This window comes from Aidingimonas lacisalsi (genome assembly GCF_008079445.1).
Classification (GTDB): domain Bacteria; phylum Pseudomonadota; class Gammaproteobacteria; order Pseudomonadales; family Halomonadaceae; genus Aidingimonas; species Aidingimonas lacisalsi.
Map to the genome: position 1 here is coordinate 1 of NZ_VRYH01000010.1, position 57,453 is coordinate 57,453.

The 57,453-nt window shown below is 56.4% G+C and carries 58 protein-coding genes and 1 tRNA gene (1 of these 59 only partly in view); 15 read left to right on the top strand and 44 right to left on the bottom strand.

Features of this window, described 5'->3' with window-relative positions; translation table 11 throughout:
* Window positions 1-279: 279 nt before the first annotated feature.
* Together pssA and ilvC are read right to left on the bottom strand one after the other, a co-directional pair.
* Window positions 280-1,119, bottom strand: coding sequence for a CDP-diacylglycerol--serine O-phosphatidyltransferase (pssA, locus tag FVV99_RS16390; protein ID WP_148255213.1), 840 nt, complete (start codon window positions 1,117-1,119; stop codon window positions 280-282).
* Window positions 1,120-1,255: 136 nt separating this feature from the next.
* Window positions 1,256-2,272 carry a ketol-acid reductoisomerase gene (gene ilvC / locus FVV99_RS16395; protein WP_148255294.1) on the bottom strand — a complete coding sequence of 339 codons (1,017 nt, stop codon included), beginning with the start codon at window positions 2,270-2,272 and terminating at the stop codon, window positions 1,256-1,258.
* A 178-nt stretch (window positions 2,273-2,450) separates the two neighbouring features.
* Between ilvC and ilvY the strand changes: the two genes are divergently transcribed.
* Window positions 2,451-3,329, top strand: coding sequence for an HTH-type transcriptional activator IlvY (gene ilvY / locus FVV99_RS16400; RefSeq protein WP_148255214.1), 879 nt, complete (start codon window positions 2,451-2,453; stop codon window positions 3,327-3,329).
* Between the two features lie 68 nt (window positions 3,330-3,397).
* Here the strand turns inward: ilvY and ilvN are convergent, their stop codons facing one another.
* The 5 genes from ilvN to rluD form a co-directional block, all read right to left on the bottom strand.
* Window positions 3,398-3,889: an acetolactate synthase small subunit gene (gene ilvN, locus FVV99_RS16405; RefSeq protein WP_148255215.1), complete on the bottom strand. Its 492-nt coding sequence runs from the start codon at window positions 3,887-3,889 to the stop codon at window positions 3,398-3,400.
* On the bottom strand, window positions 3,889-5,613 hold the full coding sequence (locus FVV99_RS16410; RefSeq protein WP_148255295.1) for an acetolactate synthase 3 large subunit: 1,725 nt from the start codon (window positions 5,611-5,613) through the stop codon (window positions 3,889-3,891). Before FVV99_RS16410 ends, ilvN begins: the two co-directional genes overlap by 1 nt.
* Before the next feature lie 445 nt (window positions 5,614-6,058).
* Window positions 6,059-8,659 carry an ATP-dependent chaperone ClpB gene (clpB, locus tag FVV99_RS16415; protein WP_148255216.1) on the bottom strand — a complete coding sequence of 867 codons (2,601 nt, stop codon included), beginning with the start codon at window positions 8,657-8,659 and terminating at the stop codon, window positions 6,059-6,061.
* Window positions 8,660-8,899: 240 nt separating this feature from the next.
* On the bottom strand, window positions 8,900-9,652 hold the full coding sequence (gene pgeF, locus FVV99_RS16420) for a peptidoglycan editing factor PgeF (RefSeq protein ID WP_148255217.1): 753 nt from the start codon (window positions 9,650-9,652) through the stop codon (window positions 8,900-8,902).
* Window positions 9,649-10,608 carry a 23S rRNA pseudouridine(1911/1915/1917) synthase RluD gene (gene rluD, locus FVV99_RS16425; protein WP_148255218.1) on the bottom strand — a complete coding sequence of 320 codons (960 nt, stop codon included), beginning with the start codon at window positions 10,606-10,608 and terminating at the stop codon, window positions 9,649-9,651. The genes pgeF and rluD overlap by 4 nt, the downstream gene beginning before the upstream one ends.
* A 136-nt stretch (window positions 10,609-10,744) precedes the next feature.
* On the opposite strand from rluD, the gene FVV99_RS16430 reads away from it, so the two are divergent.
* Window positions 10,745-11,602 carry an outer membrane protein assembly factor BamD gene (locus FVV99_RS16430; RefSeq protein WP_148255219.1) on the top strand — a complete coding sequence of 286 codons (858 nt, stop codon included), beginning with the start codon at window positions 10,745-10,747 and terminating at the stop codon, window positions 11,600-11,602.
* A 121-nt stretch (window positions 11,603-11,723) separates the two neighbouring features.
* On the opposite strand, the gene FVV99_RS16435 is transcribed toward FVV99_RS16430, so the two are convergent.
* On the bottom strand, window positions 11,724-13,355 hold the full coding sequence (locus tag FVV99_RS16435) for an NAD+ synthase (RefSeq protein WP_148255220.1): 1,632 nt from the start codon (window positions 13,353-13,355) through the stop codon (window positions 11,724-11,726).
* Window positions 13,356-13,450: 95 nt separating this feature from the next.
* On the opposite strand from FVV99_RS16435, the gene FVV99_RS16440 reads away from it, so the two are divergent.
* The gene (locus tag FVV99_RS16440; RefSeq protein WP_148255221.1) at window positions 13,451-13,714 is read left to right on the top strand and encodes a PP0621 family protein; all 264 of its coding nucleotides are present in this window, start codon (window positions 13,451-13,453) and stop codon (window positions 13,712-13,714) included.
* Between the two features lie 11 nt (window positions 13,715-13,725).
* On the opposite strand, the gene thiO is transcribed toward FVV99_RS16440, so the two are convergent.
* Window positions 13,726-14,814, bottom strand: a complete 1,089-nt coding sequence (gene thiO, locus FVV99_RS16445; protein ID WP_148255222.1) for a glycine oxidase ThiO — start codon at window positions 14,812-14,814, stop codon at window positions 13,726-13,728.
* Between the two features lie 86 nt (window positions 14,815-14,900).
* Between thiO and FVV99_RS16450 the strand changes: the two genes are divergently transcribed.
* Window positions 14,901-15,458 carry a GspH/FimT family pseudopilin gene (locus FVV99_RS16450; RefSeq protein WP_161599026.1) on the top strand — a complete coding sequence of 186 codons (558 nt, stop codon included), beginning with the start codon at window positions 14,901-14,903 and terminating at the stop codon, window positions 15,456-15,458.
* A 1-nt stretch (window position 15,459) separates the two neighbouring features.
* Here the strand turns inward: FVV99_RS16450 and FVV99_RS16455 are convergent, their stop codons facing one another.
* The 15 genes from FVV99_RS16455 to rplU all read right to left on the bottom strand — a co-directional run bounded on the left by FVV99_RS16455 (window position 15,460) and on the right by rplU (window position 29,458).
* Complete coding sequence (locus tag FVV99_RS16455) at window positions 15,460-16,569, bottom strand: pilus assembly PilX family protein (protein ID WP_161599027.1); 1,110 nt, start codon at window positions 16,567-16,569, stop codon at window positions 15,460-15,462.
* Window positions 16,570-16,611: 42 nt separating this feature from the next.
* Window positions 16,612-17,217, bottom strand: a complete 606-nt coding sequence (locus tag FVV99_RS16460) for a PilW family protein (RefSeq protein WP_148255225.1) — start codon at window positions 17,215-17,217, stop codon at window positions 16,612-16,614.
* Window positions 17,214-17,639 carry a type IV pilus modification PilV family protein gene (locus tag FVV99_RS16465; RefSeq protein WP_148255226.1) on the bottom strand — a complete coding sequence of 142 codons (426 nt, stop codon included), beginning with the start codon at window positions 17,637-17,639 and terminating at the stop codon, window positions 17,214-17,216. The genes FVV99_RS16460 and FVV99_RS16465 overlap by 4 nt, the downstream gene beginning before the upstream one ends.
* Window positions 17,630-18,019 (bottom strand): type IV pilin protein, encoded by a 390-nt coding sequence (locus FVV99_RS16470; protein WP_148255227.1) that lies wholly within the window; start codon window positions 18,017-18,019, stop codon window positions 17,630-17,632. The genes FVV99_RS16465 and FVV99_RS16470 overlap by 10 nt, the downstream gene beginning before the upstream one ends.
* Before the next feature lie 140 nt (window positions 18,020-18,159).
* On the bottom strand, window positions 18,160-19,113 hold the full coding sequence (gene ispH / locus FVV99_RS16475) for a 4-hydroxy-3-methylbut-2-enyl diphosphate reductase (protein ID WP_148255228.1): 954 nt from the start codon (window positions 19,111-19,113) through the stop codon (window positions 18,160-18,162).
* A gap of 25 nt (window positions 19,114-19,138) precedes the next feature.
* Window positions 19,139-19,585, bottom strand: a complete 447-nt coding sequence (gene fkpB, locus FVV99_RS16480) for an FKBP-type peptidyl-prolyl cis-trans isomerase (protein WP_148255229.1) — start codon at window positions 19,583-19,585, stop codon at window positions 19,139-19,141.
* 36 nt (window positions 19,586-19,621) lie between these two features.
* Window positions 19,622-20,134, bottom strand: a complete 513-nt coding sequence (gene lspA / locus FVV99_RS16485; protein ID WP_236645447.1) for a signal peptidase II — start codon at window positions 20,132-20,134, stop codon at window positions 19,622-19,624.
* 41 nt (window positions 20,135-20,175) lie between these two features.
* Window positions 20,176-23,010 carry an isoleucine--tRNA ligase gene (ileS, locus tag FVV99_RS16490; protein WP_148255230.1) on the bottom strand — a complete coding sequence of 945 codons (2,835 nt, stop codon included), beginning with the start codon at window positions 23,008-23,010 and terminating at the stop codon, window positions 20,176-20,178.
* 10 nt (window positions 23,011-23,020) lie between these two features.
* Complete coding sequence (gene ribF, locus FVV99_RS16495) at window positions 23,021-24,100, bottom strand: bifunctional riboflavin kinase/FAD synthetase (RefSeq protein WP_148255231.1); 1,080 nt, start codon at window positions 24,098-24,100, stop codon at window positions 23,021-23,023.
* Window positions 24,101-24,187: 87 nt separating this feature from the next.
* Window positions 24,188-25,747, bottom strand: coding sequence for a murein biosynthesis integral membrane protein MurJ (gene murJ, locus FVV99_RS16500; protein WP_148255297.1), 1,560 nt, complete (start codon window positions 25,745-25,747; stop codon window positions 24,188-24,190).
* 153 nt (window positions 25,748-25,900) lie between these two features.
* The gene (rpsT, locus tag FVV99_RS16505) at window positions 25,901-26,167 is read right to left on the bottom strand and encodes a 30S ribosomal protein S20 (protein ID WP_148255232.1); all 267 of its coding nucleotides are present in this window, start codon (window positions 26,165-26,167) and stop codon (window positions 25,901-25,903) included.
* Between the two features lie 189 nt (window positions 26,168-26,356).
* Complete coding sequence (proB, locus tag FVV99_RS16510; RefSeq protein WP_148255233.1) at window positions 26,357-27,496, bottom strand: glutamate 5-kinase; 1,140 nt, start codon at window positions 27,494-27,496, stop codon at window positions 26,357-26,359.
* An 8-nt stretch (window positions 27,497-27,504) separates the two neighbouring features.
* Window positions 27,505-28,710: an Obg family GTPase CgtA gene (cgtA, locus tag FVV99_RS16515; protein ID WP_148255234.1), complete on the bottom strand. Its 1,206-nt coding sequence runs from the start codon at window positions 28,708-28,710 to the stop codon at window positions 27,505-27,507.
* A 143-nt stretch (window positions 28,711-28,853) separates the two neighbouring features.
* Window positions 28,854-29,111, bottom strand: a complete 258-nt coding sequence (gene rpmA / locus FVV99_RS16520) for a 50S ribosomal protein L27 (protein WP_148255235.1) — start codon at window positions 29,109-29,111, stop codon at window positions 28,854-28,856.
* 35 nt (window positions 29,112-29,146) lie between these two features.
* Entirely contained in the window at window positions 29,147-29,458 is a 312-nt protein-coding gene (gene rplU / locus FVV99_RS16525) for a 50S ribosomal protein L21 (RefSeq protein WP_148255236.1), read from the bottom strand.
* 241 nt (window positions 29,459-29,699) lie between these two features.
* Between rplU and ispB the strand changes: the two genes are divergently transcribed.
* Together ispB and FVV99_RS16535 are read left to right on the top strand one after the other, a co-directional pair.
* On the top strand, window positions 29,700-30,689 hold the full coding sequence (gene ispB / locus FVV99_RS16530) for an octaprenyl diphosphate synthase (RefSeq protein ID WP_148255237.1): 990 nt from the start codon (window positions 29,700-29,702) through the stop codon (window positions 30,687-30,689).
* A gap of 81 nt (window positions 30,690-30,770) precedes the next feature.
* Window positions 30,771-30,847 (top strand) — tRNA-Pro (locus tag FVV99_RS16535).
* A 100-nt stretch (window positions 30,848-30,947) separates the two neighbouring features.
* Here the strand turns inward: FVV99_RS16535 and FVV99_RS16540 are convergent.
* Window positions 30,948-31,151, bottom strand: coding sequence for a putative motility protein (locus FVV99_RS16540; RefSeq protein ID WP_148255238.1), 204 nt, complete (start codon window positions 31,149-31,151; stop codon window positions 30,948-30,950).
* 247 nt (window positions 31,152-31,398) lie between these two features.
* Here FVV99_RS16540 and FVV99_RS16545 point away from each other — a divergent pair, with 247 nt between their 5' ends.
* Entirely contained in the window at window positions 31,399-31,818 is a 420-nt protein-coding gene (locus FVV99_RS16545) for a hypothetical protein (protein ID WP_148255239.1), read from the top strand.
* Here FVV99_RS16545 and FVV99_RS16550 read toward each other — a convergent pair.
* The gene (locus FVV99_RS16550) at window positions 31,815-32,051 is read right to left on the bottom strand and encodes a hypothetical protein (RefSeq protein ID WP_148255240.1); all 237 of its coding nucleotides are present in this window, start codon (window positions 32,049-32,051) and stop codon (window positions 31,815-31,817) included. The two genes, FVV99_RS16545 and FVV99_RS16550, sit on opposite strands and share 4 nt — an antisense overlap.
* Before the next feature lie 124 nt (window positions 32,052-32,175).
* Between FVV99_RS16550 and FVV99_RS16555 the strand changes: the two genes are divergently transcribed.
* Together FVV99_RS16555 and rapA are read left to right on the top strand one after the other, a co-directional pair.
* The gene (locus FVV99_RS16555; protein ID WP_148255241.1) at window positions 32,176-32,976 is read left to right on the top strand and encodes a TlpA disulfide reductase family protein; all 801 of its coding nucleotides are present in this window, start codon (window positions 32,176-32,178) and stop codon (window positions 32,974-32,976) included.
* A gap of 138 nt (window positions 32,977-33,114) precedes the next feature.
* Window positions 33,115-36,078, top strand: a complete 2,964-nt coding sequence (rapA, locus tag FVV99_RS16560; RefSeq protein WP_148255242.1) for an RNA polymerase-associated protein RapA — start codon at window positions 33,115-33,117, stop codon at window positions 36,076-36,078.
* Here the strand turns inward: rapA and FVV99_RS16565 are convergent.
* Entirely contained in the window at window positions 36,075-36,968 is an 894-nt protein-coding gene (locus FVV99_RS16565; RefSeq protein WP_148255243.1) for a TIGR01777 family oxidoreductase, read from the bottom strand. The two genes, rapA and FVV99_RS16565, sit on opposite strands and share 4 nt — an antisense overlap.
* A 129-nt stretch (window positions 36,969-37,097) precedes the next feature.
* Here FVV99_RS16565 and FVV99_RS16570 point away from each other — a divergent pair, with 129 nt between their 5' ends.
* From FVV99_RS16570 to phrB, 3 genes are all read left to right on the top strand, one after another.
* Complete coding sequence (locus FVV99_RS16570; RefSeq protein ID WP_148255244.1) at window positions 37,098-37,466, top strand: sirohydrochlorin chelatase; 369 nt, start codon at window positions 37,098-37,100, stop codon at window positions 37,464-37,466.
* Between the two features lie 169 nt (window positions 37,467-37,635).
* Window positions 37,636-38,547, top strand: a complete 912-nt coding sequence (locus FVV99_RS16575; RefSeq protein WP_148255245.1) for a MerR family transcriptional regulator — start codon at window positions 37,636-37,638, stop codon at window positions 38,545-38,547.
* 58 nt (window positions 38,548-38,605) lie between these two features.
* Complete coding sequence (gene phrB / locus FVV99_RS16580; RefSeq protein ID WP_148255246.1) at window positions 38,606-40,027, top strand: deoxyribodipyrimidine photo-lyase; 1,422 nt, start codon at window positions 38,606-38,608, stop codon at window positions 40,025-40,027.
* A gap of 238 nt (window positions 40,028-40,265) precedes the next feature.
* Here the strand turns inward: phrB and FVV99_RS16585 are convergent, their stop codons facing one another.
* Window positions 40,266-42,095: a putative bifunctional diguanylate cyclase/phosphodiesterase gene (locus FVV99_RS16585; protein ID WP_148255247.1), complete on the bottom strand. Its 1,830-nt coding sequence runs from the start codon at window positions 42,093-42,095 to the stop codon at window positions 40,266-40,268.
* A 243-nt stretch (window positions 42,096-42,338) separates the two neighbouring features.
* On the opposite strand from FVV99_RS16585, the gene fabA reads away from it, so the two are divergent.
* Both fabA and fabB read left to right on the top strand, forming a co-directional pair.
* The gene (gene fabA, locus FVV99_RS16590) at window positions 42,339-42,854 is read left to right on the top strand and encodes a 3-hydroxyacyl-[acyl-carrier-protein] dehydratase FabA (protein WP_148255248.1); all 516 of its coding nucleotides are present in this window, start codon (window positions 42,339-42,341) and stop codon (window positions 42,852-42,854) included.
* A 13-nt stretch (window positions 42,855-42,867) separates the two neighbouring features.
* A complete protein-coding gene (fabB, locus tag FVV99_RS16595) occupies window positions 42,868-44,085 on the top strand; it encodes a beta-ketoacyl-ACP synthase I (RefSeq protein WP_148255249.1) in 1,218 nt (405 codons plus the stop codon).
* Between the two features lie 77 nt (window positions 44,086-44,162).
* On the opposite strand, the gene FVV99_RS16600 is transcribed toward fabB, so the two are convergent.
* The 4 genes from FVV99_RS16600 to FVV99_RS16615 are packed head-to-tail and all read right to left on the bottom strand — an operon-like array spanning window position 44,163 to window position 47,813.
* On the bottom strand, window positions 44,163-44,924 hold the full coding sequence (locus FVV99_RS16600; RefSeq protein ID WP_148255250.1) for a lysophospholipid acyltransferase family protein: 762 nt from the start codon (window positions 44,922-44,924) through the stop codon (window positions 44,163-44,165).
* On the bottom strand, window positions 44,921-45,790 hold the full coding sequence (locus FVV99_RS16605; protein ID WP_148255251.1) for a sugar nucleotide-binding protein: 870 nt from the start codon (window positions 45,788-45,790) through the stop codon (window positions 44,921-44,923). The genes FVV99_RS16600 and FVV99_RS16605 overlap by 4 nt, the downstream gene beginning before the upstream one ends.
* 42 nt (window positions 45,791-45,832) lie before the next feature.
* The gene (gene ssb / locus FVV99_RS16610; RefSeq protein WP_148255252.1) at window positions 45,833-46,369 is read right to left on the bottom strand and encodes a single-stranded DNA-binding protein; all 537 of its coding nucleotides are present in this window, start codon (window positions 46,367-46,369) and stop codon (window positions 45,833-45,835) included.
* A 52-nt stretch (window positions 46,370-46,421) separates the two neighbouring features.
* A complete protein-coding gene (locus tag FVV99_RS16615) occupies window positions 46,422-47,813 on the bottom strand; it encodes an MFS transporter (RefSeq protein ID WP_148255253.1) in 1,392 nt (463 codons plus the stop codon).
* Window positions 47,814-47,988: 175 nt separating this feature from the next.
* Between FVV99_RS16615 and uvrA the strand changes: the two genes are divergently transcribed.
* Window positions 47,989-50,853, top strand: a complete 2,865-nt coding sequence (gene uvrA / locus FVV99_RS16620; protein ID WP_148255254.1) for an excinuclease ABC subunit UvrA — start codon at window positions 47,989-47,991, stop codon at window positions 50,851-50,853.
* 96 nt (window positions 50,854-50,949) lie between these two features.
* On the opposite strand, the gene rplQ is transcribed toward uvrA, so the two are convergent.
* From rplQ to rplF, 12 genes are all read right to left on the bottom strand, one after another.
* Window positions 50,950-51,351, bottom strand: coding sequence for a 50S ribosomal protein L17 (gene rplQ, locus FVV99_RS16625; protein ID WP_148255255.1), 402 nt, complete (start codon window positions 51,349-51,351; stop codon window positions 50,950-50,952).
* A gap of 39 nt (window positions 51,352-51,390) precedes the next feature.
* Window positions 51,391-52,389, bottom strand: a complete 999-nt coding sequence (locus FVV99_RS16630) for a DNA-directed RNA polymerase subunit alpha (protein WP_148255256.1) — start codon at window positions 52,387-52,389, stop codon at window positions 51,391-51,393.
* A 77-nt stretch (window positions 52,390-52,466) separates the two neighbouring features.
* Entirely contained in the window at window positions 52,467-53,087 is a 621-nt protein-coding gene (gene rpsD / locus FVV99_RS16635) for a 30S ribosomal protein S4 (protein ID WP_148255257.1), read from the bottom strand.
* A 12-nt stretch (window positions 53,088-53,099) separates the two neighbouring features.
* Window positions 53,100-53,486 (bottom strand): 30S ribosomal protein S11, encoded by a 387-nt coding sequence (gene rpsK / locus FVV99_RS16640; protein WP_148255258.1) that lies wholly within the window; start codon window positions 53,484-53,486, stop codon window positions 53,100-53,102.
* A gap of 39 nt (window positions 53,487-53,525) precedes the next feature.
* Complete coding sequence (gene rpsM / locus FVV99_RS16645) at window positions 53,526-53,882, bottom strand: 30S ribosomal protein S13 (RefSeq protein WP_148255259.1); 357 nt, start codon at window positions 53,880-53,882, stop codon at window positions 53,526-53,528.
* 125 nt (window positions 53,883-54,007) lie between these two features.
* Complete coding sequence (rpmJ, locus tag FVV99_RS16650; protein WP_008959154.1) at window positions 54,008-54,121, bottom strand: 50S ribosomal protein L36; 114 nt, start codon at window positions 54,119-54,121, stop codon at window positions 54,008-54,010.
* Between the two features lie 29 nt (window positions 54,122-54,150).
* The gene (gene secY, locus FVV99_RS16655; RefSeq protein ID WP_148255260.1) at window positions 54,151-55,482 is read right to left on the bottom strand and encodes a preprotein translocase subunit SecY; all 1,332 of its coding nucleotides are present in this window, start codon (window positions 55,480-55,482) and stop codon (window positions 54,151-54,153) included.
* Window positions 55,483-55,917: a 50S ribosomal protein L15 gene (gene rplO, locus FVV99_RS16660; RefSeq protein ID WP_148255261.1), complete on the bottom strand. Its 435-nt coding sequence runs from the start codon at window positions 55,915-55,917 to the stop codon at window positions 55,483-55,485. It abuts the gene before it with no gap.
* Window positions 55,918-55,920: 3 nt separating this feature from the next.
* Window positions 55,921-56,103: a 50S ribosomal protein L30 gene (gene rpmD / locus FVV99_RS16665; RefSeq protein WP_148255262.1), complete on the bottom strand. Its 183-nt coding sequence runs from the start codon at window positions 56,101-56,103 to the stop codon at window positions 55,921-55,923.
* A gap of 6 nt (window positions 56,104-56,109) precedes the next feature.
* Window positions 56,110-56,610, bottom strand: a complete 501-nt coding sequence (gene rpsE, locus FVV99_RS16670; protein ID WP_148255263.1) for a 30S ribosomal protein S5 — start codon at window positions 56,608-56,610, stop codon at window positions 56,110-56,112.
* Window positions 56,611-56,621: 11 nt separating this feature from the next.
* On the bottom strand, window positions 56,622-56,975 hold the full coding sequence (gene rplR / locus FVV99_RS16675) for a 50S ribosomal protein L18 (protein ID WP_148255264.1): 354 nt from the start codon (window positions 56,973-56,975) through the stop codon (window positions 56,622-56,624).
* 9 nt (window positions 56,976-56,984) lie between these two features.
* Window positions 56,985-57,453 carry the 3' portion of a 50S ribosomal protein L6 gene (gene rplF / locus FVV99_RS16680; protein ID WP_148255265.1) on the bottom strand. Its footprint extends 62 nt past the window's final position, so the window shows 469 of its 531 coding nt (coding positions 63-531); the start codon falls outside the window, past its right edge — the gene reads right to left on this strand; its stop codon occupies window positions 56,985-56,987.

The window sequence follows — 57,453 nt, forward strand, 5'->3', positions numbered from 1 at the left end:
TTACCTGATCGATTGTTAAAGAGCGTCTCGCCGGGCCGGGCCTCAGCGAGGAAGGCGTATTCTACCGGAAACTCACTACCTGTCAATCCCGGTAACGCCACCAATACCCAAAATAACCCATAAAACAACAAGTTCGGTATCGGTCCACTACCCAGGGGTTGGCCCCTCGTCGGCAGCGGATGCGTACTCTACGACGTCAGTGACGATAACGCAAGGGGGTATGGAATATCAGGCCAGAAATTGCTGAAGTCCCTATGCTATGCGGACGCGAAAACCACTTCAACGCATCTTGCGCATGCCAGCCATGACCGGACCCGACGAAACATAGGTCGCAAATAACAGCAGGAGCATGACAGGCGGTTCCACAGAAATCACGACGAATGCCAGCACGATGGCCAACAGCACAACGAAGGGAACAGGGCCTTTGAGGTCAACTTCCTTGAAGCTGTAGTAACGAATATTGCTAACCATCAGGAGTCCAGCAGCCGCAACGACAAACAGCATCAGCAGTTTGAAGCCAAAGGCCTCGGCATCAAAACTGTGAAACGTCCATACGCTCGCCGCTACTAGCGCGGCTGCGGAAGGACTTGGCAAACCAATGAACCACTTCTTGTCGGCCGAACCGACTTGTATGTTGAAGCGCGCCAAGCGTAACGCTGCACAGGCTACAAACAGAAAGGCTACGACCCAGCCGGGCTTGCCGACATCCTGCAGAATCCAGGTGAACGCGACTAACGCAGGCGCTACACCGAATGACAACATATCGGCCAGGCTATCGTATTCGGCACCGAAGGCACTTTGCGTATTGGTAAGTCGGGCAACTCTCCCATCCAAACCATCCAGGACCATGGCAATGAAAATGGCCGCCGCGGCAATGGAAAAGTCACCGTTGATTCCCGCCACGACAGCGAAAAAACCGGAAAACAGCGCGGATGTGGTAAACAGGTTCGGCAATAGATAGATGCCTTTCCGCCTCACCTTCTTACCATCTTCAACGGCTTCTTCGACAACCTCCGTTTCACGCAGAAAAGTAGACGCGATATCGTCTCCTGACGTCGCATCGTCGGTGTTACGCTGCTCGTCGTTACCATCCTCGGGCTTGCGTGAATCCTGGGTCATAGGTCCGGTCCGTTACGATGCACTGAGTGATCATGATGACTATTCTACATGCGGAATACCATAACGATAGCCAACTCGCTGCGACAAAAAAGGGTGCGCCAAGCGCACCCTTTACTCTGCATTCTCATCTTGAACGTCAGTTCTTGGATTTATCGACAAGTTGGTTAGCGGCAATCCAAGGCATCATGGAGCGCAGCTTGGCACCGACTTGCTCGATCTCGTGTTCTGCATTCAAACGACGTCGCGCCACCATGGACGGATAGTTGGTATTGCCTTCCTGGATGAACATCTTGGCATATTCACCAGTCTGGATGCGTTTTAGCGCACTACGCATCGCTTCCCGCGACTGCTCGTTGATCACCTGCGGACCAGTAACGTACTCACCATACTCTGCATTGTTGGAGATGGAGTAGTTCATGTTGGCAATACCGCCTTCGTACATCAGGTCGACGATCAGCTTCAGCTCGTGCAAGCATTCGAAGTAGGCCATTTCAGGGGCATAACCTGCTTCAGTCAGCGTTTCGAAACCCGCTTTCACCAACTCGACAGCACCGCCACAAAGGACAGTTTGTTCACCGAAGAGGTCGGTTTCCGTCTCGGCCTGGAACGTTGTCTCGATAATACCGCTACGACCGCCACCGATGCCTGCCGCATAAGACAGCGCCAATTCTTTCGCCGTACCAGAAGAATCCTGCTGAACGGCAATCAAGTCGGGGATACCACCGCCACGAGCGAATTCCGAACGCACGGTATGTCCCGGGGCCTTGGGTGCAATCATAATCACATCCAGATCCTGGCGGGGCTCGATCTGGTTGTAATGAATATTGAAGCCGTGGGCAAATGCCAGCGTGGCACCCTGCTTCAGGTTCGGCTCGATCTGTTGCTCATAGATCGCTTTTTGATTTTCATCCGGTGCCAGCACCATTACTACATCGGCGCTCTTGCACGCCGTCTCGACAGTGGCCACTTTCAGGCCTGCCGCCTCGGCTTTAGCAACAGAGGATGACCCCTCACGCAAAGCGACCGTGACATCGACTCCGGACTCTTTAAGGTTATGGGCATGAGCATGGCCTTGAGAGCCATACCCGACAATCGTGACTTGCTTTCCTTGAATCAGCGATAGATCGCAGTCCTTATCATAATAAACGCGCATGGATGCCCTCCTGTTGGTAACCCCTAGGGGAAAATTCAGCGTCGATGGCCACCAGCCCCGTCTTCTACGGCTCTTGTGGCTTGTTTGTTTATTGACGTCGTGTCGACAAGATACGCTAGGCAGAACATTGCGTAAAACGCTATATTTGCAACACAGCAAACCGGAAAATGAAATACTCATGGATATGCGCCCACTCAGGCACTTCTTGAGCCTGACCGAAACATTGCATTTCGGCCGCGCCAGTGAAGCATGCCATGTCAGCCCTTCCACGCTGAGCCGCTCGGTCCGCCAACTCGAAGCAACGCTTGGCGTCGTACTGTTTGAACGTGACAACCGCCATGTTGCTTTGACACCGCAAGGGCGCTTTTTCCAGAACTATGCTCGTGACGCGTTGGAGCAGTGGGATACAGTCAGACAGACACTGATGGAGGAATCGAAGGAGCTCACGGGTGAGATCAGCATCTATTGCTCTGTGACGGCAAGTTATAGCTTCCTCTACGATCTGCTGAGTGAGTTCCGCCAACGCCATCCTCGCATCGAACTCAAGCTGCATACGGGAGATCCCGCCGATTCTCTGGCACGAATACAGGCCGGAGAGGAAGATATGGCTATCGCTCCGAGGCCGCGGCAACTGCCAGACTCGCTAGCCTTCAAACCCATGACGACCTCGCCTTTGGTCTTCATTGCTCCGAGGAGCCATGCGGCCTGGATCCCCCCGACCCCAGAAGTGCCAACACCGGCACAATGGCGAAATGTCCCCATGATTCTTTCCGAGTCAGGGCTGGCTCGGGAGCACTGCGATACGTGGTTCAAGGCGCTTGGAGTAACGCCACAAATCTACGCTCAAGTGGCGGGTAATGAAGCCATCGTCAGCATGGTAGGGCTTGGCTTTGGCGTCGGCGTCGTTCCCAGGATCGTGTTAGATAACAGTCCATTGTTCGATCGTATCCGGGTCCTGCCCGTCAAACCGGAGTTGCCACACTATGATGTCGGCCTGTGTGTCTCACAACGCCGCTTGAAAAGTCCGCTGATTCGCGCCCTCTGGGCCGAGATCTAGCGGAAGTCGCGCAGACTAACAAAAAAGCCGCCTATGAGAGACGGCTTGAAATAGCGGAGCCAACCCATTTACAGGCTGAGCACCTTGTCGCCACGGGCGATACCGGACACGCCAGTGCGCGCGACTTCCAGGATACCGACGGGGGCCATCGCCTGAAGAAAGGCATCCAGCTTACCAGCGTCCCCGGTGATCTGGACGGTATATAGACTGGGAGTGACATCGACGACCTGAGCACGGAAGATATCCGCCGTGCGCTTGACCTCGTCGCGGGCCGCCCCCAATGCTTTGACCTTGACCAACATCAGTTCACGCTCGATGTGGTTGCCTTCCGTCAAGTCGACCAGCTTGACGACATCGATCAGTTTATTGAGATGCTTGGTGATCTGTTCGATCACACGATCGTCACCGACCGTGGTCACCGTCAACCGCGACAACGTCGGGTCTTCGGTCGGCGCCACATTGAGCGTTTCAATATTGTAGTTTCGTTGGGCAAAGAGCCCCACCACGCGGGACAGGGCGCCGGGTTCGTTTTCCATCAGGATCGAGATGATATGGCGCATCAGGTCCGCTCCGTCTTCGAAAGCAACATGTCACGCATGGAGCCCAAGGGCACCTGCATCGGATAGACGTGTTCACGCGGGTCGACGTAGATATCCAGGAACACCAGCTCATGCTTATCGGCAAGCATCCGCTCGAGTGCCGGTTCAAGCTCCTCGTTGGTATCTACCCGCAGGGCGGTGAAACCATACGCCTCGGTCAGCTTCTGGAAATCCGGTAATGATTCCATATAGGAGTGGGCATGCCGAGACTTGTAGTTGAGGTCCTGCCACTGTCGCACCATCCCCAATGAGGCATTATTGAGATTGATGATCTTCACACCCACACCATACTGCTTACAGGTAGACAGCTCCTGCATCATCATCTGATAGCTGCCTTCACCGGTAATGCAGACCACCTGATCGTCCGGGTAATTGATCTTGATGCCCATCGCTGCGGGGAAACCGAATCCCATGGTGCCTAGACCACCCGATGTAATGAACCGGTTAGGCTTGTCGAATTTGTAATATTGCGCAGCAAACATCTGGTGCTGACCGACATCCGTCGTAATGAAGGCCTCACCGTGCGTCTGGCGGCAAATCGCTTCGATGACCTCCTGCGGTTTGAGAGGTTCATCTTCGACAGAGGGCTCATACAGTTTCCCCTGACGCTCCTCACGCCAGCCATCGATTTTCTGCCACCATTCGGCCAATGCATCGGCATGCGCAATGTCCTTGCCCTGTACCAAGCTGATCATTTCATTGATGACACCCTGGGCAGGCCCAACGATCGGCACATCGGCACGCACCGTTTTCGAAACCGAACTGGGGTCGATATCCACATGCACAATTTTCGCGGTCGGGCAGAACTTGGATGTGTTATTGGTTACCCGATCATCGAAACGAGCCCCTATGGCCACCACCAAGTCAGCATGATGCATGGCCATATTCGATTCATAAGACCCATGCATGCCCAACCAACCCAAACACTGACGATCGCTCTGTGGGTATGACCCAATCCCCATCAGAGTCGTCGTGATGGGAAATCCTAGCCGTTGTACCAAATCAGTCAGGCCTTCGCTGGCATTGCCAGTCACCACGCCACCACCGGTATAGAAGATGGGACGCTTGGCCTTGAGCATCAGGTCCACGGCCTTCTTGATCTGTCCCGTATGCCCACGACTGACAGGGTTATAGGAGCGAAGCTTGACCTTTTTCGGATAGACGTACTCGTAACGCTCGGTCGGCGCAGTCATGTCCTTGGGAATATCCACGACCACCGGGCCCGGCCGGCCAGTTGACGCGAGATAGAACGCCTTCTTGAGCACCTCCGGAATATCGGACGGATGATTGATCGAAAAACTGTGCTTCACGATCGGACGGGTCACGCCGATGATATCGGTCTCTTGAAAGGCGTCATCACCGATCAGATGACTCATCACCTGACCACATAGCACGACCATGGGAATCGAATCCATGTAGGCAGTCGCAATGCCTGTCACGGCATTGGTCGCGCCGGGCCCAGACGTGACCAACACCACTCCTGGCTTGCCGGAAGCACGGGCATAGCCGTCTGCAGCATGCGTTGCTGCCTGCTCGTGTCGCACCAGGATGTGCTTGACTTTGTCTTGGCGGAAGAGAGCGTCGTATATATGCAACGCTGCTCCGCCGGGATAGCCGTAAATATATTCAACGCCCTCATCCTGAAGAAATCGGGCGATCATATCGGCGCCGGAAAGCAGTTCCACGTTGTTTCTCCCCTGAAGGTCTCGAGTGCCATGCCGCGCGCAGGCGCGGCGTTCGAGTGCGGCGGTGCGCCGCTGCCGGTATTCACCGGCACCTGATGCCAAACCCTGGCGTCCTTAGGCCCGGTTAGGGCCTGCACTCTCATCACGGCGGTTTGCCGCGTAGGGGGCGTTGGCCAGGCCAGGCGGTTAGCCGAGCCCGGTAAGTCCTTCGGCGGGTACAGGCCATTTGACCTACCCTTCACGCGGTAAGTGGGGATTGCCCGTCGAGTCCGCGTCCGCAATCAGGAACATCCAAGATTCCAATAGCGATGCGAGACTGTCAACCACGAAACCCATCTGAACCATTAAAAATCTGTACGAACATGGTAAATGTGTCATGCACACAAAAAGGCTCGCCCCTGATCACACAGAGGCGAGCCGTCGCTGACTAAGTGTCGAGTCGCTATCAAATACGACTAAAGCACAAATGTCCATCGTCGGCTGTAATGTGGATCGTATCTCCCGCAGTATACTTACCAGCCAACAAGTCTTGCGACAGAGGATTTTCGATACGACTCTGGATAGCCCGCTTGAGCGGACGCGCACCATATACCGGATCGAACCCCACTACCGCCAACTGTGCCAAGGCATCATCACTGACCTCCAGCGCCAGATCACGCTCTGCAAGCCTTTCACGCAAACGCTCCAGTTGAATAGCTGCAATGGACTGTATCTGCTCTTGACCCAGCGCATGAAAGACCACCACTTCATCGATCCGATTGATCAACTCAGGACGGAAGTGATCCGACACGACCGACATGACCCTCTCTTTCATCTCGGCATAGTTCGTGTCGACATCGCCATTGTCATGACTGCCCATCCGCTGAATGATATCCGATCCCATGTTGGAGGTCATGACGATCACGGTATTACGAAAGTCGACGGTCCGTCCTTGTCCGTCGGTCAGTCGACCATCTTCCAATACCTGCAATAGGATATTGAAAACATCGTTGTGGGCCTTTTCCACTTCATCGAGCAGTAACACCGAGTACGGTTTACGACGTACGGCTTCGGTCAGATACCCCCCTTCCTCATAGCCGACGTAGCCCGGCGGTGCGCCGATCAATCGAGCGACGGAGTGCTTTTCCATGAACTCGGACATATCGATACGGACCATCGCCTCTTCCGTATCAAAAAGGAAATTAGCCAAGGACTTGCACAACTCGGTCTTCCCGACTCCAGTCGGCCCGAGAAACAGGAAGGACCCGTTCGGACGGTTGGGGTCGGCCAGTCCGGCCCGTGAGCGCCGTACGGCATTGGCCACGGCCGTCACCGCTTCATCCTGGCCAATGACACGTTCGTGCAGGGCCTCTTCCATACGTAACAGCTTGTCGCGCTCGCCTTCTAGCATCTTGGCCACAGGAATGCCTGTCCAACGCGACACGACTTCCGCCACTTCTTCCTCGGTTACACTCGAGCGCAACAGGGTATGCTGCGACGTATCGGCTTCGTCCGCCTCGGATTCGGCAATTTTCCTTTCAAGTTCAGGAATCACGCCATATTGCAATTCGGACATCCGGCCCAGATCCCCTTGACGCTTGGCTGCATCCAGTTCGACCCTAGCCTTGTCGAGTTCATCCTTGTACTGAGCCGCACCCTCGATACTCGCCTTTTCGGCTTTCCAGACTTCTTCCAGATCGGCATACTCGCGGCTCAATTCATCGATCTGGTCCTCCAGATTCTCGAGTCGCTTGCGGGATGCCTCATCCGTCTCCTTCTTGAGGTGCTCCCTCTCCATCTTCAGTTGAATCAGGCGACGATCGAGCCGATCCATCTCTTCCGGCTTGGAATCAAGTTCCATTCGAATGCGTGATGACGCCTCATCGATCAGGTCGATCGCCTTGTCGGGCAACTGGCGATCCGTAATATAACGAGCGGACAGTTTGGCCGCCGCAATGATCGCCGAATCCGTGATATTGAGGCGATGATGAACCTCATAGCGCTCTTTGAGACCCCGCAGGATGGCGACCGTATCCTCTTCACTTGGTTCATCGACCAGGACTTTCTGAAACCGCCGCTCCAACGCCGCATCTTTCTCGATGTGCTGGCGATATTCGTTGAGGGTCGTGGCGCCCACGCAGTGCAACTCGCCACGCGCCAGCGCCGGTTTGAGCATATTGCCAGCGTCCATGGCACCTTCGGCCTTACCGGCACCCACCATGGTATGCAGTTCATCAATGAACAGGATGATACGGCCTTCTTCCTGGGCCAGCTCTTTCAGAACTGCCTTGAGACGCTCTTCAAACTCACCACGAAACTTGGCCCCGGCCAGCAAAGCCCCCATGTCGAGAGCAAGCACTCGCTTGTCTTTCAGGCCTTCGGGCACCTCTCCATCAACAATCCGATTGGCCAGTCCCTCGACGATCGCCGTCTTGCCGACACCGGGCTCGCCGATCAGTACCGGATTGTTCTTGGTACGTCGTTGTAGCACCTGCACGGTACGACGGATCTCATCGTCGCGACCGATCACTGGATCCAGCTTCCCCTCAGCGGCACGCGCCGTGAGATCCAGCGTATACTTGTTCAATGCCTCTCGATTATCTTCGGCATTGGGATCGTCGACTTTTTCACCACCGCGCAAGCTATCGATGGCCTCTTCAACACGCTTTTGAGTCAAGTCTGCATCCGTGAGCACCTTGCTGACGGCATGCTTCATGGCAAATGCAGCGAGTAACACCAGCTCACTGGCAATATACTGATCACCCCGCTTCTGGGCCTCACGATCAGCAAGGTTGAATAAACGCCCCAGGTCGCGGGAGGGCTGTACTTCGCCATCGAATTGGCCTACCTGAGGCAGGCCATCGATGTATTTGGACAAACCGTTGCGTAATTTGCTCGCATCGCCCCCAGCCTTTTGCACGAGGCCTCTTAGACCACTATCGCTGGTATCGAGAAGCGCCAGCAGCACGTGGCCAGGGTCGAGCTGGTTATGGCCGTGGCCAACCGCCAATGACTGAGCATCGGCCACCGCATTCTGCAACTTGCCAGTAAATTTGTCGGGTCGCATTCACTATCCTCCATTGGGGTGGCGGAACGTTCGGACGTACCGCTTTACCCGTAAATCGCATCTTGACGTAATCAATGGAGGTATGCTTCGCCATTTTCAAGTCAGCGGGCTCACAGGGGGGGGTAAAGGATTGATTCAGGTCAAAGGGAAGGCAAAACATTGTGCACTTCTTGTCTCAAGTCATGTTGTGTCTCGGCGCGCTTCTCTCCGGGCGCAACGCGGCGGCTTTCCCGCTTCACGCTATTTTAACCAGATCACGCTGGCCATGCGTCCCGTTTGGCCATCATCACGGCGATGTGAGTAGAAGCGGGATTCACAGGCCGTGCAGAAATGCCCGCCACTAATATGAGAAACGCCTAGTCGCTCGAGACGCAAACGTGCCAGCCGATACATGTCAGCCATGTAATGGCCCAGTCGATAGGGGCTGGGTTCGAAGGCAGATGCGGCTTCGGGCTGAACCGCAACAAAGGCATCGAATACCTCGGGACCCACTTCGAATTGTGCATTGGAAATGGCCGGTCCCAACCAGGCCAACAACTCACTCGGCTCAATTCCCAACGCTGCGACGCTGGCTTCCAGCACACCACCCGCCAAGCTTCTCCATCCTGCATGCGCCAGAGCCACACGCGTGCCCCGCCGGTCACAGAAAAACACCGGCAGGCAATCGGCCGTCTGTATCACACAGGCATAGCGTTGATTGAAAGCAACCGCTGCATCGGCTGACGCCGGCTCGGCCGAGTACTCTTGCTGTACCTTGGCGCCATGTACCTGATTGAGCCACAATAACGGTCGCTCATCGCCTACCTGTCGTTGCAACAAGGCACGACATTGAGCCACTCGTTGCGGGTCGTCGCCAACATGCAGAGCGGTGTTGAAAGATGCAAAGGCTCCTCGACTTGGCCCGGTTTCTCGTGTCGTGACGAACGCCCCTACCGGACTGGGCGCCGGCCAGTCCGGCAAAAGCAGGGTCGGCTGCGCTAAGGTGTCATTCATTGCATCGTCTCATGGTCGTCGCGTAGATAGTCGAGCAGCATCACAAGATCGTCGGGCAACGTCGTGCGAAAAGACATGCGCAGCCCCTTGTCCGGGTGGATAAACGCCAGCTTACGCGCATGCAGGGCCTGGCGAGGGAACTCACGTAGCAAGGCCTTGAGTTCCTCGGCAGCGCCAGGCGGCATTTTCAAACGCCCACCATAGAGTGCATCGCCGACGAGCGGGTAGCGTTGATGAGCAAGATGGACACGAATCTGATGGGTTCGGCCGGTTTCCAGTTTGCAGCGGACATGAGTATGTCCACGAAATCGTTCCACCACTCGGTAATGGGTGACTGCCGGTTTGCCGTTGACGGTCACCGCTTGTCGTTTGCGATCCTTCGGATGCCTTCCGATGGGGGCATCAACGGTCCCGCCGCCCGTCATCACACCGGTCACCACGGCATCATATTCACGTGAAACGGTTCGTGCCTGCAGTTGCTCGACCAGACTGGCCTGGGCCGTCAAGGTTTTCGCGACCACCATCAAACCCGACGTATCTTTGTCCAGACGATGGACGATACCGGCCCTGGGTACGGTCGATAATTCAGGACAATGGTGAAGCAATGCATTGAGCAGTGTACCGTCGGGATTCCCCGCGGCTGGATGCACCACTAATCCCGCAGGCTTGTCGAGCACCAGAACCTCATCATCCTCATGGATGACATTGAGGTCGATGGCCTGAGGTTCAAAACGCGCTTCCCCGGCGAGTTCCGCCTTGAGCTCCAATCGTTCGCCACCGGCGACCTTATCCTTGGGCCGTCCTTGGCCTCCATTGACGGTAAGCGCTCCTTGCTTGATCCAGGCCTTGAGTTGCTCACGTGAAAAGCCTCTGAACAGTTCCGCTGCGGCTTGGTCGAGCCGCATCCCCGTCAAGCTGGCAGGCACGTTTTCGTGAGAATGTATGTGTTCCGGCATGTCAGTCAATGCCTCCAATCGACAACGCGGGTTTTCCCAGCCAGGCCTGGGTGTTTTATAGTGTGTGCTTTATAGTGAGCCGATGCTGGCCGATTCTAGCATGGCCGACCCGGGTTGTTTGATACGAGGATCATTGATGCGCGTTTCCATTACCGGCACCCACCTCTGTGCAGTGGCTCTCGCCTTATTGCTCGCCGGCTGTGCCAGCAACGGCAATAATGTCGAAGATATTCACAGTGACATTCTGAACGACGACGAACAGCGGACTGCCGCTGAAATCGAAGGCAACGAACAGGCGCTGTATGAAGCGGCCCAGGCGGATCTCGAAAATGGGCGTTATTCCAGTGCCGTCGAGAAGCTTGAAACCCTGGATGCCCGCTATCCATTCGGTGATCGTGCCGAACAAACGCAACTCGACTTGATTTATGCCTATTACCAGATCAATAACTGGGAGGCGACTCGAGCCGCAGCGAGCCGCTTCATTCGGTTGCAACCGGATCACCCTGAAGTCGATTACGCGTATTACATGCGAGGTCTTGCCGCCTATCAGGCTGGGCGCTTCAGCCTGGAACGTCTGAGATTGATCGACATTTCCAAGCGTGACTTGGGAGCCACCCGAGATGCTTACTCGGATTTTCGTGAGCTCATCGAACGCTTCCCCGATAGTGAATATGCGCCCGATGCACGCCAACGTATCGTCTACCTGCGCAATGTCATGGCCGCCAAGGAACTGCATGTGGCTGACTTTTATCTCCGCAAGGGGGCTTACGTAGCCGCCGTGGAGCGCGGACGCTGGGTCGTGGAGCACTATCCCGAGTCCACGGAGACGCGCAATGCACTTGCCGTGATGGTAGAGGGCTATCTGGGTCTGGACATGCGTGATCGGGCCCGGGAGGTCCTGGAAACGCTGATTGAAAACGATCCTGACAATGAACGGTTACGTGGCAACACCTTCCGTCCTCAATACGTTGATGCCGCCCCTATCTCTGCATAAGCAGGTTGGCCGGTGCACGCTGAAGCATGACCGGCCGACGAAATCCCGTCTTCCATGAGGCGGGATTTCCACGTCTTGGCACTGGCCATGACCTCTAGTCTCACGAGACGATCACGTACCTTCATGCCCCCGGCTGCCAACCATTAACGATCGGATAACGCCGATCTCGACCAAAGCCACGAGGCGTGACACGCACGCCAACCGGAGCCTGGCGTCGCTTGTACTCACACCGATCGACCAGCGAGACGACACGGTAGACAGCATCACGGGCAAACCCCGCCTCGATAATCTCTTCAGCGCTCATATCGCTTTCGATATAACGCATTAAAATGGCATCCAGCATATCGTAATCGGGTAATGAATCACTGTCCTGCTGATCCGGCGCCAACTCGGCGGATGGAGGGCGTTCGATGACACGTTCGGGGATAGCCGGCTCTTGTGCATTACGCCACTTCGCCAAGCGATAAACCCACGTCTTGTAGACATCCTTGAGCGCATTGTATCCACCGACCATGTCACCATAGAGCGTGGCATATCCCACTGCCATTTCACTCTTGTTTCCTGTGGTCAGAACCATCAGTCCCTTCTTGTTGGAAATCGCCATCAGCAGAACTCCCCGGGTTCGCGACTGCAGGTTCTCTTCCGTGGTATCGCGCTCGGTACCCGCAAAGCTTTCCGCCAACGTTTCCGTGAATGCCTCGACCACCGCAGAAATAGGCATGACATCATAATCGACACCCAGCAGCCTGGCCTGAGCAGCGGCATCCTGCTTGGAGATATCGGCAGTGTAGTGATAAGGCATCATGACGGCATGCACTCGGTCTGCCCCTAGGGCATCCACGGCAATGGCCAATGTCAATGCCGAGTCGATGCCCCCGGACAATCCGATGACCACTCCGGGAAATCCGCTCTTATTGACATAATCCCGTACTCCGGTAACCAAGGCACAATAAAGACTTTCTTCAGGTTCGACCTCGGGGTCACATTCACCTGACTCCGGTACCCAACGCGCTTCTTCACGCACGAACCGTACCGGCATCACGCCCACTTGCCAATGCGGTGCCTGCACACAGAGAGTGCCTTGCGCATCGACCACCGCCGAGCCACCATCAAATACCAGTTCATCCTGCCCCCCGATCTGATTGACATAAACGACCGGTCGCTGCACTTCCTCGGCACGCGCTTTGAGTAGGGCGCGTCGTTCAGCCGGTTTGTCTTGATGGTACGGCGAGGCATTCAAGGTGATAAGGATATCGGCCCCCGCTTCGCGAGCTTGTTTGACCGGTTCCGGCTCCCATAAATCCTCACAGATCAACAACCCCAGTTTCGCCCCGCAGTGCTCCAACACCAGGGGCTGGCTACCCGCCGAGAAGTAACGCTGCTCGTCGAATACCTGATAATTGGGCAGCGCCTGTTTGGCATACTCACCTAGCCACTCTCCATTGTAGAGCGCACCGGCCAGGTTATAGAGATTGCCCTCCCGGTAGCCGGGATAACCAACGATCACTAGTACATTCCCCACCACCTTGTCAGCCATACGCTGACGCGCCGTAACGAGTCGCGTTTCCAAGGAGGGGCGTAACAACAGATCCTCTGGTGGATAGCCAGTCAGAAATAACTCGGGCAACACCACGATGTCAGCGCGATGTTCGATACGTGCCTCACGAACCGCTTCTATCGCGGCCTCAGTATTGCCCGGAATGTCGCCGACCAGAGGGTCGAGTTGGGCCATTACCAACGTCAAGTCTTGCATGGGAGCACATTTCTCTTGAAACTCTCGATAGACCTATTGTCCCGCATGGCCGAGCATCAGGCAAAGAGCTCGACCGCTTCAGGGAGTCACCGAGGATGAATCTATTGATCATTCGCCTGATCATTTTCGCCATACTGTTCTTCGCCGGCCTCAAGCTGTATCGCATGTACCGCGAATGGCGATTAGAGCACGACGAAAGCAGCGGCAGTGAACGCTCCAAAGATGGCAACCATATGGTGCGCTGCAGCTATTGCCGCGTCCACCTGCCGGAAGACGACGCGCTACGTGATCATGGAGAGTGGTTCTGTTGTACGGACCATCGCGACAAGTACCTAGAAGAGCAACGCCCTGAGGAATGACCGCTCAGGCACTAATGTCGCTGCAGCCGGTAAGGCTCGGGGTCAACGATCGGTACTCGGCCCAGTAGCTGGTCCACCAGTAGTCGAGTCGATGAGGGCGCGAGCACCAGGCCATTGCGATAATGTCCGGCGTTGATGTAAAGATTCTCGAAATCTGAAACGGCACCGATAAACGGCATACCGTCCGGTGTCCCCGGGCGGAGCCCGGCCCAATGGTGCTCCACCTCGCACGAAGCCAAATCAGGAATGATCCACGTGGCGCTTTCCCACAGCGAGGTCCTCGCAACGTCATCGGTCGTTTGATCGAACCCTTTCTCCTCGAGCGTCGATCCCGCTAACACCCGACCATCACTCCGCGGGATCACGTAGCGCCCATCCATCAAGACCACCCGTCGCACCAAGTCAACCGGCCCTTTGAAGAGAATCATCTGTCCCTTGACCGGCCTCACCGGCAGTGACACACCAGCCGTTTCCAGTAATTCTGCGGCCCAGGCGCCGCCACAGACGATGACATGATCGCCCGTCATCATACCCGACGAGGTATCGACACCACGGATTCTTGACCCATCGACACATAGCCGGGTCGCCGTCACATACTCTTTCAAGGAGACTCTCGCCATATCCCCGAGACGAGCACGTAATGCCTTGACCAATCGAGGGTTCCGAATGCTTCCCAACGTAGGCATCCACAGCGCCCCCGGACATCCGGGACAGGCATGAGGCTCTTTGTGATAGAGGAAGTCACTACCCACCCGCTCAAGCGGCTTGCCCTCCTCGCGCGCCCACGCTAACGCGCGAGACTCTTCATCGACACGCAAATAGAGCAGCCCTCTCTGACGATATTCCGGATCGATGCCCGTTTCTTCCAGCAGTCTCAACGACAATTCGGGATAACAGCCTTCGGACCAGCGGGACAGCCTGGATATCGGCGCACTATAACGCCATGGGTACAGGGGAGATACGATTCCCCCACCGGCCCATGACGCTTCACGGCCACAGCACCGTCGTTCGACGAGCGTGACATCATGACCTGCATCGGCTAATTGCAGTGCCGTCATCATGCCGATCACACCACCGCCCACTATCAGGAAATCACTCACAAGAATATCCGCAATCGCTTACAAGAATTTAGGTTAGAGTAGTAAAGCCACATCACGGAATGATACCGCCAGCAGGAATGGAGAACATGGCAATCAATGCCTCCGCAGTACATGGTTTCAGCGCTTCTGCCACTTCCCGAGCGAAGCCTCATGAATCAGGCATCACGCTTCTCGAGCTACTGACCGTCATCAGCCTGATCGTCATCATGGCAGCAATCGCCGTTCCGCAATATAAGAACCTGGCTAGCAGACATCGCGTCGACTCCGATACGATGCGTCTTATTACGGCACTAAAACAAGCAAGGAACACCGCGGTTACCCAGCACACGAGTACGACGCTTTGCCCCTCCCTGGACCAAGTGCACTGTACAGACGACTGGAAGGCACCGCTTATGCTCTTTGCCAGCCATGGTGAGACGGGCCAACGAGAACACTCCAATAACGACATCATAACCTCATGGCAATCAGGTCGCGCCACGACGAATTACCGCGGTTTCGGCAGCAGACGCTATATACGTTTCACGCCCTGGGGAGCCACCCATAGCCAGAACGGTACGTTCACGATCTGCTCCGATGCCGCTTCCAAGAAAGTCATATTGTACAAATCGGGGCGCTCACGAACCGAAAAAGGGAAGGGCTGCTGAATCAGTAACCAGCCATACTGTCACCCTGTCGCCAACTCATGACACCAGGCTTACGCGAGGATTCATTATGCGTCCTCCAGAAATTTGACGCTTGCGTATTCGCCAACAAGACAAATGCATCATCCAGAGCGACACCATGAAACATATAATCCAACCGGCTTCCCTTGGCCATTTTCACACTAGAAACGCCATAACCGATGGCATCATCACGATTGACAAATGGCGAAACTATGACCGCACCATCAATCCTTCCACTGCTATCCCGACCGACATTCATCCTATCCCCCATGACGACGATCAATCCTTGGTAATCAAGACTGCTTTTGACTTCCAAGTTACCGTCCACTACCAGGATTCCTTTCCCGAATAATGGTGAATCAACATGAAGATCACCTGCTATATATGTCAGTCTTCCCCCATTGCGACCGTCATTTTCTCCACCAAAATGGACCCCACTCCCTGAAGAAAACAGTCTCTCACGCTGCTCTGCCAGATCATGCAGCAAACTGATGAAACCATGGAAAGTCGTGGGGTCATTCAATATGCTTTCGCTGATATTCCGGGAAACATTCCCCATGCTTCCTTTATCACCAGGAACGCCTACAATGGTCTTTTCCTTTCCTCTAGCAGCGATCGGAGGATAACGTCGCCCATCGATGACAGACGAGATACTCTCCCCTGTGTTCAGTGCATCGCCTGGTATGAACCCAACGTCCTCCAGAGGACCAGGGATAGTCAGAGGCGATAACCCGAGGAAACCCTCGGGTATGACATACTCAATATCCACTTGGCGTACCATGCCGCCATACTTCCCTTTAGACAGCAGAGCAACGACACCTCCTCCCTGAGTCTTGCAGGCTCGATATTCATACTTGGCAACAGCGTCTGAAACGCTAGTACTCCCCTTACTTGCCTGGCATTGCTCTCTATCCATTCCAAGGAAATCGACGTTCTCCAATGCCGTTGAGGCACCATATTCTGCAGCCAGACGTGCCAATACTCCCGCCCTCTGGTTGCCTGCCATTCGCTCTTCAACCAAAGACGTCTTCATGCCCATTACGCTGGAAACGAGCGCTATCGCAAGCAGAACCAGACTGATAACCAGCGCCATACCACGCTGCTCTCTTGGTGCTCCTCCAATACGCATTATCGGTTACTCGATACGGTCGATGACGCTTTTACGATTGACGACAAGAAAGGACACTCTCCCATGATCGCCATGACTCGAGGTTCCCCTCATTGTTGACGCCGATATTTCAATGGCGACCACCTCTTCGAGCTCTTTTTTCTTTTCAAAGTGCAGGTCCATCAGGTTACTAACGATAGGCTGAGAAGCGCGATCGTAGACCCTATCTTCATCATTGCGACATCGAACGCGAAGCATCACATCACTGCTGCGCGTTTCCTGATAATATTCCAGGCCTTCCAGACGATCACTTGAACAATAAGGATCCTTCGCCATGTCGGTTCCATGGAATTCAATCAACAGGTGATCCGAATTCATCGTGGGTACGCCCTCTTGTACCGGAGTCACCCTGCCAGTGGCCGCACGAACGTCCCGTGACACAAGCTCAAAGAGCATGTTGAGTGTATTTTGACGTTCCGCCAGTTGCCCCGCGCTGGCTAACACCTGGCTGCCATCCATGAACAGTCTCGTCGCCCCATGCGTAATCAATAACCCGATGACCATGGCCACCATCAATTCGACGAGGCTTGCACCATATTGTGCATCCCGAGTCATGACCGTGCCGATGTTCATCGGGCATGCCTACCGGGAAGACGGGCCGGATAACTCAACGAGGACGTTTTGCGGGGGAGGTCGAAACGGTCGTCATGCCAACTTACGGTAATCGAATAAGTGCATGTCCCTGTCTTTTCTATCGTGCTGGCCTGCTCAACCAGGGGCAGACTACCCGCCCAGTGTTCCAACCAGTCACGTTCGACGTCGCTACCGGATGGGCACTGACCATTGGCCGCCCCCAGGGCTGCCCATAAGCGTTCATTGGCATCCGCAGCCATTATCGTGGCCAGCGAATGCTGCAAGGCGACATGGTTGCTTTGCATCGCGGTAAGTTGCATGGCGGCCACCCCCAAAAGCCCCACCGACAACACGAACAGGGCCATCAATGCCTCGATCAGGCTGCCCCCTTGAGGGAGCTTCCCCCCATTCATTACCAGCATGCCGCGGGTGTCCGACCACCGGCCTGGTTCAATGTCAGGTCGCCGCATGCATCCCCGGCTTGTGCTCCGCGAGGCGAGGCAACTAGCGAATACGTCGAGATGGTGGGATCAACACGGATATCGTAGAAGCCTTGCATGGATTCATCGCGGTCATGCAAACCTTCGACGCATCCTTCATACGATTGCGTTACCGTATAACAGCGCTCCAGATGTCCAGCGAGCGCCAACAAACTCGCCTTCGCATCGGTTCGCCTCACCTTGCTCAAGTGATCGGTATAGAGAGGGTAAGCGACAGCGGCAAGCAGGCCGACAATGGTGACCACGATCATGAGCTCGAGCAGCGTAATGCCAGCTTGCCTGCTTATAGTATACGGCTGCATGGTGAGAAACATTCCTTGTCCTCGACGCATCGTTCCAGCGCGTAGTATGAATCAGTGATATTGAATATAACAGTCACGGACAAAAAAAGACCGGACCCTGTTGGTGGTCCGGTCAGTCTCATGAAAGAGGAATGACAAGGCTATTGGCTAGCTATCACGCGTTCACGCAGTTCCGTCGGCATGGAGAAGGTAATGGTTTCCTCTTGCCCCACGAGTTCCTGCGGATGCTTGGCACCCAGCGACTGAAGCCGCTCGATGACACCTTTGACCAGGACTTCAGGGGCGCTGGCACCGGCCGTGATACCGATCGTTTCTACCCCGTCGAACCAGTCAGCCGCGATCTTACCGGCATCGTCGATGAGATAGGCCGGTGTGCCCACACGTTCCGACAACTCCCGTAAGCGATTGGAATTCGAGCTATTGGTGCTTCCCACCACCAGAACCAGATCACTGTCGGCGGCCAGTTCACGCACGGCATCCTGTCGATTCTGGGTCGCATAACAAATATCGTCCTTGCGCGGCCCCTGTATCTCCGGGAACTTGTCGCGCAGTGCATCGATGACCCGGGAAGTGTCATCCATCGATAAGGTCGTCTGGGTCACGAACGCCAGGCTGGACGGGTCGTTGACCTGGAGCGATGCGACATCCATCTCATTTTCGACCAGATAGATATCTCCGCCATAGGAGCGATCGTAACGCCCCATGGTGCCCTCGACCTCAGGGTGGCCTTCATGTCCGATCAGGACGCACTCCTGACCACGGCGGGCGTAACGAAGTACTTCCATATGCACCTTGGTCACCAACGGACAGGTGGCATCAAACACTCTCAGCCCACGGCGCTCGGCTTCCTCCTGAACCGCACGCGACACACCATGTGCAGAAAAAATCACGATCACATCATCAGGAACCTCATGCAGTTCCTCAACGAAGACCGCACCACGCTCACGCAGGCTGTCGACCACGAAACGGTTATGTACTACCTCATGACGTACGTATATCGGGGGACCAAATACATCCAGAGCGCGATTGACTATTTCGATAGCACGATCGACACCAGCGCAGAAACCGCGGGGATTGGCCAGTTTGATCTGCATACTTACCTCGCTTGCCTGTCAGGCTTCAATGCGTGGTCACGGGACGTACACTGATGACATCGACGTCGAATGTCAGGGTACGCCCAGACAGTGGGTGATTAAAGTCCACCTCAACCTGGGAGTCATCGATCCGGGCTATAACTCCCGGTATTTCACCCCCGGCAGCATCGGTAAAGGACATCACCATCCCCTCTTCGGGTTCAAGCTCGTCGAAATCATCGCGCTTGAGCATCTGAACATTCTGTGGGTTATGCTGGCCAAATCCATGTTCAGGGGAAATCTCGAAACTGCCACTCTCCCCCTCAGTCAGCCCCTTGATCGGCGCCTCGAACCCCGGCGGCAGATTCCCGTCACCGACCTGGAATGTGGCCGGGGATTTGTCATGGGTCGAATCAACCACAGTGCCATCCTCAAGCTTCAACGAGAAGTGGAGGGTGACTTCCATGCCTTCCTCGATGCGGTAGTCGCTCATAGTATGCCTCTAAAACGCGTGTTTTCCGGCCATCCGTCAATGTGCCCGCTTTCGCTTGGCATCGCGGAAGGACTCCCAGATCAGACCGATAGCACCGAGAGTAATGGCGGTATCTGCCAGGTTGAATGCCGGAAAGTAATACTGCCCCCAGTGGAAGGACAGGAAATCGATCACATGACCATGGACCATACGATCATACAAATTCCCCAGCGCACCACCAATGATAGCCGCCAATGATGCACCCAATATCTTCTCGTGAGCACGAAGCCGTCTCATCCAGAGCGTAAGAGCGACACTGGCGCCCACGGCAATGGCCACGAAGAACCAGCGCTGCCAACCGGCATGCCCCGCCAGAAAGCTGAAAGCGGCACCGGTATTATACAATAGTGTCAGGTCGAACACCGGTAACACCGTCACGGGCTCGGCGTAGCTCAACCAGTGGCTGGCCAGAGCCTTGGTCCCCAGGTCCAGAGCAATCACCAGCGCCGACAACCAAAGCCAGCGCAGAGGGCGACCCATCGGAGGCGCCTGGTCGTTACGTGTATTCATGCGATCTTCCTGACGGGCTGAACCTGCCTGTTTGAAGCCGGTCATGCATAGCGACGGGTTTCCCCCGACCCTTCAGGCAAGTTGGAAATGCAACGACCGCAAAGGTCGGTCGCCTCAGGATGCGTTCCCACATCCTCACGATGATGCCAGCAGCGCTCGCATTTCTTGTACGGTGAAGCCCACACGGCAACCCGTAACTCATCCAAATCGGTCGCTTCAGCATCATTACCCTCGGCGAGAGAAGCCAGACGAACATCACTGGTCAACAGCACGAAACGAAGTTCGTCACCCAGCCGTGCTAACGTCTCACGCAAGGCATCGCTGGCATAAAGTGTCACTTCTGCCGCCAGGCCACTGTTGATCGCCTTGGCGTTACGAGCCTCTTCCAGACACTTGTTGACGGCCTGCTTGACCTCCAGCACCTGTTCCCAGAAGTCTCGGCCCAACAGCGCTGTCTCATCCAGGGACGTCAGACCTTCATAATAGGTCTCCAACAGCACACTATCGGAACGCACACCTGGAATATGCTCGTAGATCTCATCTGCCGTGAACGACAGAATCGGCGCGATCCAGCGGCAAAGCGCCTCGACGACATGATAGAGTGCCGTTTGACAGCTGCGACGCTCCAGTGATTCGGGTTGCGTCGTATATTGCCGGTCCTTGATGACATCCAGGTAGAAGCCGCCCAGTTCACGGGCACAGAAGGTATGCACCTGCTGGTAGACATCGAGGAAGCGGTAATCGGCATATGCCTTGCGGATCCGCTCCTGTAGTTGCGCGGCCCGATCGACCACCCATTGATCCAGTGCCAGCATCTCGTCGAACGGTACGGCGTGACGATCTGGTGCAAAACCATTGAGATTGGCCAACAAGAAGCGTGACGTATTGCGGATACGGCGATACACATCGGCAATCCGCTTGAGAATCTCATCGGATACCGCCATCTCGCCGGAGTAGTCCGTCGAGGCCACCCACAGGCGCAGGATATCGGCTCCCAGCTTATCCATGACCTCTTGAGGGGCAACGACATTGCCCATCGATTTCGACATCTTCCGTCCCTGAGCATCGACGGTGAAGCCGTGGGTCAGCAGCCCCTTATAAGGAGGGTGACCGTCGATGGCGCAACCGGTGAGCAGGGACGAATGGAACCAGCCCCGATGCTGATCGGAGCCTTCCAGATAGAGGTCGGCACGCGGCCCTTGCGCATGACCGAGCTGATGGGAATCGCGCAGTACGTGCCAATGCGTCGTACCTGAATCGAACCAGACGTCGAGGGTATCGGTAACCTTGTCGTAATCACCGGCCTCGTCACCCAGCAGCTCGGTCGGATCAAGGCGGAACCAAGCGTCGATTCCCTCCTTCTCCACACGCTTGGCAACCGCTTCCATCAGCTCTACCGTGCTGGGATGGAGCTCCCCGGTGCGTCGATGCAAGAAGAAAGGAATCGGCACCCCCCAGTTGCGCTGACGAGAGATACACCAATCCGGACGGTTGGCGATCATGGCGTGTAGCCGCGCCTTCCCCCAGGACGGAGTGAAATGTGTCGCCTCGACCCCCTCCAGTGCCCGCTGACGCAGACTGATTCCCTGCTTGTCTTGGACATCCATCCCCACGAACCACTGCGCTGTAGCACGATAGATGACCGGGGTCTTATGGCGCCAGCAGTGCATGTAACTGTGGGTGATGGTCTTGTGTGCCAACAAGGCATCGACCTCACGCAGCGTCTCGACGATCCGAGGGTTGGCCTTCCAGATCAATTGGCCGCCGAAGTGGGGCAACTCCTCAGCATACACGCCATCGCTCTGAACCGGGTTCAGGATGTCGCTGAAATCCATGCCATGGGCTCGGCAGGTTTCGAAGTCATCCACACCATAGGCAGGAGCGGAGTGAACCACTCCGGTACTGCCCACCTCGACCTCGACATAATCAGCCAGGTAGACAGGTGAGCATCGCTCGTAAAACGGGTGGCGGAAGTCGATCCTGTCGAGCCGTTGCCCCTGCGCCGTCGCAACGATCTGCCCCTCGAGCTGGAAGCGTTCCAGACAGGAAGCCACCAGTTCCTCAGCGATCAACAGCAGCCGACTTCCTACGTCAACGAGCGCATATACCACGTCGGGATGCACATTGAGTGCCTGGTTAGCAGGAATCGTCCAGGGTGTCGTCGTCCAGATGACGGCAGCAGCCGGCTTGGGCAGCTCGCTCAACCCAAAGGCCTCGGCCAGCTTCTCCGATTCAGCCACAGGAAAGGCGACATCGACGGCGTCGGACGTCTTGTCAGCATATTCGACTTCTGCTTCCGCCAACGCCGAGCCGCAATCGAAGCACCAATTGACAGGCTTTAGTCCCTTGAATACATAGCCACCTTCGACCATCGCGGCCAGCGCGCGGATCTCGCCAGCCTCATTGACGTAATCCATGGTGCGATAGGGATTGTCCCAATCGCCAACCACCCCCAGGCGCACGAAATCCTTCATCTGCTCCTGGATCTGCTCGCTGGCGTATTCACGACACAACCTGCGGGCTTCTTCGGCCGGAAGGTGCTTGCCATGAGTGGTTTCCACCTTGTGCTCAATCGGCAATCCATGACAGTCCCAGCCCGGCACGTACGGCGCATCATAGCCGGCCAGAAATTTCGACTTGACGATGATGTCCTTGAGAATCTTGTTGACGGCATGACCGATATGGATGCTGCCGTTGGCATAGGGAGGCCCATCATGCAAGACGAAAGGTTCGCGCCCCTGCCCCTGTTCACGCAGGCGGCGGTAGAGGTCCATTTCCTGCCAGCGCGCTACCCGCTCGGGTTCGCGCTTGGGCAGCATGCCCCGCATGGGGAAATCCGTCTCGGGCAGATTCAGGGTGTGTTTGTAGTCGCTCATAGGTTCAGGATCAGCCATCATCATGGCCGGCGGCCGTAGGGCCTGCCGACGTATCAATTGTCACGGAATCGCAAGCCAGGGGTGCCGATGCCAGGGGCAGCGATACATCCACGCTCGTACCATCCATCAGCGTGGTCGGCAGCATTCCGACCTCGCGCGTCTCTGCGGCAGCGAAAAACGCGCGTGCGCGTTGTCGGTCTCTATGGATCTGCTGCTTCAACGACTCGAGTCCATCGAAACGGATCTCTCCTCGTAAACGAACACACGGCGTCACGAGCAGCCGCATACCATAAAGGTCCTCGTCGAGGTCAAGCAGGTGAACTTCCAGCACGGGTCGCGTACTACCCAGCGTGGGTCGCCAGCCAATGTTCGCTACACCAGGCAAGCGGCGTCCATCCGGGAGCGTCGAGACCACGGCATACACGCCACGCAGAGCCAATGGCTGCGGTAACAGTGGCAGATTGGCGGTAGGCATCCCGATGGTTCGTCCCAGTTGTTGGTCGACGACCACGCGGCCCGACAGTTGATACGGACGACCCAGCATCCGTGCCGCCTGGAAAAAATTGCCGCTGGTCAACAACGTGCGGACGCGAGTGCTGGAGACACGCTCATCGTCGAGAAGAAACGCCCTGGTATGCTCGACACCGAAGCCCCTTTCGGCACCAACCTCGGCAAGCAATGCGAAGTCGCCATCGCGTTCGCGGCCGAACCGGAAGTCATCGCCTACGACCAGGTGGCGAACCCCCAGCCCATCGACCAACACCCGATCGATGAACTCCCTGGCCGTCAGACAGCGCAAGGCCTCGTTGAACGGCAAGCAAAGCACACGTTCGGCTCCATACGCAGCCAACAGACGAACCTTGTCCCGCAAACGCGTCAAGCGCGGGGGAGCCTGGTCACCGGCAAAATATTCGCGTGGCTGTGGCTCGAATACGACAACAGCTACCGGCAACCTCTGGTCCCTGGCACGTTCTCGCAACTGATCGAGAATGGCCTGATGCCCTCGGTGCACGCCATCGAAGTTGCCGATGGTAGCTACGCAACCATGATGTGCATCGCGCAAATTGTGCAGCCCACGAATCAATTGCATGCGTTACCCAAGGTCGTATCGAACGTTGATTATAACGGTCTGTACAGCGAGCGCCTATCACCGATGTCGGTAGGGCTGATCCATGATCTACGCCGCCAGGCGAAAGTGGCGTAACCGAACCCCCGTCGCCGCCAGCCAAGCAAAATAAACGCCGGCCCCCCCCAACACTAATCCAGCCAGATGGCCGGCCCTGTGCCAGACCGACCAATCCAGCCAAACGCGCCAATCCGGCGAGAACCACCATAGGGCGATTCCCATGCACAAGCATCCACCTCCCAGTTGGATGGCGAAGCGTCCCCAGCCAGCTTGAAAGACCAAGATACCTCGTTTTCTCAGTAGCCATCCTAGACAACCGGCGTTCATGAACCCGGACAAGGCCGTGGCCAAGGCCAACCCCGCATGTGCCAGAGGCCAGACCAATGCCAAGTTGAAGACCATGTTGGCGGCCATGGCCATGGTCGCGACCTTGACTGGCGTTTTGGTGTCCTGTTGGGCGAAGAACCCAGGCGCCAGCACTTTGATCAACATGAATGCCACCAAGCCGAAGGCATAGGCTCTCAGACTCATGGCTGCCATGACGATATCATTCTCGGTCATGGCGCCATAATGGAACAAACTGATCAGCAGTGGCTCCGCCAGCACCGCCAGGGCCAAGGCTGCCGGCAACCCCAGCAGCAGGACTGCACGTACCGCCCAGTCGAGCATGCGCGCGAAGTGTTCACGTGACTGTTCGACATGTCGCTTGGACAAGGCCGGCAAGATGACGGTCCCTATCGCCACGCCGAATACGCCCAGCGGTAATTCCATGAGACGGTCGGAGTAGTACAGCCATGACACACTTCCCGACACCAACAACGAGGCAAGCACGGTGTCCAGCAGGAGATTGATCTGTGCTACCGATACCCCGAACAGTGCCGGAATCATCAGTGTCATCACACGTCGGACCCCAGGATGGGAAAAGCGCGGCCACGGCCGTGGCAGCAGCCCCAGGCGAACCAGAAACGGCACCTGGAACATCAGTTGAGCACAACCGGCAATCAGGACGCCCCAAGCCAACCCCATGGCAGGGTTGCTCATCCAAGGAGTCAATAGCACGGCCGCCCCGATGAGCGACAGATTGAGCAATACTGGCGTAAAGGCCGGAACGGCAAATCGGTTCCAGGTATTGAGCACACTTCCCGAAAACGCCGTCAACGAAATCAGCAGCAAGTAGGGAAACGTCAGTCTCAACATATCTGCCGTCAGCGCCAGCTTGGCTGGATCACGGCCGAAGCCCGGCGCAAACACCCACACCAGCCACGGCGAAGCCAACATGGCCAGCGCCGTCAACAAGGCAAGGACGACAGCGAGGCTACCGGAAACAGCATCCAGCAACTCGCGGATTTCCGCTCGGGTACGTTGTGTCGCGTACTCGGACAGGACCGGCACGAATGCCTGATTGAAGGCGCCTTCAGCAAACAGACGGCGCATGAAGTTGGGCACCTTGAATGCCACGAAGAAGGCATCAGCACCACTGGTCGCCCCTAGAAGAACGGCAACGACGACATCGCGAACCAAACCCATGACACGCGATATCATGGTCATCGCACTGACGATAACGCCCGAACGCAACAGACCGGCCCGCCCGGACGGTGCATCTACCGCCATACCGGGTTCATCGGTTGCCGCCGGTGTCGGACGATCATCAGTGGCCACAGTGCTTACAGGTCCTTTGGTCGTAAAAAACAGGCTGTCATGGGCGTAAAGTAGCAGCCACAAAAAAACCGGCCGAAGCCGGTTTTTTGATCAAGGTGACCGGCGTTACGCAGCCAGCGCCTTGATTCGCTTATTCAAACGATGCTTGAGGCGCGCCGCTTTCTTCTTGGACAGCACGTCCTTGTCAGCGATGCGGTCGATGATCGGCTGGGCCTGCTTGAATTCATCCATTGCCTTACCATGATCACCGGTCTTGACGGCCTTGATCACACGTTTGACATAGGTGCGCACCATGCTGCGCTGACTCGCGTTATGGACGCGACGTTCTTCAGCCTGGCGGGCGCGCTTACGAGCTTGTTTACTGTTTGCCACCATTATCTCCTTGGAGAATGATTACCGTACCATCGGCAACTATCGATAAATGTCTGACCTGGCTGGGAAAATGACCACCCAACCGGTTTGGCCTTGATGAATTGCACGGGCCATGTCTGAGAGGATGCGAGATTCTAGCATATCGCACTCGCTAGTTGCTACCGCCGCGTACCAGACGAGAATACGCACTCATAGCACCACCAAATTATCCCGATGAATCAACTCCGGCGCTTCCATATAACCTAGTATTCGCTCGATTCGGTAACTTGGTTCGCCGAGAATTCTGGCGGCTTCTTCCGCACCGTAATTGACCAGTCCTTTTGCCACACGCTCACCATGCTCATCGACGCAGAGCACCATGTCACCACGCACGAACTCTCCCGTTAACGATTTGACCCCCACGGGCAGCAGGCTAGACCCACGGTCACGCAATACGCCGACAGCACCGGAGTCCAATACCAGCCAGCCTCTCACCTGTAACTGGCCAGCCAGCCACCGTTTGCGAGCGGCAATCGGTGCCTGCTCGGGCCGCAACAAGGTACCGACACGCTCCCCCGTGGCTAATCGCATCAAGACATCACGCTCCCGGCCACTCGCAATCACAGTGACCGCACCGGAGCGTGCAGCCAGTTGGGCGGCTCGCACCTTGGTAGCCATCCCCCCCCTGCCCAAGGCACCCCCACCTCCAGCCATGGCAGCCAGTCGAGAGTCATCGGCGTGACTCTCCCTGATCAAACGAGCGTCGGGGTGATAGCGTGGGTCGGCATCGAACAATCCATCCTGGTCGGTCAGTATCACCAAGGCATCCGCTTCGAGCAGGTTGGCGACTAGAGCGCCCAACGTATCGTTGTCACCAAAACGAATCTCATCGGTGACTACCGTGTCGTTTTCATTGATGACCGGCACAACGTGAAGGTCGACCAATGTTCGCAAGGCGGAGCGAGCATTGAGGTAGCGCTTGCGGTTGGAAAGATCGTCATGCGTGAGCAATATCTGGGCAGTCAGCAGACCATGGCGACCAAAATGGCCCTCATAGCATTCGGTGAGACCATTCTGACCCACTGCGGCTGCCGCTTGTAGCTCATGCACCGCCGATGGTCGCTCATGCCATCCAAGCCTGACCATGCCAGCCGCTACCGCCCCCGAAGAGACCAACACAACGTCGATGCCACGCGCATGGAGGGCCGCTATCTGGTCGACCCAGCCACCGATCGCCTCATCGTCGAGGCCTCGGCCATCATTGGTCAGCAGTGAACTACCGATCTTCACCACCACGCGCCGGGCATTCACGAGGGCGTCCCGCCCAGGCGGCTTCTCACGGCCAGTCATGGTATTCCTCACGGTACATATTCGATCTCGACATCATAATCATCATCGTCGAAGTCATCATCGTCGAAGTCATCATCGTCATCATCGATATCTTGCCGACGCTTACGCCCCAATCTGGCTTCAGTGCGCGCCACCGACTCAGCCTCCATACGGCGACAGATGATACGCTCCTGCTCCGCAACCGCTGCATCTTCGTTTTCCAGGCGCCGCCGTTCGGTCAACCAACGATACACGGCGTTCACAAGAGCCTCGGTACCCTCGCCACTGAGGGCGGACACCTGAAAAACCGGCTCTTGCCAATCGAGACGAGCGAGGAGGTCGGATACGACCTCGTCACGCTCTGCGTCAGGCAGCATATCCAGTTTGTTGATGACCAGCCAGCGAGGGCGCTCGGCCAAGGCCAGCGAGAACTGCTCCAACTCATGGGCAATTGCCTGGACGGTCGCCACGGGGTCGGACCCATCAAACGGAGCCACATCGACGACATGCAACAGCAACCGTGTCCGCGTCAGATGCTTGAGGAATCGCAACCCCAGCCCCGCGCCACCGGATGCACCTTCAATCAATCCCGGCACATCCGCCATCACGAAATGCTCGTGACGACCGAGCTGGACGACTCCCAGATTAGGCACGAGCGTCGTAAAAGGATAATCCGCTACTTTCGGCTTGGCCGCCGAAACGGAGCGAATCAGGGTCGACTTGCCAGCATTCGGCATCCCCAACAAGCCAACGTCTGCCATCACCTTCATCTCGAAGCGTAAATTGCGACGCTCACCGTCCGTCCCCGGTGTCGTCTTGCGAGGCGCTTGATTGGTCGATGACTTGAAGTGGATATTACCCAAACCGCGACGCCCACCATGCGCCACCAGCACCTTTTGTCCAGCGTCGGTGATATCGGCGGTGACTTCCAGGGTATCCTCATCAATCACCGTGGTTCCCACCGGAACCTTGACATAGAGGTCCTCCCCCGTCTTACCGCTCATCTGACGGCCTTGCCCTGGCTGACCGTTCTGTGCCTTGTAGAAGCGCTGATACTTGAAGTCGATCAAGGTGTTCAAGGCATCGTCACCGATCAGGTACACATTGCCGCCATGCCCACCATCGCCGCCATCAGGCCCACCTTTGGGTACATACTTTTCACGCCGGAAACTCAAGCAGCCATTGCCACCCCTTCCAGCTTCCACAATGATTGAGGCTTCATCGACGAACTGCATCGCTCGCTCTCCCGACGGTACTACCGTCATAATACAAGAAGGCCCCGCCTAAGCGGGGCCTTCTGCTAGCCGAACCCATGCTTGCATCGACACGCGAATCTACTATGGGCTCGGAGACAGGCACTCACCAAGCTCGCAAGCTCTCAGGCGGAGACAATGCTCACGAACTTGCGATTTTTGGGCCCTTTGGTCTCGAACTTGACCACACCCTCATTCAGGGCGAACAGCGTGTGGTCTTTGCCGATACCCACACCAGTACCGGCATGAAACTTGGTGCCGCGCTGACGGACAATGATATTGCCCGGTATCACGGCCTGACCGCCAAACAGCTTGACACCAAGGCGCTTGGATTCGGAATCGCGACCGTTACGTGTGGAACCGGCTGCCTTCTTGTGAGCCATTGCTATTACCTCGCTCTTTCAGGGGGCGTAACCGCTTATGCGGAAATCCCGGTAATCTTGACTTCAGTGAACCACTGACGGTGACCCTGGCGACGCATGTGGTGCTTGCGGCGACGAAACTTGATGATACGCACCTTGTCACCGCGGCCATGGGAAACGACTTCCGCCGCAACCTTGGCACCATCCACCAATGGGGCTCCGACTTTCACGTCATTGTCATCCGCAACCAGCAGTACCTGATCGAACTCCAACGTTTCACCCGTGGCCACTTCCAGCTTCTCGAGCTTCAGGGTCTGACCTTCCTGAACGCGGTATTGCTTGCCACCGCTTTTGATCACTGCATACATTTAACGTTCTCCAGCTACTCATCGGGTTGCGCTCTTCATCGGCCTGCTGCGAGTGGCGCCCTTCTTGGCAACCATCTGACAGGGAGCATGATGAGCCGGGCGGCGGATTATAACCACACGAGAAGCTTGACACAAGCCACTGTCACAATGCAGCTTGCTTGACGCCCCCCCTAGCCATCCATAGCATAGCTTGCAACCCAAGGCCGATCTTCATCGACCCCATTCCGGATAAGCAACGCCCATGCAGCCAACAGCATCGCCAACCGCGCCGCCCTCTCTACACGCTGCGGTAGCAGACGACTTCACAGCCGTCGACCGCACCATCCTGACACAACTGGCGTCACGGGTACCGCTGGTCGAATCGATCGGTCATTACATCATTGATAGCGGCGGTAAAAGACTACGCCCCTTACTGGTATTGCTGGCGGCACGCGCACTGGACTATCGACACGACAAGCACATCACCCTGGCGACGCTGATCGAATTCATGCACACCTCCACTTTGCTGCATGACGATGTCGTTGACGAATCCCATATGAGACGCGGCAAGGCAACCGCCAACGATGCCTGGGGCAATGCCCCTTCTGTTCTGGTCGGAGACTTCCTGTATTCGCGCTCTTTTCAGATGATGGTCGAAGTCGGTTCGATGCGGATCATGGAAGTACTGTCGGCGGCGACTTGCACCATTGCCGAAGGCGAAGTCATGCAATTAACCAATGTCGGCAACCCGGATGTCGATGAAGCCGCCTATTTCGACACCATTCAGGGCAAGACCGCCATGCTATTCGAAGCTGCGTCACACAGCGGCGCTATCCTGGCCAATGCCTCTCCGAACCAGGAACGAGCGCTTCAGCTTTATGGCCGCTATCTAGGATTGGCATTTCAACTCGTCGATGATCTACTCGACTATCAAGGTGAAGCCCAGGCCATGGGCAAGAATATTGGCGACGATCTTGCCGAAGGCAAGCCGACCCTGCCACTCATTCATGCCATGGCCACTGGCAGCCCGGAGCAGGCCAGCCTGGTGCGCCGCGCCATTCGCCAGGGGGGATTGGAACATCTGGATGCCGTACTAGGTATCGTGCACGATACTGGAGCACTGGACTATACGCGAGCACGTGCTGAGGCAATGGCCGATAAGGCACTGGCACAGCTCGAAGTTCTGCCTGACAACGAATACCGAGCCAGTATGGAAAACCTCGCTCATATGGCGGTGGAACGCCAGGCTTGAGCCCCCGACGCCTTGCATCGCCCAGCAAGATACGTATAATTGCGCATCGTCGAGAAGACAGCCTTTCTGTCCGTCGTTCGTCGGAGTATAGCTCAGCTTGGTAGAGCGCTGCCTTCGGGAGGCAGAGGTCGTAGGTTCGAATCCTGCTACTCCGACCAAGAACATCAGCAAAAACCGCCACTTACGGAGCACTCCGGGTGGCGGTTTTTCGTTACGGCCATATCAAAACGAACTGACATGGCGTCGGTGAGTGAATCGTCAGGCGAAGGTATTGAGCTGAGTTCCCACACTACCTTCAGTTGCCAGTTGCGGCGCCTGAGCGGCGGAGTCCATCAAGTCAGCGATTTGGTTCTCCTGCGTTTCCATCGCTTCCTTGAAGACCTTGGTCTGCGCCTCCTGCATCATCTGCGATTGTTGCATCGCAAGAGAGGCACCCACCGAACCTTCGATCGCTCCATCCATAACAACTCCCATTAACAGTGCTTGGACATGTATATCAACAGCGGTGCGTTGACGAACAACGTAGCCGCCATGCTCCGCCATTAGCAAGTTGCCCGCAAATAACGTAGCACACTCTATCTATCGGCAGCGGAATAGTTCACTTCAATCGTCTAGATCAAAAGAATCCAGCAGTCTGCTGCACCACCTTGGTCCATAATGATGGCGATAATCGATAACAATAGACAAAGGCTTGAAAAGGGAGTTCGTCATGCAGCGCCTTTCTCTCGACCGTGCCGTACTTCAGGTGCGTGATCTCGGCACCATGGTGCATTTCTGTCGCGACATCCTGGCTCTACCATTGCTCCTGCTCACTGACACGGGAGCCACCTTCGAACTGGGGACCGACGAGCGCGGACATACTCAAGTACTCATGCTACTGGCGAGCGAAACCTCCTCAGAGCCACGCAGAATGACGCTTGAAGTGGCCGATTCCGAATTTCCCAGCACGTGCGCCCATTTGAGACGCCATGGCGCCTCACTGTTCGAGAGCGAAGGCAGTAGTGCACCGGGATGCGCCTGGCGCGTACTGCACTGCAACATGCCCGAGGGCCATCAATTGCAAGTCGTGGCTATCGACCCCAGCCGTTGTGCACCAACCAGCCCGCAATATGCCTCAGTACGCCCTTAGTCTTCCTCATGAGCCCGCTGTGCACGTTCCAAACGTTTACGGTGCTTGTTTTTCCGATACAGGCGTGCCGTGGCGATACTCAATGCCGCGACCAACATCCCCCCCAACGTCACAGCTTGCCAAGGTCGCGCCGCATCCGCTAACAGCGTCTCCAGCGTCAAGATGGTGATGAAGCCTATTGCCTGACTGGCAATGGCTAGGGCACGCAGGGTATCGAAAGACGTTCCAGCCATGCAGGCACTCCATGACGAGGTCGAAGGCCACTCAATGAATGGGTGACATCCATGTCATGATGACAGTAGGCTTGCCTATCGTCACCCCACACCAAACTCGACGAGTTGGAGCTCTACCTCTGTCATGGACGCTCTCGCCATTGGTCCACTACTGATTTCATTACCTCGATTGTATGCGTTCGCAACAGGCTTGGTACTGCTGTTCGTCAGTACGTTCTTACTCAAGTTGACACGACGCGCGCATACCCGGTGGTTCAACCCGATGGTGCTGTTCTGGTTGCTAGGCGCCCGTTTCGGCCACATAGCGATGAACATCGACGCATACCAAGGCGCCCTGCTGGATATGTTCAAACTTTGGCAACCTGGATACAGCACCGTCTGGGGCTTGATCGCCGCCATAGGCTGGTCAATCTGGGTCTTCCGCCGACAGGTCCGACCGCTCTTGAGTGCCTGCTCCATGCTGATAGCCGGCACTGTTCTATGGCTGATCATCACGGCCTGGAACCCGTTGGGCAGCACGCTCCCCATTCAGCAGATACCCGACATCACGTTGAAGACTCTGGAAGGTGACGAACTCAACCTACGCGATATCGAGGACGAACGTGTTCTGGTCAACTTATGGGCGACATGGTGTCCACCTTGCTTACGCGAAATGCCATTGCTCGAAGAGGCCGATGCACACAACGACGTGACGGTCGTCATCGTCAACCAAGGTGAGGACCTTTTGCAGGCGTCACGTTACCTGGACGAGCAGGAGCTCGACTTTCGTTATGCACTACTCGATCCGCAGCAGGAGCTCACCATGTTGAGCCAAGCGCCAGGGCTCCCTACCACCATGCTGTTCGATAGTGATGGCAACACCTTGGAACACCATGCCGGTGAACTGAGCCGGAGCCAACTGCGTGCCTGGCTAGACCGGCACTGATTCATGTCACGCTAGCGGCCGAAATGCTTAAGCGTGCCACGACTTTCCGTTACCATACTGCGCCCCGACACCAGGCCGCCAAGCCCAGCGGTCTTGTCGTCAGGTCACCGCAATGTCATCTCTATCACTCGAGGCATCATGAGCGATTTTTCTCCCGGGCAACGCTGGATCAGTGACGGTGAAGCCGAACTGGGTCTAGGCACGGTCCTCAATTGCGACAACCGCATGGTGACGGTGCTGTTTGCCGCCAGCCAGGAAACCCGCACCTACAGTACTCGCCAACCACCGTTGACACGCGTCGTCTTCGGCAGCGGCGACCGTGTACAGTCGACGGAAGGCTGGCAACTCATCGTCGATGACAGCAAGGAAGTCAATGGACTGATCGTCTATATAGGTGAGGATTCTCAAGGTCACTGGCGAGAGCTTCCCGAAGCGCAACTCGCCGATACCATGCAGTTCGACCAGGCAAGGGACCGCCTGCTGACAGGCCAGGTCGACCGTAATGACTGGTTCGATTTGCGTTATCGGACGCTGCACCATCACCAGCGTACCGAACGCAATCCCGCGCTTGGACTCTCGGGTCCCAAGGTCGATCTGATTCCCCATCAGCTATATATCGCTGACGAAGTCGCAAATCGTCATGCGCCTCGGGTGCTGCTGGCGGATGAAGTCGGGCTGGGAAAAACCATTGAAGCCGGTTTGGTCCTGCACCGCTTGCTGCTTAGTGGTCGTGCGGAACGGGCACTCATTCTGGTACCGGATAGCTTATCTCACCAATGGCTGGTTGAACTGCTCCGCCGTTTCGCTCTGGATGTCACCCTGCTCGACGAGCAACAGAGTCAGGCTCATGGCCATGCCAATCCTTTCGAATCAGGTCAGTTGATCCTGGCAAGCCAACAGTGGCTGTTCGCCGATCCATATCGTCAACAACAGGCCGAAGCTTGCGCATGGGACATCCTGATCGTGGATGAAGCACACCATCTTGATTGGACACCTGAACACACCGGGCCTGGCTATGCCTGCGTGGAACGTATGGCGTCGCTCATTCCCGCGATTCTGCTACTGACCGCGACGCCGGAACAGATGGGATTGACCAGCCACTTCGCACGCCTACGGCTCCTGGACCCGGACCGCTACCACGACCTCGAGACGTTCAAGCATGAAGAGCAGGGCTATGTGCGCGTTGCCGATGCCATCGAGGCCTTGGACCGGCTCCCAGTCGATGACGGGGAGGTCGCACAGAGCGATTACGATGCGATCACTACCGTCATTGATGATCCGGATAGCCAGGCATTGCTGGACATACTGACCACCACGGAAAGCGATGAACAGCAACGAGCGTCGGCCAGATCCCAGCTACGTGACCAACTACTGGACCGACATGGCACTGGACGAGTCATGTTTCGCAACAGTCGCCGCCATGTCGCAGGTTTCCCGGAACGTAACGTTCATATTACGACGCTGGAAGCACCTGCGGCCTACCGTCGTCTATTGAGGCGACTCGAGAGAGATGAGGAATACCTCGACGAGTTACTGATCGCTACCGGGCTCGATCACCCCGAGGCGGTGCTCTATCTCGATGCCATGTACCGTCAATTGCACGCTCAAGCACCGGACACGTCACCTTGGTGGCAGTTCGATCCACGTGTCAACTGGTTGCTGGAGCGCCTACAGGCAGTTGGCAAAGAGGAAGGCTCCAACGGCAAGATGCTCGTCATCACTCACCACCGGGAAACGGCATTGGAGCTGGCCGAAGGGTTAAGGACTCTGGAAGGTATCCAGGCTCCCGTCTTCCATGAGGGGATGAGCCTTGTCGAACGCGATCGGGCAGCCGCAGAGTTTGCGGACGACGAGACCGGCTGCCAGGTTCTGATCTGTTCAGAGATCGGTTCTGAAGGACGGAATTTCCAGTTCTGCCACCACTTGGTGATGTTCGATCTACCACCGCACCCAGATCAGCTTGAACAGCGGATCGGACGACTCGACCGTATCGGCCAGCAGCACGCCATCGATATCCATGTCCCGGTGTTCAACGATAGCCCCGGTGAACGTCTACTACGCTGGTATCGTGACGGTATGGAAGCATTCGGTGCGCCGACGGGTGTGGGTAGTGAGCTCTATGATGCGTTCGGCGATGCGCTCGCGGATGCGCTCCTGAATGACGAGGAGCTACAGGAAGTCATCGACGAGACGCACTCGATGTATCAATCGCGCCTGCGTGAATACGCTGCTGGTCGCCATCGCCTGCTGGAACATAATGCCTGTCGCCACGACCGCGCCCAGACCGTGATTGATTCCATCAGGGAACTCGATGACGATCCTGCCTTACCACGCTACCTGGATAGGGCTCTGGATGTCTTTGGTGTCGACGATACCTCCTTGGGGGGTGATCTGATCCACCTAAAACCTGGACCGCAAATGCTCGATGGGTTACCCGGGTTAGCCAAGGAGGAAGCAGGATTCACCGCTACATTATCGCGGCAATGCGCTCTGGCACGAGACGATGTGCAGCGTCTCTCGTGGGAGCACCCGCTGTTACGCGAGATCATGGGGCGCATCTTGTCAGGCACCATGGGCAACACCGCTCTCGCGTTACTCAAACACCCGGCCATTCCGGCAGGGAGGTTGATGGTCGAACTGGTCTTTCGCACTCATTGTCCGGCTCCCAAGCGTTTGCATGTCAACCGTTTCCTGCCCGCTACCGCCGTCCGCGTGCTGCTGGATGAATCCGGCATCAACCTGACCGACAAAGTGTCCTTCAACGGTTTGTCGAAGAACCTGCAGAAGGTCAAGAAAGCGGTGGCACGGGATTTGATCAAGAACCGTCATGACCAGCTACGTGAGATGCTGTCCAACGGCGAGCGAGAGGCCGACCGGGAGTTGCCAAGCATCGTTGAAGCGGCGCAAACGCGCATGCGCAAGACCCTGGACGGAGAATTGATTCGACTGCAAGCCCTGGCTCGCCACAATCCTTCGGTACGTCCTGACGAATTGCAAGCCTTGCAAGACGAGCGCTCCGCCTTGAATGGAGCACTCGACAATACCCGGCTGCGCCTGGATGCCGCTCGAGTCATCGTTACCGTGGAACAGGAAGAACGCTAGCCGAGAATATCCGCCAGCGCTGTATCCGCGGTCGGGAAACGAAAGTCAAACCCGGCTGCCTGTAACCGCGCGGGCCGCATGTCGGCTCCGGTCAACAGTAGCCGGGACATCTCACCCAATCCAAGCTTGAGCAAAGGTGCCGGCACCGCCAGCACTGCCGGACGATTCAGTCGCTTTGCCAGCAATTTCGTGAATTCCGCGTTGGTCACTGGATGAGGAGCCGAGCCATTGAACGGCCCGGCCAGCCCTTCGTTGACTAGCAGGAACTCGATGGCGCTCACGAGGTCCTCGCGGTGTATCCACGGCATAAATTGCCGTCCATTCCCCAGCCGCCCTCCCAGACCCAGCTTGAAGGGGAGCAACAGCCGCGACAGCGTTCCACCATTAGGACCCAGCACCAGTCCGATACGTAAAATCACCAGACGTACCCCACATTCCTCGACCTCCCGAGCGGCATTTTCCCACCGCTCGCATAGCCGATGAGCGAATTCATCATGGGGCGGTGTCCGTTCCGAAACTTCCCGGCTTCCCTGATCACCGTAATATCCCATAGCAGATCCGGACACCATGACACTCGGGGGCGTCGGCATATGGCGACAAAGCATCACCAGATCGCGCGTGATGTTGACCCGTGACTCGATCAACCGCTGTTTCTGCGACTCGCTCCAGCGTTTATCGGCAATGGGCTCTCCCGCCAGGTTCACGATAGCCTCGGGTCGCCATTCAATGGCGTTCAAGATCGCCGTTTCCAGACACACCCCTGCCGGCAACCGCTCACGAGCTCTATCCGGATCTCGCGAGATCACCAGAACTTCATGTCCCGATGCCATCAGACGTTCGCAGAGACGGCGTCCTACGAAGCCGCTACCACCGGTAACCAGGACACGCATCGTTTGGATTCCTCATCACGCCGTTCGGCTCCCAAGGGAATGCCGAGTTATACAGAATTTATACGTATCTGTTAGTCTAGAAGAGAATGACTCTCACGCCCATGACTCGACCCAGGAGACGACTCACTCATGACCAAGGCATTGATCCTTCTGGCGCATGGCTCCCGCGATCCCAATTGGCGAGCGCCATTCGACGCACTTGAAACGACGCTGGCACAACGCCAGGACACACCACTGCGGTTAGCCTACATGGAGTTGTGCTCCCCCTCTCTTGAACAGGTCGTGGCAGATCTGGAAACCATCGGTATCCAGCAGGCCGATGTGCTTCCCTTATTCTTTGCCGCCGGACGACACCTGCGTGAGGACGTCCCCTCACAAATAGAGGCACTCCATGATGCACATTCCGGTATTGAGCTGACGCTATTGGCACCCATCGGTGATCATCCGGCCTTTATCGATGCTCTGGTGAATATCATCGAATCCAGATCCGGCTCATGACCCATTTAACCAAACATATTTTGTACAAAGGGATTGCCTTGTACAACAAGTTGCACCATCCTAGCACCACTAAACCGCTAGTGTCGGCGTCGGTGCGGATCCCGCCCTCCAACCAGGCCGGCATGTGCGGCTGTTCTCGTGTCGATTCAACGAAGGGGCTCCAGAGTGCATGAGTGACAAGGCGACGAATCCAACCGATGCGCCCCTGTATCCGATTCGTGAAGTCTCTCGGTTGACCGGGGTCAATTCGGTCACGCTACGTGCCTGGGAGCGCCGCTATGGCCTGATTCAGCCCCAGCGAACCCCGAAAGGTCACCGACTTTACGCTCGCGATGACATCGAGCGCATCGAGCAGATCCTACAATGGCTGAACCGCGGAGTTCCCGTCAGCCAAGTACGTGAGTTACTCGACCAACCGCAAGCCGTTGAAACGCCGGAACCCGCAGCCGGAGATTGGCCCAGTCAACGCCAGCAACTCATTGCCGCTTTGGAAGCGTACGATCTCTCTAGACTGGATTCGTTATTCAATCAATGCATGGCGCTTTACCCCCTGGCCACCTGTTTGAATGAACTCTTCAAACCCATCGTGGAAACGCTCGAAGAGCACTGGAGCGAACAACTCGGCGCCACACTTCAGCAACGCACTCTGGAATCCTTCCTCCGAACCCGGGTCGGAACCCGCCTCTACCATGCCAACCTGATCAATCAAGGGGCGACTCTCATGATCGGTCGACTCCCTGATGACCAAAGCAACTTATGGGAGCTGTTGATTGCCCTGGCAGCGTCACAAGCTGGCTACCGGGTTCAACTCTATGATGCAGCCCTGCCGATCAATGAGTTGCCTCTTGCAGTGGAGAGGCTCAAGATCAATGCTCTACTGCTATGCAGTGGGCAAGCCGAACGTGCTGAATTGATGCGGCGGCAACTCCCTCGTTTGGCAGATCAGTTGGATATCGTACTCGGCTTGTGTGGGCCGGTTGCCCGCATTCGCGCTGCCGAACTTACCGATACCCAGGTTGCAGTCCTTGGCGATGACCCTCTGCAAGCCATTACCCGGTTGACACCGTTGATACGCCAGTAGCCCTCATCATCAGACATGCCAGAACCATAAGAGTCGCTGAGTAAGGAGATGCTTTCCTATGGCAAGGCAACTGGTATGGTTTCGCAGTGACCTACGTACTACCGATAACACCGCGCTACAGGAAGCCGCTGCCAAGGGGCCTGTCATCGCGGTCTTCCTGCGCAGCACTCGCCAGTGGCAACACCATGGTCACGGCGCCAACAAACTGGATTTTTGGCAACGCGGTGTGGCCGCATTAGGCGATGAACTCGCAGGACTCAACATTCCTTTGCTCCACCGAGATATCGACTATTTCTCTGAGGCTCCCGCGGCACTCCTCGCGATCATAAAAGACCTCGACATCACGACGGTGCATTTCAACCGCGAGTATCCGTTGAATGAATGGCGTCGCGATGAAGCGGTCATCGATACCCTTCGTCGCCACGATGTCAGCGTTCATGGCTATACCGATGCCATTGCTTTCTCCCCCGGCGAACTACGTACCGGACAAGGCGACTTCTACAGTGTATTCACTCCCTTCAGTCGAGCCTGGCATCGACATATCACAGCGGAGCGACTGGCTCTTCGTGACACGTCAAACCCACAGCCCACCCTGGCCATATCCAGCGACCCTCGACCTCCCTCTGTCCCCATGGAGGATGCTGCCGTTGCCAGTCAGCTGTGGCCCGCTGGCCCCAGTGCCGCTGCCGATCGCCTGGAACGTTTCCTGACCTGCCGTGGCCGGCATTATCAATCTCAGCGTGATATACCAGCTGTGCATGGAACCAGTGAGCTGTCTCCCTACCTGGCACTGGGCATGATCTCTCATCGCCAATGTCTGCACGCCGTGCTCGATCACAATCACGGCAGCCTGTGTGAGGGCGACAAGGGGCTCGTTAGTTGGGTAAACGAACTCGTTTGGCGAGAATTCTACCAACACATCGTATTCGGCTTTCCTGATATCTGCCGCTACCACCCTTTCCAGCCCGAGACCCAACGACTACCGTGGCGCAATGACCCGGAAGGCTTTCAAGCATGGTGTGAAGGTCGCACCGGTTATCCGATCGTCGATGCGGCCATGCGTCAGTTAGTTCAAACCGGATGGATGCACAACCGTCTGCGCATGGTCACCGCCATGTTCCTTACCAAACATTTGCTGATCGACTGGCGTCAGGGCGAAGCGTTCTTCCTGCGTCATCTTGTCGATGGTGAATTCGCCGCCAACAATGGCGGCTGGCAATGGGCTGCATCGACCGGTACCGATGCGGCGCCCTACTTCCGAATTTTCAATCCCACCACTCAATCCAAACGGTTCGATCCGGAAGGTCGTTTCATTGCCCGTTTTGTCCCGGAATTGTCGAAGGTTGAAGGTAAGCGTCGCCACGCTCCAACGCCCGACCTACTCACCATTATCGACTACCCGTCCCCGATCGTGGATCACAAGGCAGCACGGCAACGTGCTCTTGATGCTTTCAAGTCGCTGAAATCTCAAGATAAATAGAAACCAACACAGGCCGTCGGCATGCAACATGATCCGGCACTGGAGATGTTTTGCACTTTTTGCAAAAATCTATACAAAACATGCACAAAAAGCTGTACAAGGTTTACACTGAGGATGTCATCTTCAAGGCAGGACGGCATTGATGTCAGTCTCGTCTACCCAGGCTTCGTTCCAACTCCCTGACAGGCCAAAATGATTTCGCCATGCCTATACGGACCACCTCAGAGGCAGCAACGAATCAGGCAAGTTGTTCCTGCTTTGCCCATCGTGCATGCAATTCGTTGGCAGGAACCGGGCGGGAAAACAGAAAGCCTTGGACCTGAGGACACCCTTGCTCCAGCAAGAAGCCGCGCTGAGCCTCCGTCTCGACGCCTTCGGCAATGACTTCGAGGCCAAGCCCCCTGGCCATGGTCAGCACAGCACCAGTAATCGCGGCATCTTCCTTGTCATCCGGCAACTGGCGGACGAACTCTCTATCGAGTTTGAGCTTATCCACCGGTAAGCGTTTCAAATAGCTCAGTGACGAGTAGCCAGTACCGAAATCATCGATAGCAATCTGATGTCCCATCTTGCGCAGTGCTTCCATGCGCGGATAAATATCCCCAGCACGGTCATCGAGAAGCACAGATTCCGTTAACTCCAGGCCCAGTTGCCAGGCTGGAACGCGGTGTTGACTCAGCGCAGCAGCCAGCCGTGATTCCATATCCCCCTGAATCAATTGCATCGCCGAAATATTGATCCATAACGGGACCTCGAACAGACCGGCCTGATGCCAGTTCGACAGCTGCGCGATGGCATGGTCGACCACCCAGTTACCCAGAGGCACCATCAAACCATGGCGCTCCGCCAAGGGAATGAAGTCACCCGGTGAGATCATGCCATGCTCGGGGTGACGCCAACGAAGTAGCGCCTCGATCCCCGTCAGTGCACCATCATCCAGCCGATGCTGAGTCTGGTAATGCAGTTCCAGTTGATGCCCCGTCGCCAACGCCGTACGCAAGTCATTGACCAGAGCTAGCTGTCGGCTGCCCACCATATCCAACGAAGGCCGGAAGCGCTGGTCATGGTTGCGGCCATATCGCTTGGCGCTGTAGAGCGCGGATTCCATGCGTTGGAAAAGCACGCCGGAGTCGTTGCCATCTTCCGGGGCGCGGCAGCTACCAATCGTTAACCCCAGACGCAGAGAATGCCCTTCCACCTCAAAGGGCTCACTCATATGACTACGCAAATCAGTGATCCATGCCTGGTGATCATCGAACGTCGTGGTCCGAATGACCATGAACTCATCCCCCCCCAGACGACCGACGACGCCTCCGGCAACATACCTTGCCAGCCGCTGGCCGAACCGCGCCAGCACTCGGTCTCCGCAGTCGACTCCCATGCCATCGTTGACCGACTTGAAACCATCGATATCGATGAGCGCCATGTCCAGTCCTTCTCCAGCACGTAAATGACGGAGACGCGATGTCATCAATTCATGTAAACGACGGCGATTCGGCAACCCCGTCAGTGGATCCTCGAAACCAATGCGACGGAGATCCTGTTCACGTGCCTTGTGCCGCGAAATATCAGTAAATAGACCCACATAGTGAGAGACTCGACCCTGTTCATCGGTATACGCTTGCATCCGCAACCACTCTGGATACTGGTCACCGTGCTTACGCTGGTTCCAGACTTCACCTTCCCAGTGGCCCGTTGTTCGAAGTGTCTGCCAGTAACGTTCATAGAACGCTTTATCATGTCGGCCCGAAGCCAGCACCGAGGCATCCTGCCCCCGAACTTCATCGACCTCATACCCTGTAATCTGGGTGAATGCAGGGTTGACGGCGACGATACGGTTAGCCGCATCGCTGATCACGACCCCGTCTTCGGAAAGTTTCAAGGCTTCTTCACAGAGCGTGCGCCGTCGATGCTCATGGCGCACCTGTCGCATGACATCCACTCCCCCCAGCAGGAGGATGCCCATGGCGGCCAAGCGGAGCCATACGTTGGGAAGCCAACTGACAGCGGCCAGAGCTGCCAAAGCCATCCATACTAGTGGTCGGTTAAGAGAAAACGAGGGCCACATGAGATATCATCGACTGTTGGATTATGGGTTGCTCGCAGAAACGGCGAGCTGTCATCATTCACTATATTATCGGCATCTTGTCCTAGCGCTTAAATTTCTTGCAATGATCGATGACCGCATCGCAGGATAGCATGCCCGGTTGGCATACCATGGGTTGACGTGCAATCGTTACCGGCTGCCAGTAGAATGCATCTGGGTCGCATAGCGGCCCCACATAACCATTTTTATTCTCGGAACGATTCAGTGACCAAGCAACACTCTTTTAGCCGCGACGAGCTGCTAGCATGCAGCCAAGGTGAACTGTTCGGCCCGGGCAATGCCCAACTGCCGGCGCCCAACATGCTGATGCTCGACCGGATCACCCGTATTCGGGAAGAAGGCGGCGAATACGGCAAAGGCGAGTTGATTGCCGAGCTCGATATTTATCCCGATCTGTGGTTCTTCGACTGCCATTTTCCCGGTGACCCGGTCATGCCTGGGTGCTTGGGGTTGGATGCCATGTGGCAATTAGTCGGATTCTACCTGGGATGGCTGGGTCATCCAGGCCGGGGCCGGGCACTGGGTTGTGGTGAAGTCAAATTCTCCGGGCAGATACTGCCAGAAGCGAAAAAGGTTACCTATCACATCCACGTCAAGCGGATCATCACGCGACGCCTGATTCTCGGCATCGCCGATGGCACCGTCACCGTCGACGGTCGTGAAATCTACCAGGCCAATGACTTGCGAGTGGGCCTGTTCACCTCTACTGCGAATTTCTGATCAGGAGGCTTCCATGCGACGAGTGGTAGTCACCGGCCTGGGCATCGTGTCTTGTCTCGGCAATGACCAACACCAGGTTCTTGAGGCGCTCAAGGCGGGGCGTTCCGGCATTCGCTACAAGGATGAGTATGCCGAACACGGCTTTCGTAGCCAGGTGGCTGGTGTGGTCGATATCGACCTCGATGCCTTGATCGACCGTAAGTTACGCCGCTTCATGGGAGATGCAGCAGCCTATTCCTATGTCGCCATGGCACAGGCTATCGAAGATGCCGGACTCTCGACGGAACAGGTATCCAATGAGCGCACCGGCCTGATAGCCGGTTCGGGAGGCGCCTCCAGCGCCAACCAAGTGGAAGCGGCTGATGTCCTGCGTGAAAAAGGCCTGAAACGCGTCGGGCCCTACCGGGTAACACGCACCATGGGCAGCACGGTTTCAGCATGTTTGGCGACCCCTTTTCAGATCAAAGGCGTCAATTATTCGATCTCTTCTGCCTGTGCCACGTCGGCACACTGCATTGGTAGCGCGGTAGAGCAGATCCAGCTCGGCAAACAGGATCTGGTCTTTGCGGGCGGAGGGGAAGAAGAGCACTGGACTCTTTCCTGTCTGTTCGATGCCATGGGGGCACTATCTACGGGATATAACGATGCGCCCACCAAGGCATCCCGTCCCTATGACAAGGCCCGCGACGGCTTCATTATTGCTGGCGGCGGTGGCATGTTAGTGCTGGAAGAGTTGGAACATGCCAAGGCACGTGGTGCAACGATCTATGCCGAGGTCGTCGGTTACGGCGCCACATCCGATGGCTATGACATGGTCGCGCCTTCCGGCGAAGGAGCGGCGCGCTGCATGCGACAGGCGATGGCAACCGTGAACGGTGCGATTGACTACATCAATACTCATGGGACATCTACGCCGGTTGGCGACGTCGCTGAGCTCAAGGCCATCCGTGAGGTCTTCGGTGATCGTACCCCAGCCATGAGCTCGACGAAGTCGTTGACGGGACACTCACTGGGCGCCACCGGTGTACAGGAAGCCATTTACTCACTCTTGATGATGAAGCACGACTTCATTGCTGCTTCAGCCAATATCGATGAACTCGATGAACAGGCAGAAGGGTTCGATATCGTGACCCAGCGGCGCGACAACGTATCAGTCCAACGGGCGTTGACCAATAGCTTTGGCTTCGGCGGCACCAATGCCTGCCTTGTGCTGGAAACGTTTACTGAGTGACGCGATGAAGGCAGGCAACCAACTGTGGCTGCCTGCCCCTGACAGCCGGTGACCAGCCTGGTCAAGTCAAGGCGAGATCAACCGGGAATTGTCACGGTGGGCTTGGCAACGCTTTCCTGTGGCCTGGGAACATCGGATATCTCACGTAGCGTTGATTCGATCCAAGCTTCCACGTCGGCCAGTACGGCATCGGGTGTCCGACCTGCCGTTTCGACGGGCTCGCCAACGACGACCGTAAGCCGCCCAGGATTCTTGACCCAGTGCCGCCCAGGCCAACGCTCCCCTGCATTATGCGCCACCGGTAGTACCGGCACACCGGCACGGCACGCAATAACGGCCCCACTCTTGTTATATCGCCGTCTTTGCCCGGGATCAACACGAGTCCCTTCGGGAAATATCAGTACCGACAAGCCTTCCTGAAGCCTCGCCACACCTTGTGAAAGCACCTGTTTCATGGCACGCGCCGGTTTAGAGCGATCCAACGCGATGGGATGGAGCAAACGCAGCCCCCAACCGAAAAGCGGGATATTCAATAGCTCGCGCTTGAGCACGGTGCATATCGGCGGATTGAGAACCTGTAAAAACAGCGTTTCCCACTCGCATTGATGGTTAGCTAGTACAGCACAAGGTCGATCAGGCAGGTTTTCACGCCCTCTAATCTCATACGTGACACCGCAACTGATACGAAACCAGGCAATGATGAAGTGGTTATATAGATTGAGAAGGCGATAGCGGCTACGCAACGGTAACAAGGGAGCGAGTGGCAGAAACAGCACGCCGCAGAAGAGTATGGCGAGAAAATAGCCGAAGTAGAACAGTAAGCTACGTAATAGATTCATGCAGGGGTTCCGGTTCGAGTCTGACACCAGGTATCCAGCATACGATCAATCTCAAGCCGCCACGGTTTTTGGTGGACGCCGAAAACCTCCAGGACACGGCGACAATTGAGAACGCGGCGCAGAGGTTGATCATGATGATGATTGAGCGCAGTTAGTGCCCCCAACGTCACTTCTTCGCCCAACCCTTCCAGGCGAGTACCGAGCTGGGTCCGTACCATGGAAGTAAACGTATAGCTGCTGACCGGTTCAGTACCTGCCAAGTGGTAGGCTCCCCACCCCTCGGCCCCACACTGCAACTGCTGCAGCATCCCGATCAGCGCCATGGCAGCCGCATCCACCGAGGTCGGACAGAAGACAATATCCTCGGCTGCACGTACCTCCTCGCCTTTTAGCAGCTGACCGATCAGATCCGCCAACCATGATTCACGTCCTTCCAGAGCGAACAGTGGCCCAAGACGCACGATCAGATGACGGGCCTGCATCGAACGGATACGATCCCCGGTCTGGATCAAACGCTTGAGACTCTCATCTCGAGGAGCAGGAATGACATGCTCATCAATGGGTTCGTGAAGGCCATCTTCATAAAGCTGATCGGAGACGCACCACACCAGAGGAACACCGACTTCGATGCAAGCCTCCAGGCACGACTCCACAGCCTCGGCATGGGCTGTCACCGCCGCTGGCTCCGTCAGGATTGGCTGCGCCAGCGGCGGAACCAGCAGGGCGTCCGGGGCCAATTCGCTCAACCGCTGCGATGACAATGACACTCCTTGCTCGATTATCAATGACGTATCGCTGCGGCGATTGGCTTCACGCGTCAAAGCCAAGCTTAGACAATGACCGGCATCGAGGATCATCAGCTTCAAGACGAGGGCTCCTGAGGCATCAGGGACGCGGAACCTGATCGTCTAGAACGGAATCTCATCGTCAAAATCATCGAAGCTGCCTGGGTCGGGTGCGCCGTAATTGTTCCCTTGTTGCTGACCACCTTGCTGAGAAGGTTGCTGATTTCCTTGTTGAGGCTGTCCCCCTTGGGGTGCAGGTTGTGATCCATTGCCGTAGCCTCCCGGCTGTGGGTTGCTCTGAGCATAATCATTCCCACCGCCACCTCGCGAATCCAGCATCTGCATGTCGTTGGCGACGATCTCGGTGCTGTAGCGATCCTGGCCATCCTGTCCTTGCCATTTGCGCGTCTGCAACCGGCCCTCTACGTATAGCTTGGAGCCTTTTCGCAGGTACTGCTGAGCGATTTCAGCCAGTTTGTTGAACATAACGACCGTATGCCACTCAGTACGTTCCTGGCGCTGACCGCTCTGGCGATCGGTCCAGCTATCCGTCGTCGCGAGACGCAAGTTGGCCACCGGATTCCCGGAAGGCAGAAAACGGATATCCGGATCTTGTCCCAGATTGCCAATTAAAATGACTTTGTTAACACCGCGGGCCATCGTTCGACTCCTTGTTCCTTTTACATGTATCGATCCACATGACAGGTGCTTCTCAGGCACCCCCCTGGTCTCGTTGCGTTCCAGCGATCCTTGCCAGAGCCTCATTATCGAGTCGCTGGCGATCTACCTTGAGATAGGCAACCCGCTCATCAGGCACGACGAGGACATCTTCCACGCCGGCCACATTGGCAAAGCGTTCCATCAACGTCTCCAGTGCATCACCGTGAGCCCGATCGTCGAGAGACACGACCTCGCTGGCCAGATGGCGAGGCGCAGGCATCGTCATGATGGATGCCAGCCATAACAATCCCAGCAGCGCTGCACCGTAGAACACCGCTTCATGCCCCCACTGCTGATCCAGTGCCCCGCCCAGCAGACCGCCAAGAAAGGCCCCCAGAAACTGGCTCGTGGAGTAGACCCCCATGGCAGTCCCTTTGGCCCCTGCCGGAGCTAACTTGCTGATCATCGAGGGCAACGTCGCTTCCAGCAGGTTGAACGCGATAAAGAAGCCGATCAACGACACCGCCAAAGATAGCCAGGACGAGCCTAGACTCAGCCCCATGGCAGTCAGGCACACCGTCAACAGGGTGACTGCCAGCACGAAGACCATTTTCATCCGACGTTTTTTCTCGGCCACGATGACCAAAGGTAGCATGCCGATGAAGGCCAGTCCCATGACAGCCAGATAGATCCAACCATGATGGTCGGCTGCAATGCCGACTTCGACAAGTCGAGATGGCACCACGACGAAGATCGCCATCAGGATCAGATGAAGCGAAAAAATGGAGAAATCCAGACGCAGCAGGTCCAGGCGCGACAACATGGACTTGAATTGCTGGCGATCCAGGCCTACGTCGCGATGCAAGAGACGCTTGGGAGCCTTGGGAATCACTCGCCACAACACCAGCATTCCCAAGACGGCCAAAGCCGCCGTCAGCCAGAAAATGCCGGACAAGCCGAAGCGAGACGACAATAGAGGCCCCAACACCATTGCCACGGCAAAAGCTGCACCAATCGAGAGACCGATCGATGCCATGGCCGCCGTGCGCACCTCTTCCCGTGTTTGATCAGCGAGCAACGCCATGATGGCAGCAGCAACGGCACCACTGCCCTGCAGGCACCGTCCCAGTATGATCCCGGCGATACTATCCGCCTGTGCCGCCACGACACTGCCAAGCAAGAACAGCAACAACCCCATCGCGATGACGGGCTTGCGTCCTATCCAGTCAGACAGCAACCCGAACGGAATCTGCAGGATAGCTTGCGTCAACCCATAGACCCCGAGCGCTAGTCCGACCAGCAGAGGAGTCGCGCCATCCAGGCGCTCGGCATAGAGTGCCAGCACCGGCAGCACCATAAAGAGCCCCAGCATGCGCGATGCATACAGGCTCGCCAAGCCGATGATGGCGCGGCGTTCGGTGGCTAACAGCAAACCAGAGATCATGAGATAGGAGATTGTCCAACGACTCGAATAGATCGGCAAAACAGCCAAGGAAAACGTACATTCTACCTACTCAGTGACCGACAGGGAAAGCCAATGAGGTTCTTAGGAACAGCATTTTGGCGAGAGTTCCCCCAACGCCGTATAATCGAGTTTTTGCGCTGCACTCGAGGTGGCAATGGACAGGATTCTGGTCAGGGGCGCACGTACCCATAACCTCAAACAGATTGATGTCGAACTGCCACGCGGTCAACTGATCGTGATTACTGGCCTGTCCGGCTCAGGCAAGTCCTCACTCGCATTCGATACGCTTTATGCCGAGGGGCAGCGCCGTTATGTCGAATCGCTGTCGACCTACGCCCGCCAATTCCTTTCGATGATGGAAAAACCGGATGTCGACCATATCGAAGGCTTATCACCGGCGATTTCCATCGAGCAGAAATCCACGTCGCACAATCCCCGCTCGACAGTCGGGACCATCACCGAAATATACGACTACCTGCGCCTGCTGTTCGCCCGAGCCGGTACGCCCCGCTGCCCCGAGCACGGAGAAGACCTCGAAGCACAGACCATTTCACAGATGGTCGATCAGGTACTGACCCTCCCCGAAGGCAGCAAACTGATGCTACTTGCGCCAGTCATCAAAGGCCGCAAGGGGGAGCATCTACAGTTGCTCAGTGAATTACGAGCTCAGGGCTTCGTGCGTGCCATGATTGACGGTCAAATCCTGGAACTTGACGACATTGCTCCACTGGACAAGAACAAGAAACACGACATCAGTGTCGTGGTAGACCGCATCAAGGTTCGCGATGGCCTTCAGCAACGTCTGGCCGAATCTTTCGAAACGGCCTTGGGGTTAGCCGACGGCACCGCCATCATCCACTTCATGGATGGTGAAGCCGAGGATATGCCATTCTCATCGCGTTTTGCCTGCCCCGTTTGCGGCTACTCCATTGCTGAACTCGAGCCGCGCATGTTCTCGTTCAACAATCCAGCGGGGGCTTGCCCTTCCTGTGACGGGCTGGGGGTGCAGCAATTCTTTGACCCTCGCAAGTTGATCAGTCATCCGGAGCTATCGCTTGCCGAAGGTGCGATCAAGGGCTGGGATCGTCGCAGCGTCTATTATTTCAACCAGTTGCAGGCCGTCGCCGACCACTACCGCTTCGAGCTCGAGACGCCCTGGAACGAACTGGCCCGTCATGAGCAGGAAGTGATCCTGCACGGCAGCGGTCACGACGACATTGAGTTCAGTTACGTCAACGACCGGGGCAGGAAAGTCACACGCGAACATCCCTTCGAGGGCGTACTCCCCAATATGCAACGCCGCTATCGCGAAACCGAATCCACCATGGTTCGCGAAGAACTGGCTCGCCATATCGCCGTACAGCCATGTTCAACCTGCCAAGGAACGCGACTACGCAAGGAGTCTCGCCACGTTTACATCGATGATCGCTCGCTTCCGGAGATCGTTCGCCTTCCCATTGGTGAAGCCTGGGATTACTTCCAGTATCTAGAGCTGCCTGGTCGCCGCGGGGAAATTGCCGTCAAGATCATCCACGAGATTCACTCCCGACTCGAGTTTCTAGTCAATGTCGGCCTTGATTACCTCAACCTCGAACGTAGTGCCGAAACGCTGTCTGGGGGGGAGGCACAGCGTATTCGCCTAGCCAGTCAGATTGGTGCGGGCCTCGTGGGTGTCATGTATATCCTGGATGAGCCCTCGATCGGTCTGCATCAGCGTGACAACGACCGACTCCTCAAGACCCTTGAGCGACTGCGTGACATGGGCAACACGGTGATCGTGGTCGAGCACGATGAAGAAGCCATTCTTTCAGCCGACCATGTGCTCGATATTGGTCCTGGGGCCGGCGTCCACGGTGGACATATCGTTGCCCAAGGCACACCGGAACAGATCAAATCCAGTTCGGATTCGCTGACAGGACAATATCTTGCAGGACACCGTTCCATTGAGGTACCGCCCTATCGCATCCCTAGCAACCCAGAGAAACGGGTACGGCTAACAGGCGCAACCGGCAACAATCTGCAGCATGTCACCCTCGATATGCCATTGGGCGTCTTCATCTGCGTCACCGGCGTATCAGGTTCAGGCAAATCGACGTTGATCAATGGCACGCTCATGCCAATAGCCGCTCGGGAACTGAATAAAGCCAGCACATTGACACCAGCGCCTTACAATCATATCGATGGGCTCGAGTTACTCGACAAGATAATCGATATCGACCAGAGTCCGATCGGGCGTACCCCACGCTCCAACCCAGCAACCTATACCGGCATATTCACCCCCATTCGGGAACTCTTTGCCGGCACTCAAGAAGCGCGCTCGCGAGGTTATAAACCGGGACGCTTTTCGTTCAATGTCAAAGGTGGACGTTGTGAAGCCTGCCAGGGAGAAGGCTTGATCAAGGTGGAAATGCATTTCCTCCCGGATATCTATGTCCCCTGCGATGTCTGCAAAGGCAAACGCTACAATCGCGAGACACTGGACATCCAGTACAAAGGCAAAAACATCCACGAAGTGCTGGAGATGACTGTCGAGGAAGCGCTGGAGTTCTTCAGCCCGGTGCCCGCCATCGCTCGACGGTTGCAGACACTCATGGATGTCGGCCTCTCCTATATCCGTCTCGGTCAGAGCGCCACAACGCTCTCGGGTGGGGAAGCCCAGCGAGTCAAGCTGGCCCGAGAGCTCGCCAAGCGCGACACCGGCAAGACGCTCTATATCCTCGACGAACCAACCACCGGCCTGCATTTCGAAGACATCCGTCAATTATTGACCGTGCTGCACCGCCTACGTGATCACGGCAATACCATTGTAGTCATTGAGCACAATCTGGATGTCATCAAGACGGCTGATTGGATCATCGATCTAGGGCCGGAAGGCGGATCGGGAGGCGGTCACATTATTGCTGAAGGAACCCCCGAGCAGGTTACGCGTGTCGAGGGTTCGCACACGGGGCGCTTCCTCAAGCCGATGCTTGAGCGACAGTCTGCCAAGAAGAATATAGAACCCGAAACGACAGCATAAGCTAACGACAAGCGACCATGCACGTAAAAGGGCCGGCTCCGCAGGAGTCGGCCCTTTCCATACTGATTGGGGACAGGCCCCAAACAACGATGAGAGTTACTCTTCAGCAACTGCTTCGTCGTCGTCATCCTCTTCGACGATCGGACGATCAACCAGCTCGACATAAGCCATAGGTGCATTATCACCGGTGCGGAAACCGCACTTCAGCACCCGGACATACCCTCCCGGACGCTCCGCGTAACGCGGGCCCAGCTCATTGAAGAGTTTACCAACCGCTTCCTTGGAACGCGTGCGGCTAAACGCCAGGCGGCGATTAGCGACACTATCCTGCTTGGCCAAAGTAATCAACGGCTCGATATGACGACGCAGTTCCTTGGCCTTGGGCAGGGTTGTCTTGATGATTTCATGCTCGACCAACGATACACACATGTTCTTGAACATGGCTTGACGGTGCGAGCTGGTTCGATTCAGGTGACGACCACTCTTACGATGACGCATGGTTATAATTCCTTACCAAACAGAGACTCGAGTCGACGCTCACGCGGAGGCCTTGTCATCTTTCAGGCTAGCCGGCGGCCAGTTTTCAAGCCGCATACCCAAAGATAAGCCGCGTGCAGCCAACACATCCTTGATTTCATTCAGGGACTTCTTACCGAGATTCGGAGTCTTCAACAGCTCGACCTCGGTCCGCTGAATCAAGTCACCGATATAATAGATATTCTCGGCTTTCAGGCAGTTGGCACTACGGACGGTCAACTCGAGATCGTCTACGGGGCGCAGCAAGATAGGGTCAATATGATCCTCTTCTTCCTCGACCTCCTGCTCCTTATCGGCTTCGAGGTCGACGAATGCCCCCAACTGCTCCTGCAGAATCGTGGCGCTGCGACGAATAGCCTCTTCGGGATCCAGCGTGCCATCGGTCTCCAGGTCGATCACCAGCTTGTCGAGGTCCGTACGTTGCTCGACACGAGCGGCTTCCACTGCATAGGAGACGCGGCGCACCGGACTGAAGGTTGCATCCAACTGCAACCGACCGATAGCGCGGGTTTCTTCGCCAGACTCATCGCGCACATCCGCCGGTTCATAACCACGGCCACGGGCCACTTTGAGCTGCATTTTCAGCTCAGCACCCTCATTGACATGTGCGATCACATGGTCAGGATTGACGATTTCGACATCATGATCCGTAGCAATGTCACCAGCAGTGACAACGACTGGGCCCTGCTTGTTCAGCGTGAGCACCGCCTCGTCACGGCTATGCATTTTGATTGCCACGTCCTTCAAGTTCAGAAGGATCTCAATGACATCTTCCTGAACCCCTTCGATCGCACTGTATTCATGATCGACCCCGGCTATTTCCGCCTCGACCACGGCACAGCCAGGCATGGAGGAAAGCAGAATGCGACGTAACGCATTCCCCAAGGTATGACCGAAACCACGCTCGAACGGTTCGAGTACGATTCTCGCGTGGTGTGCACTGATCTCTTCGACCTTGATATCACGAGGACGGAGAAACTCTGTCACTGAACGCTGCATATGAACACCTTTCAGGCTGCCAAACGGATACTCGATAGAAACGACCGGGCCATACAGACCCGGCGGTGTTTATGCACTTACTTCGAGTACAGCTCGACGATCAGGTTTTCGTTAATTTCGGCAGACAGGTCGCCGCGTTCAGGCAGGGCCTTGAAGGTGCCTTCCATCTTCTTGGAGTCGACCTCGATCCAGGTCACATCTCCACGCTGAGCAGCAATGCCCAGGGCGTTCTGGATGCGTGCCTGGTTTTTGGCCTTCTCGCGAACGGATACAACATCACCGGGCTTGACCTGATAAGAAGCCACGTTGACGCTGCGTCCGTTAACGGCGATAGCCTTATGGCTGACCAACTGACGAGCCTCGGCACGAGTGGCACCAAAGCCCATACGGTAGACGACGTTGTCCAATCTTGATTCCAGCAGTTGCAGCAACAACTCGCCAGTCGCTCCCTTCAAGCGGGCAGCTTCTTTGTAGTAGTTGCGGAACTGCTTTTCGAGTACGCCGTACATACGACGCACTTTCTGCTTCTCGCGAAGTTGCAAGCCGTAGTCTGAAAGACGCTGACGGCGCTGGCCATGCACACCCGGGATTTGCTCGGATTTGCACTTCTTCTCGAAGGGAGTGACACCGCTCTTGAGGAAGAGATCGGTACCCTCGCGACGAGACAGTTTGCACTTCGGTCCAAGATAACGAGCCATGAGTCTGTCTCCTTAAACGCGGCGTTTCTTCGGCGGACGGCAACCGTTGTGAGGAACGGGCGTCGCATCGGTGATGCTTTGCACGCGGAAACCGGCGGCATTCAGTGCCCGCACGGCGGACTCACGGCCAGGACCGGGGCCCTTGACCAGCACGTCGACGTTTTTCACACCATACTCGGCTGCAGCAGTCGCTGCACGTTCACTTGCCACTTGAGCAGCGAACGGGGTGCTCTTGCGAGAACCACGAAAACCCGAACCACCGGCAGTTGCCCAAGAAAGGGCATTGCCCTGGCGGTCTGAGATCGTCACGATCGTGTTGTTAAAAGAGGCGTGAATGTGGGCGACCGCATCCACTACCTGCTTTTTAACCTTCTTGCGGTTACTACGCGGGTTAGCCATGTTGATGTTTTTTCCTGTCTTTACGCCAGAACGTGCGTGTTATTTGCGAATCGGCTTACGCGGCCCCTTACGGGTACGCGCATTGGTCTTGGTGCGCTGACCACGCAGCGGAAGACCACGACGATGACGCAGACCACGATAGCAACCCAAGTCCATGAGACGCTTGATATTCAGCGTCGTATCACGACGTAGGTCGCCTTCCACGGTGTATTTGCCGACTTCGGTACGCAGGGTGTCCACTTCTTCAGAAGACAGATCCTGGACCTTAGTGGTCGACGCAATACCGGCTGCAGCGCAAATGTCCTTTGCGCGAGTGCGGCCAATCCCGAAGATATAGGTCAGCGAGATCGCCGCATGCTTGTTGTCCGGGATATTGACGCCTGCAATACGGGCCATCAGCTTTCTCCGAAATTTGAGCGGCTTGCTCGTTGGATCATCTACAAAAGGGCGCAACAGCATACCCCTTTACTCAGCATAGAGCAAGAGGGTATGCCTGCACCGATTACGATACAGCGATCAGGTCACCCCTGACGCTGCTTGTGCCTCGGCTCGCTGCAAATGACACGTACAGCGCCATTGCGACGAATGATCTTGCAGTTACGGCACATTTTCTTCACGGAAGCTCGAACTTTCATCGTTCTCTCCAAATCGCCTGTGGCGTTCATCAACGCATGATGCCGCCACTACCGTAGCCTTTCAGGTTGGACTTCTTCATCACCGACTCATACTGATTTGACATCAGATGTGATTGCACCTGGGCCATGAAATCCATCGTTACGACCACAACGATCAATAATGACGTGCCGCCAAAGAAAAACGGCACATTCCAGGCCACGATCAGGAACTGAGGCATCAATGACACTGCTGTGATGTACAAAGCCCCGAACAACGTCAGGCGAGTCATGACCTTATCGACATAGCGAGCGGTCTGCTCACCGGGACGGATGCCCGGCAGAAAAGCTCCCGATTTCTTCAGGTTGTCAGCGACATCCTTGGGGTTGAAGACCAGCGCTGTGTAAAAGAAGCAGAAGAATATCACCGCAGCGGCGAAAAGCAAGATGTATAACGGCTGACCCGGTCCAAGAGCCATTGAGGCGGTCTGCAACCACTCCATTCCGTCTCCAGAACCAACCCACTGTCCCAGCGAGGCTGGAAACAGCAAGATGCTAGAAGCGAAGATCGCCGGAATGACCCCTGCCATGTTCACTTTAAGCGGCAAGTAACTGCTTTGGCCCGCATACATCTTGTTGCCAACCTGACGGCGAGGGTAATTCACCGTGATACGACGCTGCCCACGTTCGATGAACACAACGAATGCGACAGTGGCTATACCCAATATCGTCAAGGCAAGCAAGGGCAGCACATTCCATGCACCCTCGTTACGTGCCAATTCGAATGCTTGACCCACAGCACTCGGCAGGCCTGCGACTATACCGGCAAAGATCAGCAAGGAAATCCCATTGCCGATGCCCTTCTCGGTGATCTGCTCACCCAGCCACATCAGGAACACGGCGCCACATACGAAAGTGATGATGGCACTGAAGTAGAAACTGAAATCAGCGGTATAGGTCACACCTTGACCGACCAGACCAACTGACATGCCGGAGGCCTGAATCGTTGCCAGGGCCACCGTTCCATAACGAGTGTACTGGTTGATCTTTCGACGACCGGATTCGCCTTCTTTCTTCAACTGCTCCAATTGAGGCGAAACTGCCGTCATGAGCTGCATGATAATCGACGCCGAGATATAAGGCATAATCCCTAGTGCCATGATACTCATGCGCTCCAGGGCCCCGCCCGAAAACATGTTGAACATGCCCAGGATGGTACCCTGCTGCTCCCGAAACAAGGCAGCCAGCTGGTCAGGATCGATACCGGGAACAGGGATGTGGGCACCGATGCGGTAAACCACGATGGCCAGAAACACGAAGCGCAAGCGCGCCCAGAGTTCACTCAGCCCACTGCCCATCGCCGGCATGTTGCCTGACTTAGCCATTTAGTCCTCTACCTTGCCACCGGCGGCTTCAATGGCGGCACGTGCACCTTTAGTGACACGTAGACCGCGGACAGTGACCGCCTTGTTCAGTTCGCCAGATAGGATGACCTTCGCATGCTGCGTGGCACCCTTGAGTACGTTGGCCTGCTTGAGACTGTCAAGATCAACGTCTCCGCTCTCGACACGAGCCAGTTCAGCCAGACGAACTTCCTCGCTGACCAGCGACTTCGCCGACGTAAAGCCAAACTTGGGAAGCCGACGCTGCAAGGGCATCTGACCACCCTCGAAACCCGGCTTCACCGTACCGCCGGTACGTGATTTCTGACCTTTGTGGCCGCGGCCACCAGTCTTGCCAAGGCCAGAGCCAATACCACGACCGACACGCTTCTCGGCGTGCTTGGAGCCCGCTGCCGGGCTCAGACTATTGAGTTTCATGGATTACTCTCCCTCAACACGCACAAGATAGTTCACCTTGTGGATCATGCCGCGTACGGCGGGGGTGTCTTCCAGTTCGACCGTATGGCCGATGCGACGCAGCCCGAGACCCGTAATGGTGGCCTTGTGCTTGGTCAGGACACCAATGGTGCTACGGACCTGAGTAACCTTGATCGTTGCTGCCATGATGTCTTACCCCGTGATCGCTTCGACAGACAGTCCACGTTTGGCCGCAACATCCTCCGGAGCACGCATCGAAGCAAGACCATTAACCGTGGCTCGCACTACGTTCACCGGGTTGGTAGAGCCATAGCACTTGGCCAGGACATCATGCACACCGGCCAGTTCGAGCACAGAGCGCATCGCCCCACCGGCAATGATCCCGGTACCTTCGGAAGCCGGCTGCATATAGACCTTGGAAGCGCCGTGACGGGCCTTGATCGGGTACTGCAGCGTACTTCCGCTCAGGTTCACCTTGACCATGTTACGGCGCGCTTGGTCCATGGCCTTCTGAATCGCGACCGGCACCTCACGTGCTTTGCCACGACCAAAACCAACACGACCATTGCCATCGCCAACGACGGTCAGGGCGGTAAAGCCGAAGATACGGCCCCCTTTGACCACCTTGGCGACACGGTTGACCTGCACGAGCTTCTCTTGCAGGTCGCCGTTGTTCTGTTCGTTCTTCGCCATCGTAAAACCCTTTAGAATTTCAGGCCGCCTTCACGCGCGGCGTCAGCCAGGGCCTTGACCCGACCGTGATATTGAAAACCAGCACGGTCGAAGGCTACTTGAGAAATGCCTGCTTCTTTCGCACGCTCGGCAATCAATGCACCCACTCTCGCGGCTGCATCCGTATTGCCAGTACTGCCTTCTCCGCGGAGGGACTTTTCGAGTGTCGAGGCACTAGCCAGGACATTGCCACCGTCGGGAGAGATAATCTGCGCATACATATGGCGCGGCGTACGGTTGACGCACAGGCGATACACGCCCAGCTCGCGAATCTTGGCGCGAGCGCGGCGGGCACGACGGAGACGAGATTCTTTCTTCGCGTTCATAACCCTGCCTTACTTCTTCTTGGCTTCTTTACGACGGATCTGCTCGTCACCATACCGAATTCCTTTACCCTTGTAGGGTTCAGGCGGACGGAAGGCACGAATTTCCGCAGCCACCTGACCGAGCATCTGCTTGTCTGCACTCTTGAGTACAATCGTGGTGTTCTTCGGCGTTTCCGCCGTGACACCCTCGGGCAGCGTATACTCGACCGGATGGGAGAAGCCCAGTGTCAGGTTGAGCGTCTTGCCACTTGCCTGGGCACGATAGCCGACGCCATTGATTTCGAGGGATTTGGTAAACCCCTCACTCACGCCGGTGACCAAGTTCTGCACCAGCGCACGCGTTGTACCGGCCATTGCCCAGCCCTTGGCCCGGGCACTCGGCTCGAAGGTCAGCTGATTGTCTTCCTGGCCGATGGTAACATCGGGATGTACGGACATACCGAGAGTACCCTGACTGCCTTTGACAGTCAGTTGGTCA

Coding starts and splice junctions, on each gene's coding strand:
- pssA (WP_148255213.1), bottom strand. CDS start 1,119: ATGACCCAGGATTCACGCAAGCCCGAGGATGGTAACGACGAGCAGCGT.
- ilvC (WP_148255294.1), bottom strand. CDS start 2,272: ATGCGCGTTTATTATGATAAGGACTGCGATCTATCGCTGATTCAAGGA.
- ilvY (WP_148255214.1), top strand. CDS start 2,451: ATGGATATGCGCCCACTCAGGCACTTCTTGAGCCTGACCGAAACATTG.
- ilvN (WP_148255215.1), bottom strand. CDS start 3,889: ATGCGCCATATCATCTCGATCCTGATGGAAAACGAACCCGGCGCCCTG.
- clpB (WP_148255216.1), bottom strand. CDS start 8,659: ATGCGACCCGACAAATTTACTGGCAAGTTGCAGAATGCGGTGGCCGAT.
- pgeF (WP_148255217.1), bottom strand. CDS start 9,652: ATGAATGACACCTTAGCGCAGCCGACCCTGCTTTTGCCGGACTGGCCG.
- rluD (WP_148255218.1), bottom strand. CDS start 10,608: ATGCCGGAACACATACATTCTCACGAAAACGTGCCTGCCAGCTTGACG.
- FVV99_RS16430 (WP_148255219.1), top strand. CDS start 10,745: ATGCGCGTTTCCATTACCGGCACCCACCTCTGTGCAGTGGCTCTCGCC.
- FVV99_RS16435 (WP_148255220.1), bottom strand. CDS start 13,355: ATGCAAGACTTGACGTTGGTAATGGCCCAACTCGACCCTCTGGTCGGC.
- FVV99_RS16440 (WP_148255221.1), top strand. CDS start 13,451: ATGAATCTATTGATCATTCGCCTGATCATTTTCGCCATACTGTTCTTC.
- FVV99_RS16450 (WP_161599026.1), top strand. CDS start 14,901: ATGGCAATCAATGCCTCCGCAGTACATGGTTTCAGCGCTTCTGCCACT.
- FVV99_RS16455 (WP_161599027.1), bottom strand. CDS start 16,569: ATGGCGCTGGTTATCAGTCTGGTTCTGCTTGCGATAGCGCTCGTTTCC.
- FVV99_RS16460 (WP_148255225.1), bottom strand. CDS start 17,217: ATGAACATCGGCACGGTCATGACTCGGGATGCACAATATGGTGCAAGC.
- FVV99_RS16465 (WP_148255226.1), bottom strand. CDS start 17,639: ATGCTGGTAATGAATGGGGGGAAGCTCCCTCAAGGGGGCAGCCTGATC.
- FVV99_RS16470 (WP_148255227.1), bottom strand. CDS start 18,019: ATGCAGCCGTATACTATAAGCAGGCAAGCTGGCATTACGCTGCTCGAG.
- ispH (WP_148255228.1), bottom strand. CDS start 19,113: ATGCAGATCAAACTGGCCAATCCCCGCGGTTTCTGCGCTGGTGTCGAT.
- fkpB (WP_148255229.1), bottom strand. CDS start 19,585: ATGAGCGACTACCGCATCGAGGAAGGCATGGAAGTCACCCTCCACTTC.
- lspA (WP_236645447.1), bottom strand. CDS start 20,134: ATGAATACACGTAACGACCAGGCGCCTCCGATGGGTCGCCCTCTGCGC.
- ileS (WP_148255230.1), bottom strand. CDS start 23,010: ATGAGCGACTACAAACACACCCTGAATCTGCCCGAGACGGATTTCCCC.
- ribF (WP_148255231.1), bottom strand. CDS start 24,100: ATGCAATTGATTCGTGGGCTGCACAATTTGCGCGATGCACATCATGGT.
- murJ (WP_148255297.1), bottom strand. CDS start 25,747: ATGGCGGTAGATGCACCGTCCGGGCGGGCCGGTCTGTTGCGTTCGGGC.
- proB (WP_148255233.1), bottom strand. CDS start 27,496: ATGACTGGCCGTGAGAAGCCGCCTGGGCGGGACGCCCTCGTGAATGCC.
- cgtA (WP_148255234.1), bottom strand. CDS start 28,710: ATGCAGTTCGTCGATGAAGCCTCAATCATTGTGGAAGCTGGAAGGGGT.
- rpmA (WP_148255235.1), bottom strand. CDS start 29,111: ATGGCTCACAAGAAGGCAGCCGGTTCCACACGTAACGGTCGCGATTCC.
- rplU (WP_148255236.1), bottom strand. CDS start 29,458: ATGTATGCAGTGATCAAAAGCGGTGGCAAGCAATACCGCGTTCAGGAA.
- ispB (WP_148255237.1), top strand. CDS start 29,700: ATGCAGCCAACAGCATCGCCAACCGCGCCGCCCTCTCTACACGCTGCG.
- FVV99_RS16540 (WP_148255238.1), bottom strand. CDS start 31,151: ATGGATGGAGCGATCGAAGGTTCGGTGGGTGCCTCTCTTGCGATGCAA.
- FVV99_RS16545 (WP_148255239.1), top strand. CDS start 31,399: ATGCAGCGCCTTTCTCTCGACCGTGCCGTACTTCAGGTGCGTGATCTC.
- FVV99_RS16550 (WP_148255240.1), bottom strand. CDS start 32,051: ATGGCTGGAACGTCTTTCGATACCCTGCGTGCCCTAGCCATTGCCAGT.
- FVV99_RS16555 (WP_148255241.1), top strand. CDS start 32,176: ATGGACGCTCTCGCCATTGGTCCACTACTGATTTCATTACCTCGATTG.
- rapA (WP_148255242.1), top strand. CDS start 33,115: ATGAGCGATTTTTCTCCCGGGCAACGCTGGATCAGTGACGGTGAAGCC.
- FVV99_RS16565 (WP_148255243.1), bottom strand. CDS start 36,968: ATGCGTGTCCTGGTTACCGGTGGTAGCGGCTTCGTAGGACGCCGTCTC.
- FVV99_RS16570 (WP_148255244.1), top strand. CDS start 37,098: ATGACCAAGGCATTGATCCTTCTGGCGCATGGCTCCCGCGATCCCAAT.
- FVV99_RS16575 (WP_148255245.1), top strand. CDS start 37,636: ATGAGTGACAAGGCGACGAATCCAACCGATGCGCCCCTGTATCCGATT.
- phrB (WP_148255246.1), top strand. CDS start 38,606: ATGGCAAGGCAACTGGTATGGTTTCGCAGTGACCTACGTACTACCGAT.
- FVV99_RS16585 (WP_148255247.1), bottom strand. CDS start 42,095: ATGTGGCCCTCGTTTTCTCTTAACCGACCACTAGTATGGATGGCTTTG.
- fabB (WP_148255249.1), top strand. CDS start 42,868: ATGCGACGAGTGGTAGTCACCGGCCTGGGCATCGTGTCTTGTCTCGGC.
- FVV99_RS16600 (WP_148255250.1), bottom strand. CDS start 44,924: ATGAATCTATTACGTAGCTTACTGTTCTACTTCGGCTATTTTCTCGCC.
- ssb (WP_148255252.1), bottom strand. CDS start 46,369: ATGGCCCGCGGTGTTAACAAAGTCATTTTAATTGGCAATCTGGGACAA.
- FVV99_RS16615 (WP_148255253.1), bottom strand. CDS start 47,813: ATGATCTCTGGTTTGCTGTTAGCCACCGAACGCCGCGCCATCATCGGC.
- uvrA (WP_148255254.1), top strand. CDS start 47,989: ATGGACAGGATTCTGGTCAGGGGCGCACGTACCCATAACCTCAAACAG.
- rplQ (WP_148255255.1), bottom strand. CDS start 51,351: ATGCGTCATCGTAAGAGTGGTCGTCACCTGAATCGAACCAGCTCGCAC.
- FVV99_RS16630 (WP_148255256.1), bottom strand. CDS start 52,389: ATGCAGCGTTCAGTGACAGAGTTTCTCCGTCCTCGTGATATCAAGGTC.
- rpsD (WP_148255257.1), bottom strand. CDS start 53,087: ATGGCTCGTTATCTTGGACCGAAGTGCAAACTGTCTCGTCGCGAGGGT.
- rpsK (WP_148255258.1), bottom strand. CDS start 53,486: ATGGCTAACCCGCGTAGTAACCGCAAGAAGGTTAAAAAGCAGGTAGTG.
- rpsM (WP_148255259.1), bottom strand. CDS start 53,882: ATGGCCCGTATTGCAGGCGTCAATATCCCGGACAACAAGCATGCGGCG.
- rpmJ (WP_008959154.1), bottom strand. CDS start 54,121: ATGAAAGTTCGAGCTTCCGTGAAGAAAATGTGCCGTAACTGCAAGATC.
- secY (WP_148255260.1), bottom strand. CDS start 55,482: ATGGCTAAGTCAGGCAACATGCCGGCGATGGGCAGTGGGCTGAGTGAA.
- rplO (WP_148255261.1), bottom strand. CDS start 55,917: ATGAAACTCAATAGTCTGAGCCCGGCAGCGGGCTCCAAGCACGCCGAG.
- rpmD (WP_148255262.1), bottom strand. CDS start 56,103: ATGGCAGCAACGATCAAGGTTACTCAGGTCCGTAGCACCATTGGTGTC.
- rpsE (WP_148255263.1), bottom strand. CDS start 56,610: ATGGCGAAGAACGAACAGAACAACGGCGACCTGCAAGAGAAGCTCGTG.
- rplR (WP_148255264.1), bottom strand. CDS start 56,975: ATGAACGCGAAGAAAGAATCTCGTCTCCGTCGTGCCCGCCGCGCTCGC.